Origin of the sequence: Salinicoccus siamensis (genome assembly GCF_042429615.1) — a bacterium.
Classification (GTDB): Bacteria; Bacillota; Bacilli; order Staphylococcales; family Salinicoccaceae; genus Salinicoccus; species Salinicoccus siamensis.
The window spans coordinates 17720-74800 of the sequence record NZ_JBHMAH010000007.1; the positions used below are offsets into that span (position 1 = coordinate 17720).

At 47.8% G+C, this 57081-nt stretch carries 57 protein-coding genes and 2 pseudogenes (1 of these 59 running past the window's edge); 40 read left to right on the forward strand and 19 right to left on the reverse strand.

Annotated features, from left to right (window positions below; all coding sequences use genetic code 11):
• Positions 1 to 19: 19 nt before the first annotated feature.
• Complete coding sequence (locus ACFFLE_RS03075; RefSeq protein WP_380569698.1) at positions 20 to 913, reverse strand: cation diffusion facilitator family transporter; 894 nt, start codon at positions 911 to 913, stop codon at positions 20 to 22.
• Positions 914 to 966: 53 nt separating this feature from the next.
• On the reverse strand, positions 967 to 1809 hold the full coding sequence (locus ACFFLE_RS03080) for a prephenate dehydratase (protein WP_380569699.1): 843 nt from the start codon (positions 1807 to 1809) through the stop codon (positions 967 to 969).
• Positions 1810 to 2239: 430 nt separating this feature from the next.
• Between ACFFLE_RS03080 and ACFFLE_RS03085 the strand changes: the two genes are divergently transcribed.
• The 3 genes from ACFFLE_RS03085 (at position 2240) to ACFFLE_RS03095 (ending at position 6069) form a co-directional block, all read left to right on the forward strand.
• Entirely contained in the window at positions 2240 to 3301 is a 1062-nt protein-coding gene (locus ACFFLE_RS03085) for a D-alanine--D-alanine ligase family protein (protein ID WP_380569700.1), read from the forward strand.
• Positions 3302 to 3360: 59 nt separating this feature from the next.
• Positions 3361 to 4587 (forward strand): peptidase T, encoded by a 1227-nt coding sequence (gene pepT / locus ACFFLE_RS03090; protein WP_380569701.1) that lies wholly within the window; start codon positions 3361 to 3363, stop codon positions 4585 to 4587.
• Positions 4588 to 4680: 93 nt separating this feature from the next.
• Positions 4681 to 6069 carry an MDR family MFS transporter gene (locus tag ACFFLE_RS03095; RefSeq protein WP_380569702.1) on the forward strand — a complete coding sequence of 463 codons (1389 nt, stop codon included), beginning with the start codon at positions 4681 to 4683 and terminating at the stop codon, positions 6067 to 6069.
• A gap of 38 nt (positions 6070 to 6107) precedes the next feature.
• On the opposite strand, the gene ACFFLE_RS03100 is transcribed toward ACFFLE_RS03095, so the two are convergent.
• Together ACFFLE_RS03100 and ACFFLE_RS03105 are read right to left on the reverse strand one after the other, a co-directional pair.
• Entirely contained in the window at positions 6108 to 7568 is a 1461-nt protein-coding gene (locus ACFFLE_RS03100) for an MDR family MFS transporter (RefSeq protein ID WP_380569703.1), read from the reverse strand.
• A 75-nt stretch (positions 7569 to 7643) separates the two neighbouring features.
• Positions 7644 to 7814, reverse strand: coding sequence for a hypothetical protein (locus tag ACFFLE_RS03105; protein ID WP_380569704.1), 171 nt, complete (start codon positions 7812 to 7814; stop codon positions 7644 to 7646).
• Between the two features lie 261 nt (positions 7815 to 8075).
• Between ACFFLE_RS03105 and ACFFLE_RS03110 the strand changes: the two genes are divergently transcribed.
• Positions 8076 to 10118: a heavy metal translocating P-type ATPase gene (locus ACFFLE_RS03110; protein ID WP_380569705.1), complete on the forward strand. Its 2043-nt coding sequence runs from the start codon at positions 8076 to 8078 to the stop codon at positions 10116 to 10118.
• A gap of 68 nt (positions 10119 to 10186) precedes the next feature.
• Here ACFFLE_RS03110 and ACFFLE_RS03115 read toward each other — a convergent pair whose 3' ends face one another.
• Entirely contained in the window at positions 10187 to 10780 is a 594-nt protein-coding gene (locus ACFFLE_RS03115; protein WP_380569706.1) for a YdhK family protein, read from the reverse strand.
• A 158-nt stretch (positions 10781 to 10938) separates the two neighbouring features.
• Between ACFFLE_RS03115 and ACFFLE_RS03120 the strand changes: the two genes are divergently transcribed.
• Positions 10939 to 11163 carry an SHOCT domain-containing protein gene (locus tag ACFFLE_RS03120; RefSeq protein WP_380569707.1) on the forward strand — a complete coding sequence of 75 codons (225 nt, stop codon included), beginning with the start codon at positions 10939 to 10941 and terminating at the stop codon, positions 11161 to 11163.
• 104 nt (positions 11164 to 11267) lie between these two features.
• Here the strand turns inward: ACFFLE_RS03120 and ACFFLE_RS03125 are convergent, their stop codons facing one another.
• The gene (locus tag ACFFLE_RS03125) at positions 11268 to 11753 is read right to left on the reverse strand and encodes a GNAT family N-acetyltransferase (protein WP_380569708.1); all 486 of its coding nucleotides are present in this window, start codon (positions 11751 to 11753) and stop codon (positions 11268 to 11270) included.
• 65 nt (positions 11754 to 11818) lie between these two features.
• Positions 11819 to 13003 (reverse strand): NAD(P)/FAD-dependent oxidoreductase, encoded by a 1185-nt coding sequence (locus ACFFLE_RS03130; protein WP_380569709.1) that lies wholly within the window; start codon positions 13001 to 13003, stop codon positions 11819 to 11821.
• Between the two features lie 198 nt (positions 13004 to 13201).
• Between ACFFLE_RS03130 and ACFFLE_RS03135 the strand changes: the two genes are divergently transcribed.
• Positions 13202 to 13672 carry a DinB family protein gene (locus tag ACFFLE_RS03135; protein WP_380569710.1) on the forward strand — a complete coding sequence of 157 codons (471 nt, stop codon included), beginning with the start codon at positions 13202 to 13204 and terminating at the stop codon, positions 13670 to 13672.
• 119 nt (positions 13673 to 13791) lie between these two features.
• Here ACFFLE_RS03135 and ACFFLE_RS03140 read toward each other — a convergent pair whose 3' ends face one another.
• A complete protein-coding gene (locus ACFFLE_RS03140) occupies positions 13792 to 14460 on the reverse strand; it encodes a type 1 glutamine amidotransferase domain-containing protein (RefSeq protein WP_380569711.1) in 669 nt (222 codons plus the stop codon).
• 119 nt (positions 14461 to 14579) lie between these two features.
• Here ACFFLE_RS03140 and ACFFLE_RS03145 point away from each other — a divergent pair, with 119 nt between their 5' ends.
• The 3 genes from ACFFLE_RS03145 (at position 14580) to ACFFLE_RS03155 (ending at position 16432) form a co-directional block, all read left to right on the forward strand.
• The gene (locus ACFFLE_RS03145) at positions 14580 to 15380 is read left to right on the forward strand and encodes a class I SAM-dependent methyltransferase (protein WP_380569712.1); all 801 of its coding nucleotides are present in this window, start codon (positions 14580 to 14582) and stop codon (positions 15378 to 15380) included.
• Between the two features lie 47 nt (positions 15381 to 15427).
• Positions 15428 to 15865 (forward strand): GNAT family N-acetyltransferase, encoded by a 438-nt coding sequence (locus ACFFLE_RS03150; RefSeq protein WP_380569713.1) that lies wholly within the window; start codon positions 15428 to 15430, stop codon positions 15863 to 15865.
• A gap of 411 nt (positions 15866 to 16276) precedes the next feature.
• Positions 16277 to 16432, forward strand: a complete 156-nt coding sequence (locus tag ACFFLE_RS03155; RefSeq protein WP_380569714.1) for a hypothetical protein — start codon at positions 16277 to 16279, stop codon at positions 16430 to 16432.
• 54 nt (positions 16433 to 16486) lie between these two features.
• Here the strand turns inward: ACFFLE_RS03155 and ACFFLE_RS03160 are convergent, their stop codons facing one another.
• Entirely contained in the window at positions 16487 to 16879 is a 393-nt protein-coding gene (locus ACFFLE_RS03160; RefSeq protein WP_380569715.1) for a VOC family protein, read from the reverse strand.
• Positions 16880 to 17133: 254 nt separating this feature from the next.
• Between ACFFLE_RS03160 and ACFFLE_RS03165 the strand changes: the two genes are divergently transcribed.
• Positions 17134 to 18156, forward strand: coding sequence for a M42 family metallopeptidase (locus ACFFLE_RS03165; protein WP_380569743.1), 1023 nt, complete (start codon positions 17134 to 17136; stop codon positions 18154 to 18156).
• 138 nt (positions 18157 to 18294) lie between these two features.
• On the opposite strand, the gene ACFFLE_RS03170 is transcribed toward ACFFLE_RS03165, so the two are convergent.
• Both ACFFLE_RS03170 and ACFFLE_RS03175 read right to left on the reverse strand, forming a co-directional pair.
• Positions 18295 to 19686, reverse strand: a complete 1392-nt coding sequence (locus tag ACFFLE_RS03170) for an L-cystine transporter (protein ID WP_380569716.1) — start codon at positions 19684 to 19686, stop codon at positions 18295 to 18297.
• Between the two features lie 87 nt (positions 19687 to 19773).
• Positions 19774 to 21843, reverse strand: coding sequence for a HelD family protein (locus ACFFLE_RS03175; RefSeq protein WP_380569717.1), 2070 nt, complete (start codon positions 21841 to 21843; stop codon positions 19774 to 19776).
• 133 nt (positions 21844 to 21976) lie between these two features.
• Here ACFFLE_RS03175 and ACFFLE_RS03180 point away from each other — a divergent pair, with 133 nt between their 5' ends.
• The 7 genes from ACFFLE_RS03180 to ACFFLE_RS03210 all read left to right on the forward strand — a co-directional run bounded on the left by ACFFLE_RS03180 (position 21977) and on the right by ACFFLE_RS03210 (position 29395).
• The gene (locus ACFFLE_RS03180; protein ID WP_380569718.1) at positions 21977 to 22387 is read left to right on the forward strand and encodes a hypothetical protein; all 411 of its coding nucleotides are present in this window, start codon (positions 21977 to 21979) and stop codon (positions 22385 to 22387) included.
• Positions 22388 to 22476: 89 nt separating this feature from the next.
• On the forward strand, positions 22477 to 23970 hold the full coding sequence (locus ACFFLE_RS03185) for a pyruvate kinase (protein ID WP_380569719.1): 1494 nt from the start codon (positions 22477 to 22479) through the stop codon (positions 23968 to 23970).
• 143 nt (positions 23971 to 24113) lie between these two features.
• Complete coding sequence (locus ACFFLE_RS03190) at positions 24114 to 25265, forward strand: hypothetical protein (RefSeq protein ID WP_380569720.1); 1152 nt, start codon at positions 24114 to 24116, stop codon at positions 25263 to 25265.
• A 24-nt stretch (positions 25266 to 25289) separates the two neighbouring features.
• A complete protein-coding gene (locus ACFFLE_RS03195; protein ID WP_380569721.1) occupies positions 25290 to 26519 on the forward strand; it encodes a metal-dependent hydrolase family protein in 1230 nt (409 codons plus the stop codon).
• Between the two features lie 101 nt (positions 26520 to 26620).
• Entirely contained in the window at positions 26621 to 27265 is a 645-nt protein-coding gene (locus ACFFLE_RS03200) for a CadD family cadmium resistance transporter (protein ID WP_380569722.1), read from the forward strand.
• A 261-nt stretch (positions 27266 to 27526) separates the two neighbouring features.
• Positions 27527 to 28417, forward strand: coding sequence for a diacylglycerol/lipid kinase family protein (locus ACFFLE_RS03205; RefSeq protein WP_380569723.1), 891 nt, complete (start codon positions 27527 to 27529; stop codon positions 28415 to 28417).
• 84 nt (positions 28418 to 28501) lie between these two features.
• Positions 28502 to 29395 (forward strand): YitT family protein, encoded by an 894-nt coding sequence (locus ACFFLE_RS03210; protein ID WP_380569724.1) that lies wholly within the window; start codon positions 28502 to 28504, stop codon positions 29393 to 29395.
• 34 nt (positions 29396 to 29429) lie between these two features.
• Here ACFFLE_RS03210 and ACFFLE_RS03215 read toward each other — a convergent pair whose 3' ends face one another.
• A complete protein-coding gene (locus ACFFLE_RS03215; RefSeq protein WP_380569725.1) occupies positions 29430 to 29852 on the reverse strand; it encodes a GNAT family N-acetyltransferase in 423 nt (140 codons plus the stop codon).
• A 172-nt stretch (positions 29853 to 30024) separates the two neighbouring features.
• Here ACFFLE_RS03215 and ACFFLE_RS03220 point away from each other — a divergent pair, with 172 nt between their 5' ends.
• The 13 genes from ACFFLE_RS03220 (at position 30025) to phoU (ending at position 42367) form a co-directional block, all read left to right on the forward strand.
• Complete coding sequence (locus tag ACFFLE_RS03220) at positions 30025 to 30831, forward strand: carbon-nitrogen family hydrolase (protein ID WP_380569726.1); 807 nt, start codon at positions 30025 to 30027, stop codon at positions 30829 to 30831.
• A 26-nt stretch (positions 30832 to 30857) separates the two neighbouring features.
• The gene (locus tag ACFFLE_RS03225) at positions 30858 to 31337 is read left to right on the forward strand and encodes a nucleoside deaminase (RefSeq protein WP_380569727.1); all 480 of its coding nucleotides are present in this window, start codon (positions 30858 to 30860) and stop codon (positions 31335 to 31337) included.
• Positions 31338 to 31531: 194 nt separating this feature from the next.
• On the forward strand, positions 31532 to 32011 hold the full coding sequence (locus tag ACFFLE_RS03230; RefSeq protein ID WP_380569728.1) for a PH domain-containing protein: 480 nt from the start codon (positions 31532 to 31534) through the stop codon (positions 32009 to 32011).
• Positions 32012 to 32092: 81 nt separating this feature from the next.
• Entirely contained in the window at positions 32093 to 32830 is a 738-nt protein-coding gene (locus tag ACFFLE_RS03235) for a TspO-related membrane protein (RefSeq protein ID WP_380569729.1), read from the forward strand.
• A 147-nt stretch (positions 32831 to 32977) separates the two neighbouring features.
• Positions 32978 to 34438, forward strand: coding sequence for a PTS transporter subunit EIIC (locus tag ACFFLE_RS03240; RefSeq protein ID WP_380569730.1), 1461 nt, complete (start codon positions 32978 to 32980; stop codon positions 34436 to 34438).
• Between the two features lie 26 nt (positions 34439 to 34464).
• Complete coding sequence (locus ACFFLE_RS03245) at positions 34465 to 34962, forward strand: dihydrofolate reductase (RefSeq protein WP_380569731.1); 498 nt, start codon at positions 34465 to 34467, stop codon at positions 34960 to 34962.
• Between the two features lie 241 nt (positions 34963 to 35203).
• Positions 35204 to 35902: a response regulator transcription factor gene (locus ACFFLE_RS03250; RefSeq protein ID WP_380569732.1), complete on the forward strand. Its 699-nt coding sequence runs from the start codon at positions 35204 to 35206 to the stop codon at positions 35900 to 35902.
• The gene (gene pnpS / locus ACFFLE_RS03255) at positions 35899 to 37680 is read left to right on the forward strand and encodes a two-component system histidine kinase PnpS (protein ID WP_380569733.1); all 1782 of its coding nucleotides are present in this window, start codon (positions 35899 to 35901) and stop codon (positions 37678 to 37680) included. Before ACFFLE_RS03250 ends, pnpS begins: the two co-directional genes overlap by 4 nt.
• 306 nt (positions 37681 to 37986) lie before the next feature.
• On the forward strand, positions 37987 to 38970 hold the full coding sequence (locus ACFFLE_RS03260; protein ID WP_380569734.1) for a phosphate ABC transporter substrate-binding protein PstS family protein: 984 nt from the start codon (positions 37987 to 37989) through the stop codon (positions 38968 to 38970).
• Positions 38971 to 39040: 70 nt separating this feature from the next.
• Positions 39041 to 39970 carry a phosphate ABC transporter permease subunit PstC gene (gene pstC / locus ACFFLE_RS03265; RefSeq protein WP_344701843.1) on the forward strand — a complete coding sequence of 310 codons (930 nt, stop codon included), beginning with the start codon at positions 39041 to 39043 and terminating at the stop codon, positions 39968 to 39970.
• Position 39971: 1 nt separating this feature from the next.
• On the forward strand, positions 39972 to 40850 hold the full coding sequence (pstA, locus tag ACFFLE_RS03270; protein ID WP_344701800.1) for a phosphate ABC transporter permease PstA: 879 nt from the start codon (positions 39972 to 39974) through the stop codon (positions 40848 to 40850).
• 15 nt (positions 40851 to 40865) lie between these two features.
• Positions 40866 to 41714, forward strand: coding sequence for a phosphate ABC transporter ATP-binding protein PstB (gene pstB, locus ACFFLE_RS03275; protein WP_380569735.1), 849 nt, complete (start codon positions 40866 to 40868; stop codon positions 41712 to 41714).
• Positions 41711 to 42367, forward strand: a complete 657-nt coding sequence (phoU, locus tag ACFFLE_RS03280; RefSeq protein WP_344701796.1) for a phosphate signaling complex protein PhoU — start codon at positions 41711 to 41713, stop codon at positions 42365 to 42367. Before pstB ends, phoU begins: the two co-directional genes overlap by 4 nt.
• Before the next feature lie 172 nt (positions 42368 to 42539).
• Here the strand turns inward: phoU and ACFFLE_RS03285 are convergent, their stop codons facing one another.
• Entirely contained in the window at positions 42540 to 42827 is a 288-nt protein-coding gene (locus ACFFLE_RS03285; protein WP_380569736.1) for a 4a-hydroxytetrahydrobiopterin dehydratase, read from the reverse strand.
• 74 nt (positions 42828 to 42901) lie between these two features.
• Positions 42902 to 44032, reverse strand: a complete 1131-nt coding sequence (locus ACFFLE_RS03290; RefSeq protein WP_344701841.1) for an NADH-dependent flavin oxidoreductase — start codon at positions 44030 to 44032, stop codon at positions 42902 to 42904.
• A gap of 174 nt (positions 44033 to 44206) precedes the next feature.
• Here ACFFLE_RS03290 and ACFFLE_RS03295 point away from each other — a divergent pair, with 174 nt between their 5' ends.
• Entirely contained in the window at positions 44207 to 44980 is a 774-nt protein-coding gene (locus ACFFLE_RS03295; RefSeq protein ID WP_344701792.1) for a CHAD domain-containing protein, read from the forward strand.
• A gap of 69 nt (positions 44981 to 45049) precedes the next feature.
• Here the strand turns inward: ACFFLE_RS03295 and ACFFLE_RS03300 are convergent, their stop codons facing one another.
• Positions 45050 to 45313: a YbyB family protein gene (locus ACFFLE_RS03300; protein WP_344701790.1), complete on the reverse strand. Its 264-nt coding sequence runs from the start codon at positions 45311 to 45313 to the stop codon at positions 45050 to 45052.
• Positions 45314 to 45542: 229 nt separating this feature from the next.
• Between ACFFLE_RS03300 and ACFFLE_RS03305 the strand changes: the two are divergent.
• Positions 45543 to 45757, forward strand: a pseudogene (locus ACFFLE_RS03305) (hexameric tyrosine-coordinated heme protein).
• A 54-nt stretch (positions 45758 to 45811) separates the two neighbouring features.
• On the opposite strand, the gene ACFFLE_RS03310 reads toward ACFFLE_RS03305, so the two are convergent.
• Positions 45812 to 46702, reverse strand: coding sequence for a patatin-like phospholipase family protein (locus ACFFLE_RS03310; RefSeq protein ID WP_344701786.1), 891 nt, complete (start codon positions 46700 to 46702; stop codon positions 45812 to 45814).
• A gap of 142 nt (positions 46703 to 46844) precedes the next feature.
• On the opposite strand from ACFFLE_RS03310, the gene ACFFLE_RS03315 reads away from it, so the two are divergent.
• The 4 genes from ACFFLE_RS03315 to nhaC all read left to right on the forward strand — a co-directional run bounded on the left by ACFFLE_RS03315 (position 46845) and on the right by nhaC (position 51163).
• Positions 46845 to 47069: a hypothetical protein gene (locus ACFFLE_RS03315; RefSeq protein WP_344701784.1), complete on the forward strand. Its 225-nt coding sequence runs from the start codon at positions 46845 to 46847 to the stop codon at positions 47067 to 47069.
• Positions 47070 to 47218: 149 nt separating this feature from the next.
• The gene (locus ACFFLE_RS03320) at positions 47219 to 48190 is read left to right on the forward strand and encodes a YsnF/AvaK domain-containing protein (protein WP_380569737.1); all 972 of its coding nucleotides are present in this window, start codon (positions 47219 to 47221) and stop codon (positions 48188 to 48190) included.
• A gap of 432 nt (positions 48191 to 48622) precedes the next feature.
• The gene (locus ACFFLE_RS03325; protein WP_380569738.1) at positions 48623 to 49708 is read left to right on the forward strand and encodes an NAD/NADP octopine/nopaline dehydrogenase family protein; all 1086 of its coding nucleotides are present in this window, start codon (positions 48623 to 48625) and stop codon (positions 49706 to 49708) included.
• A 30-nt stretch (positions 49709 to 49738) separates the two neighbouring features.
• The gene (gene nhaC, locus ACFFLE_RS03330; protein ID WP_344701779.1) at positions 49739 to 51163 is read left to right on the forward strand and encodes a Na+/H+ antiporter NhaC; all 1425 of its coding nucleotides are present in this window, start codon (positions 49739 to 49741) and stop codon (positions 51161 to 51163) included.
• A 59-nt stretch (positions 51164 to 51222) separates the two neighbouring features.
• On the opposite strand, the gene ACFFLE_RS03335 is transcribed toward nhaC, so the two are convergent.
• Positions 51223 to 51798: a DUF554 domain-containing protein gene (locus ACFFLE_RS03335; RefSeq protein ID WP_380569744.1), complete on the reverse strand. Its 576-nt coding sequence runs from the start codon at positions 51796 to 51798 to the stop codon at positions 51223 to 51225.
• Between the two features lie 271 nt (positions 51799 to 52069).
• On the opposite strand from ACFFLE_RS03335, the gene ACFFLE_RS03340 reads away from it, so the two are divergent.
• From ACFFLE_RS03340 to ACFFLE_RS03350, 3 genes are all read left to right on the forward strand, one after another.
• On the forward strand, positions 52070 to 52369 hold the full coding sequence (locus tag ACFFLE_RS03340; RefSeq protein ID WP_380569739.1) for a TIGR04104 family putative zinc finger protein: 300 nt from the start codon (positions 52070 to 52072) through the stop codon (positions 52367 to 52369).
• 1245 nt (positions 52370 to 53614) lie between these two features.
• Positions 53615 to 53839, forward strand: coding sequence for a hypothetical protein (locus ACFFLE_RS03345; protein ID WP_380569740.1), 225 nt, complete (start codon positions 53615 to 53617; stop codon positions 53837 to 53839).
• A gap of 305 nt (positions 53840 to 54144) precedes the next feature.
• Positions 54145 to 54804 carry an MFS transporter gene (locus ACFFLE_RS03350; protein ID WP_380569745.1) on the forward strand — a complete coding sequence of 220 codons (660 nt, stop codon included), beginning with the start codon at positions 54145 to 54147 and terminating at the stop codon, positions 54802 to 54804.
• On the opposite strand, the pseudogene ACFFLE_RS03355 reads toward ACFFLE_RS03350, so the two are convergent.
• Positions 54745 to 54939: pseudogene (locus ACFFLE_RS03355) on the reverse strand (FAD-dependent oxidoreductase); the annotation flags it as partial. The gene ACFFLE_RS03350 and the pseudogene ACFFLE_RS03355 sit on opposite strands and share 60 nt — an antisense overlap.
• A 107-nt stretch (positions 54940 to 55046) precedes the next feature.
• Positions 55047 to 55898 carry a YitT family protein gene (locus ACFFLE_RS03360; RefSeq protein ID WP_380569746.1) on the reverse strand — a complete coding sequence of 284 codons (852 nt, stop codon included), beginning with the start codon at positions 55896 to 55898 and terminating at the stop codon, positions 55047 to 55049.
• 437 nt (positions 55899 to 56335) lie between these two features.
• Between ACFFLE_RS03360 and ACFFLE_RS03365 the strand changes: the two genes are divergently transcribed.
• Positions 56336 to 57081 carry the 5' portion of a hypothetical protein gene (locus ACFFLE_RS03365; protein ID WP_380569741.1) on the forward strand. 235 nt of this gene lie beyond the right edge of the window, so 746 of the gene's 981 nt are visible here — the first part of the coding sequence; it begins with the start codon at positions 56336 to 56338; its stop codon lies off the right edge, out of view.

The following is a 57081-nucleotide window of genomic DNA, read 5'->3' on the forward strand; positions in this document are numbered from 1 at the left end:
CATCCGGCGTTTTGGCTTTTCATCCGCGTTTCTCGTGCGTGAAAACGATTGTAGTCCAAAGGTTCAAAGGCAACTCTTGAAGTCGTTCCTTGAGCTGATGGCGTATATCATCCATAGTTCTGATGTCGATTGGGCTGCCCCGGGGGACGACATAATCGACTTCTATATATAGCTTACTCCCCATTTTCTGGAGCCGCATATCATAGGAATCAAAAGAATAGGTGTTGCCGAGTTCAGAAACATGGCCGGCCACTTCTTGTGAAATGACATGTTCAGGCGCCATCTCAAGCAATTCCCTCAGTGCACCATACATTTCCGCCAGCGGTACCTTTATGAAATAGCCGGCCACCAACAGCACCATCAGTGGGTCCACAAACGGTACGATGAAATCAAGTGGTGTAAATGCAAGCCCCCATCCTACGATGAAACCGGCAAAGACACCGAGGCTGAGCAGTGCATCCATATGCCATTGGTTCATTTCCGCCGCAATCAATTCATTATTTTTGCCATGTTTCCTGAAATAGAAATAGGCAATGAAACACCCGACCGTAGAAATGAATGCATAGATAACCCCCGAGGACATGGCGACTTCATTTCCACCTGTAAACAAAGTGGCGAGTGCCTGGACAAGCGAAATGACGATCAGTACAAGGAGGCCGAAATATTTGATGACGATCGTCAATGGGATGAAGCTTTCCTTGCCGAAGGGAAACCGCTCTGGGTCTTCTTTTTTGATGAACCGCAGTGCGACCATGGAAATGAATGAAAGAATGACACTGATGAACGAGTAGTACCCGTCAAACTGTATCATCTGGCTCTTTGCGATGATACCCCACACGATACCGAGTACGGCAAAAGCGATGGCGCCAACAATCGATATGATGATGAGGCGTTCTGCATAATTTTGTTTCATATGTAGTCCTCCTTTCTTATATTCCTTCCCATTATACTACAAATACGGCTCGATTAGCACTGAACGTCTCTATAACAGGGCACCGCGCCTTTACGGTAGGCCCCAAGGATGTTGATGTATCTGCCGGCTTTCCCTACATCATTGAGGGCACGATTTAGTACATCACCCGTACCGGTCTCGACATCGATGAAGAAGCCGTAGGAGAACGGTTTATGCTGGATGGGCCTGGAAGTGAGGTTCAACAGGTTGATGCTGTGCGTGCTGAATATGTTCAGAATCTCATTTAGAGAGCCGGCACTATGATCCGTTTCGATATAGAGGGAAGTCTTGTCTCCACCGGCGTCCGTAATCCGTCCTTTCCTGAAAATCAGGAAGCGGGTTGTGTTTAGCGGATTGTCGCTGATGTTTTCGCTGATGATATGCATATTATAGAGTGCAGCGGCATGGGCTCCAGCTATGGCAGCCATAGTGTCGGCCCCGTCGTTCTTCACCATCTGTACCGCTTCTGCCGTATCAGAGTATTGATGGGGCTTCATTTTCGGATGGTCATTTAAGTAGCCATGGCACTGTTCCAGCGCCTCCGGATGCGAGTAGACATGCTGGACTTGTCCTACGTCCATCGGCACCTTGGAGATGAGGGCATGATCGATCTTAATGTATATTTCATCCACAGCACTAACCTCGAGATATTTCATAAGGTCGATCGTCCGCGTAATCGGGCCGCTGGTGGAATTTTCAACGGGTAGGGCAATGTAATCGACCACACCCCGCATCATGTCGTCGACAAGTGATTTGAAAGTTGCATACCCTTTAGTCGTGTAGGGCGCTTCGCCCATGAACGCCTTGCATGCAAGGGCACTGTAGGACCCTTCTGTACCTTGATATCCAATCAGCATAATAATCCACTCCTAATATGATAATAAAAAAACCATCCTATTCTCCTGTGCCAGGAAAATCCGGATGGTTTTGGTATGATGCACCCAGCCATACGGATCGCCCGATGGCCGAAAATGGAAATGCCCACTTCAAATAGCCACCTTGGATTCAGGGCGTCCACATCCGTGATGGCACATGGACGCTATCTAAAATGGCTGAAAAAGAAAACATTCGATTGATCTGATGTGTACATTTCCATAGGACACACTCGCTTCATCAATAATGCATCCATGTTACCAACCGGCTTACAAATTGTCAATATATTCAGTAAAATATTGACATCATCAGATTTAAATCAAATATAAATTGAAGAAGTCAGACGCACTCTGTGATAATATTAAATTGTCATTCTAGAATATGATGTAGTGCAATGTAACGAGGAGTGTTCATATGGAAAAAATGAGTATAGGTATATTATATGGCGGGCAGTCGACGGAACATGAGGTTTCCATGCGTTCTGCTGCGAGCGTACTGGAAGCCTTGGATAAAACGAAGTACGATGTCAGCCTGATCCACATCACGAAAGAAGGCGAGTGGCTGCTCGCCGACCACAATAAGGGAATTGAAACACTGGTGGACGGTGAGAATGCTGTACAGTTATCCATCCTGCCGTCACAGCAGTTCACTTCACAAAATGGTCCTTGCCATTTTGATGTCATGCTGCCGATACTGCATGGTACTGCAGGGGAAGATGGCATTGTGCAGGGTGTGCTTGAAATGATGGGGATACCGTATGCAGGGTGCAACGTGAGGAGTTCCGCTGTGTGCATGGATAAGGATATGACGAAGCGCCTGCTGAAATTGGAAGGCATCCAAGTTGCAGACTGGGTGGTGTATCGATATGATGAAAAAGAAGATGTCGATTTCGATATCGCAAAAGAACAGCTGGGTCTGCCGATGTTCGTCAAACCGGTAAACCAGGGATCATCAGTCGGGGTGTCGAAAGTGACCGATAAAGCATCATTTGACGAAGCAGTCGCTCTGGCTTTCCAATTCGATACGAAAGTGATGGCTGAAAGTGCGGTCAACGGCCGGGAAATCGAAGTGTCCGTTTTGGGTAATGCGGAACTGACAGCGTCGGTACCAGGTGAAATTGTTGCAAACACCGACTTCTATTCATACGAGTCGAAGTATGAGGATGAGGACGGGGCAGCCCTTGAAATACCGGCGAAACTGCCGCTCCAGACATCTGATGCGATAAGACGGACAGCACTTGATGTATACCGGGCATTGGATTGTGAAGGGATGGCGCGTGTCGATGTCTTCCTGACCGACCAGGACGCGGTCATCGTCAACGAAGTGAACACGCTGCCCGGTTTCACAAGCATCAGCATGTATCCTAAGCTACTTGAAGCTTCAGGCATTGCCTATCCGGAATTGCTGGATCAGCTGATCAGCCTGGCCCGTGAACGGTCTTCAAGGGAAAAGGCATTGAAGACGGATTTGACGTAATCTCGGAATGGTATATGAATATCAATCACAACATTAAAACAGGATTGGGGATGGGAAAAGTGAAGAAGCAATTGGCGGAGAGATTGATGCGGTATGCGAAAATTGATACGCAGTCGGACGCTTCAAGTAAAAGTGTGCCTTCTACAGCTAAACAGTGGGAACTGATCAGGCTGTTGGAGACAGAATTGCAGGAGATGGGGATGCACGAGGTCGAGGTGGATGACAATGGCTACCTGATGGCGACTTTGCCGGCTAATGTAGAAGGTGCACCTGTAATCGGCTTTTTGGCCCATGTGGATACGGCGACAGATTTCACCGGCCAAAATGTCAATCCGCAACTTGTCGATTATCAAGGTGGGGACATCGTCCTGAATGAAGCAAAAGATATCGTCCTGTCCGTGTCCGAGTTTCCGGAGCTCGAAAATTACATAGGGCATCAACTGATGACCACTGATGGAACAACGTTGCTTGGTGCGGACAACAAGGCTGGAATTGCAGAAATCATGACTGCCATGGAGCATCTCATCAAACATCCTGAAATCGAACATGGCACCATAAGGGTCGCATTTACACCAGATGAGGAAATTGGACGGGGCCCCCGTGATTTTGATGTCGAGCGGTTCGGTGCAGACTTCGCCTATACAGTGGACGGCGGTCCATTGGGCGAGCTTCAATATGAGAGTTTCAACGCAGCATCTGCCGTCGTTACATTCACCGGCAACAGTGTACACCCTGGTACAGCGAAGGACAAGATGGTGAATGCGGGGCGCATGGCAGCAGAATTCATCACTCGCTTCGATCCAGAAGATACGCCTGAACATACGGAAGGCTACGAAGGCTTTTTCCATCTCACCAATGTCACCGGTGATGTTGAAGAAACAACAGCGTCCTATATCATCCGGGATTTCGATGCGGCGCGCTTCGAGGAACGGAAAAAGGAAATGAAATCCCATGTAGAAGCGCTCCGGGCCCAGTACGGGGAGGACCGTGTACATTTGGATATGGCGGACCAATACTATAATATGCGGGATAAGATCGAGCCGCGTATGGAAATCGTAGACTTTGCCAGAGAAGCTATGGAATCGTTGGATATCGAACCGGTCATCCAGCCAGTAAGGGGTGGGACGGACGGTTCACAACTCTCGTATAAAGGTCTGCCCACACCGAATATATTCACCGGTGGCGAGAATTTCCACGGAAAATTCGAATATATCTCCACTGACAATATGGTAAAAGCTGCGTCTGTGATCGTCGAAATCAGCAGGAATGCCGCTTTACAAAAGTAACGTTGCGCTGTAGAATATCTTGATAATGATAAGTACTTTTGCCGCCAGGCAGAAGTACTATTTTATGTTTTAGAAATGAAAGAGGGATAAATAATGGCTAATGAACAGCACCCCAGTTCAACAATCAAGCGGCTGCCATTGATGGCTGTCCTTGTCTCAGGTGCTTTTGCTGCGATATTGAACCAGACGCTTTTAGCCACTGCTATCCCACCGATTATGGAGGACCTAAACATAGAGGCCGATCTGGCCCAGTGGCTGCAGTCGATATTCATGCTGGTCAACGGTATCATGATTCCAGTCACAGCATTCCTGATCAATAAATTTACGACACGGGCACTTTTCTTTACGGCGATGGGACTGTTCGGTATCGGTACACTGGTTGCCGGCCTCTCCCCAAACTTCGGAGTGCTGCTGATGGGCCGCGTGCTGCAGGCATCTGGTGCCGGGATCATCATGCCATTGATGCAGACCATCATCTTCCTGATCTATCCGCTGGAAAAAAGAGGGCAGGCCATGGGCATATTCGGACTTGTCATCGGCTTTGCACCGGCCATCGGTCCGACGCTTTCGGGCTGGTTTGTGGAACAGTACCCTTGGCGCGGATTATTCTTCATCATCCTGCCGATCGTCATAATCGACTTGGTTGTGGCATACTTCATACTTAAAAACGTTACGGAACGGACAAATCCGAAACTGGACGTGCCGTCGATCATCCTGTCGACATTCGGATTCGGCGGCTTGCTCTACGGCTTCAGCATCGCTGGAGGTGCGGGATGGACGAGTGCGCCGGTACTTCTGTCAATCGGCTTTGGCGCCATAATCCTATATCTGTTCATCAAACGCCAGCAGAAGCTGGAGCAGCCGATCCTTGAATTCAGGGTGTTCAGGAATAAGATTTTTGCCCTGACCACAGCACTTGGCATGATCGTCTTCATGTCAATGATTGGTGGGGCGGTCATTCTGCCGATACTCATGCAGGACATGATGGGCTTCACAGCATTTGAATCCGGATTGATGCTCTTGCCGGGTGCCTTGATCATGGGAGGGATGAGTCCTGTCACCGGCAGGCTGTTCGATAAATTCGGCGCCCGCTGGCTGGCGATCATCGGCTTATCGCTCGTAACCTTGGGATCGCTCCTATTCACCTTCATCCGGCCGGAGACATCATTCTTCTACTTGACGACAGTCAACGCATTCAGGATGCTCGGTGTCTCGATGGTGATGATGCCTTCCACCACGGCAGGCTTGAATCAGCTCTCTTCGAGACTGATTCCACACGGCACCGCCATGAACAACACGATGCGCCAGATTGCGGGTGCGGTGGGGACTGCCTTGCTTGTATCCATCATGACGAATACGCAAGTGCCATCTGAAGGTATGCAGGGCATGATCCAAGGGGTGAACTACGCGTTCATGTTCGCGACGTTCCTCTCAATAGTCGGACTGATTCTGTCATTCAGGTTGAAGAGTCCAAAAGCATGACGATGAAAAAGGCTAGCCCCATTGGGGGCTGGCCTTTTTTAATCCTCTTCTATTGGACGTGCTTTTGTTATGCCGTCTTCCAGGATTTCATCCGTGGTGACCCGCTTAAGCATAAAGGATAGGCCAAGTGCCACCAGAAGCATCAATGTGGCGATCAGGAAGGCAAAATTTATGCCGTCCAGCATGGCCTGATTGATGACGGCGTCGTCAGTTGAGGAAACACCTTGCAGTTTTGCATTCATCCTGTTCTGCATGACGGTGATCAAAAGTGCTGTACCGATGGCACCAGATACCTGGTTCAACATGCTGTTGATGGAAGAGCCGTGCGGTGTCAGTTTGGGTGTCAGCTGGTTCATCCCGTTGGTCATCACCGGTGTCATGACGAGCGTCATGCCGAATGCCCGGATCGAGTAGAGCATGATCAGAAAGCCATAGCTGGTGTCGAAGGTCAGCCGGCTGAAGAAGTAGGTGGTTACGACGGTCAGGAGGAGACCGGTGATTGCGAGCCGCTTCGGCCCGAACATGTCGAAGAGCTTACCAGAGGCTGGGCTCATAAATCCCATGATCAGGGCGCCCGGCAATAACAGGAGTCCTGTATCGATCGGCGATATCCCCTGGATGTCTTGGAGGTAGATGGGCATGAGGATCATGCCTGAGAACAGTGCCATATTCATTGTGCCGATGAGGATGGAGGATAGGGTGAACATCGGAAACTTGTAGACTGAAAAATCGAGCATCGGCTGTGCCATATGGGTCTGTTTACGTACATAAAGGAAAATGCTGATGAATCCGATAACGAGCGTGATGATGACGTCGGGACGCGTCCACCCACCATTTCCCGCTGAACTGAAGCAATATAGTATGCCGCCAAAACCAAGCGTGGATAGGATGACTGAAGGAATATTGATCTTTATGGCATCTTTAGTTTCTGTTTTAGGGAGTTTGAACCATCCGATTGTAAGGACGATCAGCAATACTGGAACCATCATGAAGAACAGCATATGCCAGGAATAGCTTTGGACGATAAATCCCGATAGTGTGGGCCCGATGGCCGGCGCAAAAAACATGACCAGGCTGAACAAGCCCATGGCCGTTCCGCGGCGGGCAGGCGGAAAGCTCGTGATCATGACGGTCATCAGCAGCGGCATCAATATTGCTGAGCCTGAAGCCTGGATCATCCGGCCAATTAACAGGACATAGAATTCGGGCGATAGTCCGGCCACGAGTGTACCTGTCAGGAAAAGCAGCATGGCAGCCAGGAAAAGTGTTTTGGAACTGAAGCGCTGCATCAGGAAAGCGGTGGTCGGAATGACAATGCCACTGACAAGCATATAGGCCGTGGACACCCACTGCACAGTGGAGGTCGTGATATCAAAGTCATTTTTAATGGACGGCAAGGCGACATTCAGAAAAGTGTTGGAAAGCAGTGCGACGAAAGCACCGGACAATAGTATGAAAATCAAACGGTAATCCGGTTTCTGTTGTATGTTTTGTTTCATGGAATCCCTCTATTTCTCTAAAATCAATAGTCCTATTATATTCCGATTTACGAAATAAGCAAGGGATTCCACTCGCTATAATCTGTTGTCGATGGTGATGTAGATATAGAAGCCGATCGTAATGCCGAGCAGCAGTGAAACGGGTATGGCAAAACTTCCGAATGACGGTGCCAGTGAGGTGATCAGCCAGTAGATTGCCAATGTAATGATGCCCATCAGAATGAGGTTGAGCAGAAAACGTGTCACTATATAAATCTCCTTCAAGTTTATTTGGATTAGATCCCCATCATGGAGTTCTGGAGGTGAGGAGAGGATATGGAAATTCATCCACACTATCGATTATATAGGAAAAAACGATGAATTCAATCAGCTTGCAGCACCAGCTTCTGGATGAAGGAAATTCGCATCATTGATTTGAATCCCGCCTTTCATTTGATAAGAAACCACTTGGAATAAATACCCCTAAAGGGTATAATAAAAGTGAAATGAATACAAGGAGTGATTAGAATGACGGATCATAAGGATAACAGCGCATCACACGATCATCATGACGCCCATCATTCACATGATCATGGAGGACATGACCACGGAGGACACGACCACGGAGATATGGTGGGCGAATTCCGCAGGAAATTTTTCATAATACTTGTCGTGACGATTCCTATCGTACTGCTGTCACCGATGATACAGGGGTTCATGGGGGTCGACTGGCGCTTTCCGGGAGACATGTATATCGTAGCCGCGCTTTCGACATTCGTCTATTTCTATGGAGGTTGGCCTTTCATCAAAGGCGCCGTGGACGAACTTAAAGGAAAAGAACCAGGCATGATGACGCTGATCGGAATGGCGATTTCCATTGCATTCTTCTACAGCATGGCAGTTGTCTTCGGGTTCAACGGGGAACAGATATTCTGGGAGCTGGCGACGCTGGTTCTGATCATGCTGCTTGGCCATTGGATAGAAATGCGCTCCATCAGCAACGCATCACAGGCGTTGGAATCGCTGGCCTCACTGATGCCGAACACCGCAAACCGCATTTCTGCTGACGATGAGGTGGAAGAAGTCGCGGTGGATGATCTGCAGACTGGCGATCTGCTGCTTGTCAGACCTGGCGAGAAGATACCCCTGGACGGTAAAATCGTTAAAGGGACTTCCCAAGTGGACGAATCAATGCTTACAGGAGAGTCCGTACCGACTGAAAAGACAACTGATGATGAAGTGATTGGCGGATCCATCAATAAAGAAGGCTCCCTTACGATCGAAGTGGAAAAGCTGATGGATGACTCCTACCTGAATCAAGTGATTGAAATGGTGAAGGCGTCGCAGGCCTCGAAGTCGAGGACGCAGGATATTACGAACCGGGCCGCCAAGTGGCTGTTCTATATCGCATTGGCAGCTGGCATCATTACATTCTTCGTATGGATCAGTATCGGAGCAAGCATTGATACTTCAATCCAAAGGATGGTTACCGTGATGGTCATCACATGTCCGCACGCCCTAGGGCTCGCGGCACCGTTGGTCATCTCAGTATCCACCGCCCTGTCGGCTAAACATGGGCTGCTTATACGCAACAGGCCACAGTTTGAACAGTCACGGAACATCGATGCTGTAATATTCGATAAGACGGGTACACTGACCGAAGGTGAATTCGGGGTCACCGATGTTCAGACATTCGGCGACATGGATGAAGATGCGATGCTGAGCTTCGCGGCAACTGTGGAAAATGATTCGGAGCATCCCATTGCCCGAGGCATAATCGACGAAGCAGACAGACGCTCACTGGAACTGTATAAAATGAAGGATTTCAATTCCATAACGGGTGTAGGAATTGAAGGGACGATCGACGACAAAAATGTGAAGGTCGTGAGCCCCGGATATGTCAAGGAACAGAAGATGGAATTTGATGATGATAATTTCAATACTTGGTCAAGCCAAGGGAAGACTGTGGTGTTCCTGGTCATCGACGAATCGTTGGCAGGTGCCATCGCTCTAGCCGACAAGATAAAGGAAAGTGCAAAAGAGACGATCGACCAATTGCACAAGCGTAATATAAAAGCCATGATGCTCACCGGAGATAACCAAAAAGTGGCGGATTATGTAGCCCAGCAGATTGGCATAGATGAAGTCTATGCGGAAGTGCTGCCGGATGAAAAAGCCAAGAAGGTGGCGGAAATAAAAGAACGTGGATTGGTCGTCGCAATGACGGGGGACGGCATCAATGATGCACCGGCGTTAACTGAAGCTGACGTCGGCATTGCGGTAGGCGCAGGTACCGATATCGCAATGGATAGTGCAGACATTATACTGGTTGAGAGTAATCCAAAAGATATTCTGGGTATATTCAGCCTATCTAAGAAAACCTTCAACAAAATGGTCCAGAACTTGGTATGGGCGACAGGCTACAACGTATTTGCGATTCCGTTGGCAGCTGGGGTGCTCGCGCCATGGGGCATTGTGCTGAGTCCTGCTGTTGGTGCGATATTGATGAGTTTGAGTACAATCATCGTCGCCATCAACGCCCAGCTCCTGCATCGCTTTGAAATGGAATGATGCACCGTGTTGGATATAAAGAAAGCGTCCATCCTGAAAGGATGGACGCTTTATCAATCAGTGGCACTTTACTTGGACTCAGGTGAAGCCAGTTCGCTTTCGACAACCCATTTATGGTTCTCGACTTCCTCATCGGTATCGGTGGTTGTAAAGTCGACCATGTATACGGTCGTCTGCTTAGCCGAATCGATTGTGGCTTCAGCACCTTTCATACCGACCATATGCTGTGCATTCATGACGACCTCATCACCTGGTTCAAGCGGTGCATCACCCGGGTCTTCCAGTTCTTCATGGATCACCCATTTATGGTCTTCAACCTTATCCCCACCATTTGTAGGGATGTATGAAACTGTGTAGACCGTCGTATCGAAGGCACCCGAGATGGTTGCTTCAGCACCATCCATGCCTGACATATGATCAGCCTGGATGATGGCAGTGCTGCCCACTTCAAATTTTGGATCATCTGCTTCCTCTAAATCATCAGGTACTTCTCCTGTGCTGGACATCTCATCTGCAGAATGCTCCATGCCGCTACTTTCTTCAGACTGTGGTTCAGTTGTCTGTACTTCGTCGCTGCTTGTATCAGCCGCTTCACCGCAGGCAGTCAACGTAAGGGCGGTGAAGATGGATAGGAAGCCCAATGAAATTTTGTGCTTTAACATGCAATCCCTCCGAATATATTGATCTAATATACCTTACCCGCGTATTTCGCATTTTATGTGCTTTTTTCAAAAAAAGAAAATGGAACCCCGGGCGGCACAAATTACCTTAGCTTTTGATATATTATGGCTAAGGGCATAAATCGAATGGAGGGTATGAAATGATGCATGGTTATGGCATGGGCGGATTTTTCGGTTTGGGTCTTTTCGATCTGATTGTCATCATTGCGCTCTTCCTCATATTGATCTGGGTCATTAAGGGGAACAATAGAAACAATGATCGGCAGCCAGAAGATCGCGCGTTAGGCATACTGAACGAACGTCTTGCCAAAGGTGAAATTTCAGAAGAAGAGTATGAGCGTTTAAGAGAGAAAATTGGAAATTAACGGCAAAAAACATCCGGGTGCCCTCTGTATGAAGCATCCGGATGTTTTTGTATGAGCCCGCAGTCTGAGTGTAATGTACGTTGCATCAAGACGTCCGGCCCCAGCTAAATGTCACGGCTCATCAATACGGTCTTCAGTATATGGCCATCGAAATCATCGTCATATTCCTTGACCATCCTGAATCCTTTGGTGTCGTAGAATCGTCTGCCGATCATATTTTCTTTTTCCACTTCGACATAGATGGTGGTCATATCTTCAATCTGTTCCACCCCGTGTTCCAGCAATAGAGTGCCGATTCCTTTATTCTGGGCGTCCGGATGCAGATAGATGGCGTTGAGCATGGTCTTTCCGTCTGCGTCAGGTGGAGTGAATTCGGCAAAGCCGATCACACGCCCGTCCTCTTCAGCTGCGAACATATGGGATTGGGTGAGTTTATGGTGCATCATGTCTGTGCTGTAGGCCAGGTCTAGAAAACGGTTCTGGATATCGAGCGGGATGATTCCTTCATATACAGCATGCCAGCTGGCGGTGGCCGTCTCCTGTACAGCTTCAATATCTGAACTCGTCATTTCACGAATCTTTGGGTTCATGGTGTCCCCTCCATATCTGATGTTTTATTCCGCTCAGGTAAAGTCAGTGCAGCGGAAGGCGCTGCTTACATGCGTCCTTTCATCATACCATGCCAGTACATGGCCGGCAGGCCGTATTTCTTCATGATATACATGCTCCTTCTTTCTTTAGCCTGGTTGAAGGGAAAGGTTTCGGAAGGGACATTATCATATTTGAATTCCGCCATGACAAGTGAGCCATAACCTGTGACCAGGGGACATGAAGTGTAGCCATCATACCGCCTCCATGGCGCATTGCCCTTGATCAGGGCATGCAGGTTGGAGACGACTACAGGAGCCTGCTTTCTGATGGCCGCTCCTGTCTTTGAAGTCGGCAGGTTGGAGGCGTCTCCCAGGCTGAATATATTTTTGAACTTCTTATGCTGGAGCGTAGAGGCGTCTACATCGACCCAACCCGCTCCATCGGCAATCGCGCTGCCTTTGATGAAGTCGGGTGCACTCATGTAGGGCACGACATGAATCATATCATAGTCCAGTGTCTCGGTTTCTCCGGTCTCCACGTGTTTGAATGTGGCTTTTTTGTTGGGGCCATCAATTTTGACAAGATCTTTTTTAAAACCAGTCCGGATGTCCCGTCGCTCTATTACCGCATCCAAGGTCCTGCTGTACTTTTCAACGGGGAAGATGGAGGGGTTGGCTGACCTGAACATCACTTCAGAGTCATCGCGTATACCTGTCCTCCGGAAGGCATCTTCCGCAAGATACATGATTTTTTGGGGTGCCCCTCCACATTTGATGGGGGAGGCCGGGTGGGTAAAGAGGGCGCGCCCTCCTTTGAAGTTGCTGATCATTTCCCATGTGTATTGGACATGCTCATAGGAATAGTTGCTGCATATTCCGTATTTTCCAAGCCCATCTGCCAATCCTTCAATTTTATCCCAGTCAAGCTGAAGCCCCGGACAGACTACAAGATAGTTATAGTGCACTTCAGTGCCCGATTCCGTTTTAACGGTTTGTCCATAGGGATCGATTTCACTGGCAGGTGTCTTGTACCATCTGACGCCTTTAGGAATCAGGGTGGCTTCCTTGCGTCCAGTCTCTTCCTTCGTCACTTCACCCCCACCGACCAGTGTCCATAGAGGCTGATAATAGTGATCTTCTGCAGGGTCCATGATTGCGATATCCAGAGTATGCGACAGCCGTTTTAAGCGGGCAGCCATTGTAATGCCGGCCGTGCCCCCACCGATGATTAGAATTTGATGATGTTCCATAACAAGTCCCTCCAAAATATAATGAGTATCTGAAGACTGTAATTGAGAACGTTTACTTAGAAACATTATCTCCTGTGCGGAGTAAAAATGCAATCCAACTGAAAAATGGAAAATTCGAGATGTTTATATGAATAAAACAGCAGTGAACGGGTATGTAATGTATAGATGACAAAAACACAAAATGGAGGTTCAACATCAATGGCTAAAGAACTACTACTTTTTGAATTGAACACTGTACGTGACTGGACTATGAGCGTATTTGATAAAATTAACGAAGAAGATATGCACCATATCCCTGAAGGCTTCAACAACAGCCTGCATTGGCAGTTCGGACATGTCGCAACGATGATGGAAATGGTTACGGCTGCTGTCACGGATAAAAATACAGATACGCATAAAAAGTATGCAAAGTATTTCGGAACAGGGACAAGTCCTGATGACTTCGACGATGATACACCAGATACCAAAGAGATCGAAGCATTACTGCGCGGTCACATGGCACGTCTTGAAGATGTAGAAGAAGAAGTGCTTCAGGAGGATCTTCCACGCGAGTTCATGGGCATGACCAAGCGTTATGAACAGGTTGGATTTGTTGCACTCCATGAAGCGATGCACGTAGGTAAAATGCAGGAGATGAAGCGTGTACTGGACAACAGGGGCGTATCCTAAAATAGTCCAATAAGATATTGAAGGGCCGACATCCATTTGGATGCCGGTCTTTTTTGTCTGATGGTATCAGAGGTTCAGAAGATAAAAAAAGCCGGCCTTAAAAGGCCGGTGTGCAAATATTATTTTCCGAGTTTATCTATAACTGCCTGGGCAGCAGCTTCAGCTGAAGCTGGATTTTGTCCTGTGATGAATTGGCCATCTTTTACGACATGTTCCTCCATTGCTTCCCCAACTACGAATCCTGCGCCGTTTTCCTCCAACTTGGATTGGAGTGCAAAGGGCATATCGTCGTAGAGTTTCATGGCTTTCTCTTCTTCATTTGTGAAACCTGTGAGTTTGACGCCATCGACCACATATTTGCCATCTTTAGTCTTGGCATCTGCAAATGCTGCAGGGCCGTGGCAGACTGCTGCAATCGTGCGGCCGTCATCTTTGAAGAACGCAAGGATATTCTGAATATCCGCCTGCCCAGGGAAGTCGTACATTGTGCCGTGCCCTCCGGCGAAGAAGATTGCATCGTAGCCTTCATAGACCATGTCCTTGACACGTTTAGTGTCCTGAAGCAGTTTGATGATGTCTTTCTCGTTCTCGTCCTGTCCATCTTCCAGGGAATTTGGATCGAGCGGTACTGCGCCACCTTTTGGAGATGCGAAATCCACTCTATAGCCTGCTCCCTGGAAGACATGATACGGTTCAGCCGCTTCGCTCAGCCATAGTCCTGTCGGTCTGCTGTCGTCGTTGTTTATCGTCCCATGGTTGGTCACGATGATCAATACTGATTTACTCATAATGATATCCTCTCCTTTCTATTTGATTTACCCTTATCATGTTATACTTAATCTTAAATGGAAACTAGAGTTTGAAATGGGTCCATTTATCAATCATATCTTCGTATGGGGGTAAAGAAATGAAAGTCGATTTTGGCAATGTAGCGGACAATTACCTTAAGTATAGAAATGATATCCCAGAACGTCTGATACCTGAATTGGAAATGCGTGAAGTCGCCATTTCAGGCAGCAAAGTGGCAGAGCTTGGAGCGGGTCCCGGTCTACTCAGCAAAATGCTCAGCGCACGAGGCGCCGTGATCGATGCTGTGGAGCCTTCCCCTGAACTGATTGAAGCTGGACGGAAACATATTGGAGATGAGCTGGAAGTCGTCTTCAGGGAAGGGTATGCTGAAGATACGGGATTGATCGAAGAAAACTACGATATCGTTACAGTCATGCGCGCCTGGCATTGGTTCGACCGGGAAGCGACGATTAAGGAAGTGCAACGAATCCTGAAGCCCGGTGGGTATCTGATCATCATGGATTCAGGGTTCACCTCCGCATCCAAAATCGTCAAAGAATCGATGAAGACGATACAGAACTACTCGCCAGATAGACAAATCCGGCCAGCAGGCACAAAAGACAATACGACTCAGATGATCAACAGTTTTCCGGTTGAGTGGTTTGAGGAATGGAAAACTTCACGTTTTGACCTGATGGAATTGTTCAAGATTGATTACGATGTAAAGTTCACCAATGAAGAGTGGATCGGCAGACTGTCCTCTGTATCTTGGGTGGCAGGCATGAAGGAGAAGCAGCGGAAGAACACATTGGCGCGGGTAGCCTCATACCTGGAAGAACACTTCCCTGATACGGTACACACGATTCCCCATATACTCAGTGTCGCCATACTAAAGAATAAAAATATAAAAAATGACTGATGAATGCATCGCTTTTGTTTTATGGATGATAGCAGGGAGGGAAAGGCATGTGGCAGGTTAGATCGTTTGAGGAATTGGATGTCGCGACACTGGAGGAGATATACCGCTTGAGGACTTCCGTGTTCGTCGTCGAACAGGAATGCCCCTATCAGGAAGTGGATGGCAGAGATCCGGAATGCACCCATATCTATAAGAAGGATGAATCGGGCATCGCAGCCTATTTGAGGATTGTGCCGGGGAAACCGATTGCGATCGGTCGGGTCATCGTCAGGAAAGACCATAGGAAAAAAGGGCTCGGTAAAGCGTTGATGGAACAGGCGATGCACTATGTAGGAAAGGTGCACCCAGGTGAGAAGGTCTATCTGCATGGCCAGGCCCACTTGGAAAGGTTCTATCAGCAGTTCGGCTTCAAGAAGACTTCGGAAGTGCATCTGGAAGATGGCATCCCCCATATCGATATGACGTACCAGACGGATCAGGCATAAGGCCTGATCCGTTTTTATTATGCAAGTTGTGAATTCAATGCATAATTCCAATGGAAGAGGGGGAGTGTCCGCGAGGAAAATTCTTTTTTTCACGCTGCATAAATGTCCCTAAGATAATCTATATTCAGAAAATACCAGTTCAATGCATTTATCCGCAAAGAAACCGATTGCATATGCATAATGATTCAAATTAAGGCATAAGGTATCTATTAACGTAATATTAATGAAATTATATTACATATTTTTAAAATTTTATTAGAATTGTTTAAAAATTATCAATAGATTTATTTTGGTAAAAACATCACAATATACTTGATAAAGTACTGATATAATGGTATATTATATACATAAAGAAAGATAATTAAATATTTATATATAAATTATATTACAAATTTACAGGAGGAATTTTTAATGTTCTCAACTGATCGCATTACTGCCGAACTTCGCCTTGAAGAGTACAAGAAAATAGCTGAAAGCTATTCTCACCTTGCTGAAAAGGAAGAAGAGAAGGAACCACGCACTAAAAGATCAATCTTTACTAGATTTCTGACTAGAATAACTGCATAATAATACAAAAAAGGTCGTCCCTGATAAGAAGAGGGACGGCCTTTTTTGTATTCATCATGATAGATTGAGCTGCCATGTGACGCCAAACTGATCCTGTATCCAGGCGAATTGCCTCGAAAATCCGTATTCATCCAAAGGCATGTGTATGGCGCCTTTCTTTTTGAGCTTTCTGTAGTAGAGGTTGATTTCATCAGAGGACATGCATTCGATGAAGAATGACATGCTGGGAGTGAATGTGAATTCTGCAGGTGTCTGGCTGTCCATCACCATGATCAGTTGGCCCTGTATCTGGATGGCACCCTGCATCACTTTGCCGGCCATTTCAGGGGTATCTTCCCCATAGTGGGTCAGCATGCGTATGTGTGCATCCTTGAATGTTTCTTCATAGTAGCGCATGGCCGCTTCGGCACTGCCTTGGAACGTGAGGAATGGAGCGATTGATTTCATGGAAACTCTCCTTTAGTTTACTTCATTATATCAAAGGACTTGATGGTGTACATGAAACGTTTTCCATAAAGGAGTTGAAGATATAAAGGACATGGTGCAGGTGACGGTATTAGACTAGGAATAGATTGATGGATCCATGTTTTTTATTCCCTCAACCCAGAGGTTAGGAATATGGTAAAATTCTAATTGTTGAAGTTTTATAGAATATGGAGGGGAGGATATGGACAAATTGAATTTTGTTCATACATGATCATATGTTTAAAAAAGAAGAGACAATTTCCTTTTTGACAGAACTGCTGTCGATCAACAGCCCGTCGGGGTATACGAAGCATGCGGTGGACTACGTGCGTGAGACGCTTGAAGAAGTGGGCTATGATACGGAGACAACGCCGAAAGGCAATCTGATCGTCAGTGTGGCAGGTCAGGACACAAAACGCACCCGCGGGCTCAGTGCCCATATCGATACACTCGGCCTGATGGTGCGTTCAATCAATGATGACGGTACACTGTCCCTGACCAAGATCGGCGGACCGCTCACACCGACACTTGATGGTGAATACTGCGATATCATCACACGTGATGACAAAGTGTTTACAGGGACAATCCTATCCAAGTCGCCATCGATCCATGTCTACAAAGATGCAGCGACTAAAGAGCGTGATATCGATAATCTCATTGTAAAGCTGGATGAGCGTGTGAGCAGTAAAGAAGATGTAAAGGGATTGGGTATCCAGAACGGGGACATCATTGCCTATGATCCGAAAGTCGTCGTCACCGATTCAGGGTTTGTAAAATCCAGGTTCCTAGATGATAAAGCATCTGTCGCCATCCTGGTCAGTGTACTGAAGGCCCTGAAGACAGAAGATATTCTGCCTGCCACAAATCTGAAATTCATCTTCTCCACCTATGAGGAAGTCGGTCATGGGGCGTCATGGATACCAGAAGACATCACAGAACTTCTCGCAGTCGATATGGGATGCATTGGGCTGGACCTTGAATGTACAGAGTTCGATGCGTCCATCTGCGCCAAAGACTCCTCCGGCCCCTACGATTACGGTATGACTACAGATCTGATCAATCATGCAAAACGTAAGGAGCTCAACTATGCCGTTGATATTTATCCGATGTACGGCAGTGACGCATCTGCAGCCCTACGCGCCGGCGCAAACATCAAAGGTGCACTCATCGGACCAGGCGTTGCAAGCAGTCATGGCATGGAACGTACACATACGGAGGCCATAAGGAATACATTTGAGCTGATTATGGCGTATATATAAGATCAGAACTCGAAACCGATCAGGGCTTGCACAAAAGCCTTAAGCAGTACAAATCCCCCCGACCGGCACGGTCGGGGGGATTTCTTTGGAACTACGGACTTATTTTAGATGTTGAAGCATTGTGATGACTGGTGCTTCTTAAGTCTCCGCAGTCAATTCATCGAGGTGCGGATCATCGAAGATATCTTTGTCCAATGAGCCATTCGTCTGGGCGGTGATGGTGCCGGCTGTCATGGAACCACTGACGTTGAGTGCCGTTCTGCCCATGTCGATAAGCGGCTCGATGGAAATCAGGACCGCGGCAAGGGCGATCGGCAGGTTCATCGTCGACAATACAATGATGGCGGCAAATGTCGCACCACCACCGACACCAGCGATGCCGAGTGAGGCGATTACCGTAACGGCGATCAGTGTCACGATGAACTGCGCGTTGATTTCAACCCCTGCTGCCGGTGCAATCATGATGCCGAGCATTGCCGGATATACCCCGGCACAACCGTTCTGCCCAATGGATAGGCCGAAGCTGCCGGAAAAGTTCGCAACGCTCGCCGGGACACCGAGGCGTGTCCGCTGGGTCTGTATATTAAGCGGCAAGGTGCCCGCACTTGAACGTGAAGTGAAGGCGAAAATCAGAGTCTCGAGCGTCTTCTTCAAATATTGTACAGGGTTGAGTCCCGTCAAGGCAATCAGGCCAAGGTGGACCAGGTACATTGTAATGAGTGCCGCATAGGAAGCGACGACGAACACTCCCAGATCGTATATTGCGGCGAAGTCTGAAGTGGCGACGGTGGATGTCATCAATGCCAATACACCATAAGGCGTCAATGCGATGATGATTTTTACGAGCTGCATGACCCATCCATTGACGGCGATGATGCCGCTGCGTATCTTCTCACCGTTTTCCTGATCCCGGTCCATAAGGCGGATGAGGCTGACGCCCATGAATACGGCGAAAAATACAACTGCGATAGTGGAAGTCGCGCGCTCTCCTGTGAAATCAAGGAAAGGATTGGCAGGCAGCAGGGACAACAGTTGTTCTGGCAACGTCTGCCCTTCAATTTCTGACGCAGTCGATTCGAGTGCGATGGAACGGTCATTCTCTTCTTCGCCAAGGTTGAAGTTGGATGCGTCCAAATCGAAGATGAGCGCAGCAGAGACGCCGATAGTGGCAGCTATTGCTGTTGTACCGAGCAGTATCGCAATGATTTTGATGCCTGATTTAAGGAATTTCTCCTTCATATCCATTTTGGCGAATGCACCAAGTATGGAGATGAATACAAGCGGCATGACGATCATCTGGAGCAGTCTGACGAACCCGCTGCCGACAATCGCGACCCAGTCCATCGTATGGGTGATGACTATATTTTCAGTGCCATAGATGAGCTGCAGGGCGGCGCCGAATACGAGGCCGACCAACAGGCCGAGCATCACGCGATAGGAGAATTTCACTTTTCTTTGCTTCAGTATGACCAAAGCCCCGATCAGTGATAGAAATACAACAAGATTTATGATGACCAATAATAGATTCAATTGAGGGAACCCCTTTCGATATGAATAGTATCATCATAAACGAGTAATCCCTACTTGTAAAGTAGGAATTACTAAATTCTTATTGTATTAGTCGGAATTCATCAGATATAAGTGCCGTGTCGCCCGTGACGCGAGGACATAGAGGATGTGCACTGAATCTTTATAGCTTGAAGCATCCGTCAGAATCACCGTATTATATTCGAATCCCTTCGATAGATAGTACGGCAGGATGATGAACGACTGGTTATAGAGGGTATCCGTCTCCCCGAGGTTTTTAAGGTCCGGGAAATCATCCTTCAACTGTTCGAACCATGCATCCGCCGATTCCCTGGAAGGGGTGATGATGGCGACTTGAGGATGTGATGCCGACTGCAGGATGCTGCGGACGCTCGCGAGTTCATCCGTCGTCTCGACATGGTGGACGGGCGCACCGTCGATTGAGGCCGACTGTATGGAATCTGGTATGAGAGTGTTCAAGAAGGCATTGATCTGATTGGTCGAACGATATGACCGTTCAAGTGCCTTCTTGACATGATTCTTGGCGACGAGCGCATCTTTACGTCCGGGATGGATCTGCTGGTTCGGGTCGCCGAGGCTCGTGAATGTGGCATTCCTATAGAAATGGCGGAGGACATAGTACTGGATATTCGAATAGTCCTGCACTTCGTCTACAAGAACATGCTGGATTTTTCTATCGGCGCGGCCGAGCAGGCGGATGAACATATAGAGCAGTGGTGCGATATCTTCATATTTGAAATGGTTTTCCTTGATCGATTGGATCGTCGGATTGCGGAATGCCTTTTCTCCGATGGAGTTGACGTACAACTTCTCGAAGTGGACGAAGCGGTAGAGTGAAATTTGGCGATGCACAGTTTTAAGCTGGGCTTTGGCATGCTGGTGTGCCTCGTTCTTAAGTTCGTGGCGTTCACCGATGTACTGGTTGTCAGAAAGCAATGTCTCAAACCGCTCGTTCGTCAGGCTTGCCACCCTTTCCGTGTAGAGGTTCAAAAGCCGCTCGCGGATCAGCGACAGGCGGCGGCTGATCGGATGATGCCCCAACTCGTTATAGAAAAGGTGCTGTAGCTGCTCTTTTGTGAAGAAGATGCCGTCTTCACCCTTCAGTTCACGGAATTCCATGCCTGTCTCATGAAGACGGTTCATGAAGCGGTGCAGCGATTCAAAGTAGTGGAGGGAGTTCTTATAGGCATAGATGTCATGACCCTGGTCGGTCTCCCTTAACCGTCTGATGTTTTCGTAGACCGTCTCGAACCGGCGGCCGCCAAAATACGGGAAGCGGCTGATGAGGCGATAGAACGTCATGTTCTTCACATGATTCTCGCCCAGTTCAGGCAGTACATCGGAGAGGTAATCATTGAACACTTCATTGGGTGATACGAGAAGGATGTTACCGGGGTCGAGCTTGCCCTTGTGCTGATAGAGCAAAAAGGCGATCCGCTGCATCGCAAGGGAAGTCTTGCCGCTCCCCGGGGGGCCATAGACGAGGGTGTCCTGCGATAGCGGCAGGCGGATGACATCATTTTGCTCCTGCTGGATGGTGGAGACGATATTCTTCAGTTTGGACTGCGAGGAATCGGTGATCATCTGCTGCAGTATTTCATCTCCGATATACATATCGCTGTCGAACATGTTGACCAGCGTACCATCTTCTATGATGAACTGGCGGCGTTCCGTGACAGTCGCATCGATCCGGCTTCCGTCCGGGATGATATAGTCGAGTTCCCCGGTCGTATTTTCATAGAACAGGCCTGCAACAGGCGTGCGCCAGTCGTATATCAATATGTCGTCATCGCGGTCCTTGATGGTGCCGGTGCCGATGTAGAGCGGCTCCCCATCGACGACGATTTTTCCGAAGTACGGCTTCGGCAGCATCCGTCTGGTGCGTTCAAGCATTGTATGGATATAGTTGAAGTTCATCTCGGTCCTTCTGATTTCAGGCAGCATCTGGACGAATTCCATGACGTTGCCGTCAGCGAAATCAACAACGTTGGATATATTCTCGTTGATGTCCTGGCGTGTGTCGAGTATGCCTTGTGACACCGTATCCTGTCTCCTTTTCAGGTCGGCATGGAAGACCTTCAGGAAGCTGGTGATGAAGGTGAGGTGGTGCGCTTCTTCTTCAAATGATAGATTTTTCAAGAAAACCCTCCTTTATCTCGACATTCATCATATATCGGTTCGGCTTCAATTGCCAGTCTTAAAATCGTAGGTGTGCTGTGCTACAATGGAGATGTCGAATTGATTTAATTTTATAAATTAGAGGACATTGACCATGAAGAAAATTATTGTTTCAGGTTTGGTTGCAGGCATCGCGTCAGGCGTTCTGCTTTTTCTTGTATGCGCCTATGTCGAGTACAGTGCGGAGATAGAATTGATGACACTGTTGTTGAACATTGATTTCGTATATGATGGTGAACTGCATCTGTTAGTGGAGACAGCAATTCATCTCGTTGTCTCCATCGTTCTCGCGACCGTTCTGAAAGGTTTCCATATATACCGGCCGTCCCTCTACATGCCGGCTATGGTGACAGCCTGGGCTTCTACAGTAGTGCTCTACTTCATATTGCCTCAGGCGGCAGTCCAGTCCATCAATTTGGAGGGGCATATCGGGTTTTTGTTATGGGTCATTTTTCATATCGGCTTCTTTGAACTCCTGCATCTGTTTTTTAAACGTGGTATTTAATGCTTCCTCCGGAATCTGCCGGGGAAGCATTTTTATGTCCATTGATGGGTATACAGGTAACATGGATCAATAATGGAGAGGTGATGAGGATGGACAGGAGCAAGGCACAATCATTATTGGAAGAAGTGATGGCGATCCGCACACAGGTCAAAGAAGAAGGGGAGTCCCTTTTTGATAGATGGCGTACAGCATCGATGCGTCCAGAATATGAGATGAGCGCCCGCAATCTTGCCTATTATATGGCATTCAGGAAGCATGACAGGCGCACGCTCCAACACTCGCTCATACCATGGGGCGTCTCTTCCCTAGGCAGATTGGAGGCCGATGTGATGGGCACGCTTAATGCGGTCGTACGGACGCTCGGATTCATTGCCGATCGAGATGTCGGCGATATCGACTACCGGACATCTTCCTCGCTTTTGGAGCGCAACCAGGCACTGAAGGAAAATACCGCTCAGCTGTTCGGAGAAGTCGGGGAACGGGACACCCGCATACTTGTGACGATGCCTTCCCAGGCGGGAGATGATTATGGGCTTGTGCTGAGCCTGGTTGAAGCCGGTATGGATATGGCACGCATCAACTGTGCACACGACGAAGAAGATGGGTGGCTCGGCATGATTGAACATATCCAGCGTGCCGAGGAGGAGACCGGCAGACAATGCCGCATTCTGATGGATATAAGTGGACCGAAAATACGCACCAGACATCTGCTGACTTCAAAACGGAATCCGAAACTGAAGGAGGGCGAACGTTTTCTGTTATCGGTCAAGACTGCCATGACGCTGCCTAAAGGGATTGAGATTGCGCTCAATACTTCCGTCCCTGAAGTCATCAGTAAAATCGAGCGGGGCCAGAAGATCAAGATCGATGACGGGCACATTGAGGCAGTGGCGACCGATATTCTGGATGACGGGGTCATCTGTGAGGTGGAGCGGACGGTCAAAGAAGGCGGTGTCAAAGTCAAGACGGAGAAAGGCATCAATCTGCCGGATCTTGATTTCAAGCTGCCGGTCCTGACGAAGAAGGATGAGAGGGATCTTGATTTTGCTGCGCAACATGCAGATGTCATCGCGTTTTCATTCATCAAGGACGCTGGAGACATCGAAATGATAGAAGAAGCCTTGGATTCAAGACTTGAAGGCGAGCGCCGCAAACTGCCATCAGTCGCGAAGATCGAGACCCCGGAAGGCATACGGAATCTGCCTGAAATCATACAGAAAGCGGCAGGGGCCCGGCCATTCGGTGTCATGCTCGCGCGGGGGGACCTTGCGGTTGAAATCGGCTACGAGCGGCTGAGTGAAGTGCAGGAGGAGCTCCTGTGGATCTGCGAAGCGGCCCACGTCCCCGTCATATGGGCGACTCAAGTGGTGGAGTCCCTCGTCAAGACCGGTATTCCGACCCGTTCCGAAATGTCGGATGTGGTCGCCGGTTCGCGCGCCGAGTGCATCATGCTGAATAAGGGCGACTATATCGTCGAAGGGGTCGAGGTCGTCTCTGATATTCTGGAGAAGTTCGAGGACCATCATTATAAGAAAACTGCCATGCTCCGGTCGCTTGGCATCGCCCGTGACGCGTTTGAATGAATCTTTTGGGAGGGGTAATCCCCTCTCTTTATTTATGAAAACGTATTCATTGTCAGAATTAGCTGTTTTTTCTGAAAATAGAGTTTAATTTATCCAAGTTACCCCGTATACTACTTTCAAAGAGGAGTAAGGGGTGAGAGGTTATGATGGAAGAACCGATAGTTGCGACCGTCATGTTGTTTGCTTTAATCGCTTTAGGAGAAGTGATCTCCGTCTTGACGCGGGCTCGTATACCGATGTTGATGACGGCGATGCTGGGATTTTTGATTTTGACATGGATTGGTGTATTTCCGGAAAACATACTGGAATTATCAACCTTGCCGGCTTTAGGTGCGATACTCATCGGACCACTGATTGTACATATGGGAACTTTGATGCGCTTTTCGGTTCTGAAGAAGCAATGGCGTGCTGTAATAATCGCCCTTTCCGGGTTGGTCGGAGCCTTGGTGCTTATATTGGATCTTGTTACGTTGGTGTTTGACTTTGAAACTGCAGCAAGTGGCGTCGGTCCCGTTTCGGGTGGGGTCGTGGCACTTCTGATTACAAACGAGACATTGACGAATCTCGGATTATCCAGCCTGATTGTTGTACCAGTACTCGTCCAATCCTTCCAAGGGGTCATCGGGATGCCCCTTGCCACGGCTTTCATGAAACGGTATGGCCGCACATTCATGGCTGGGGAATGGGCAATGCAGGAGAAAAGTATTGGGTTTGAAGAACCTCGCGGTATTTCGCGGTTCAGTCTGATGAAGAATAACACAATCAAGCTGTTTGTCATTTTCCTGTTGGGGATGCTTGGCGTCATCATCGGCGACCTGACAGGCATCCACTATACATTGTTCTGTCTACTGTTCGGTATCCTGGCATTGAATTTCAATCTGTTGCCGAAAAGTGCGCTTGAATCCGCGAACTCGTTCAGCTTTATGATGGTGGCGCTGATATTCGTCATCATCGGCACAATGGGGGGCATCACCCCGCAGGATGTCGTCACCAACATCCCGGCGGTCGCCATGATCTTAGGGCTTGGCATCATCGGCATCATCGGTGGGGGGTTCCTTGCTTCGAAGCTTGTCGGATGGCATCCATATAAGGGTGTGCCGGTCGCATTGACTGCCTTGATCGGTTTTCCGGGGGACTATCTGATCTGCGAAGAAGTCGCCCGCAGTGAAACGAACAACATAGAAGATCAGAATAGACTATTCCAGGAGCTGGTCACGCCGATGTTGATCGGTGGATTCATCACCGTTACGACAGCGTCCATATTCATTGCCACATTCGTCATGAGTCTAATCTAAAATATTAAAGCAGGAGTGTAGATAATGAGTAAACTATTTATAAAAAATATTAATCTGATCGATGGTACAGGTTCTGAAGTAATCGAAAATGTAAATGTTCTGGTGGAAGACGGCCGGTTCAGCGCAGTCAATGCGGATGCGGAAGTGAAGGATGCGGAAATCATAGAAGGCGGTGGGCGATACATGCTGCCGGGCATGATCGATACGCATGTCCATATGATGACAGAGTTCAAGCCGATGGAAGAACGGCTGGTCACGCCATTTTCCTATAACTTCTACCAGGCAATGGGGTACTTGAAACGTACGCTTGATGCCGGTGTCACTACAGTGAGAGATGCACTCGGCAGTGACCTCGGTCTAAAGCGCGCCATAGATGATGGATTGGTGGCTGGGCCGCGCATGCAGATCAGCGTGAACGCCCTGACCATCACAGGAGGACATGGGGACGGCTACAACTATTCAGGCATCAATACAGACCTGTTCCAACCACACCCCGGCATGCCGGCAGGTATCTGTGACGGGGTGGAGGAAGTCAGGAAGAAGACGCGTGAAATGTTGAGGGCTGGGGCGGATATCATTAAAGTCCATGCCACGGGTGGTGTATCGAGCCCGACGGACCACCCGAAATTCACCCAGTTTTCACTTGAGGAGTTGAAGGTCATCGTCGAAGAGGCGAAGTTCAGGAATGGTGTGAAGGTCATGGCCCATGCCCAGGGCTTAGAAGGTGTCAGGCAATGTGTGGAAGCGGGCATCCACTCCATTGAGCACGGCATCTTCCTGGATGACGAGGTGTGTGGATTGATGAAGGACCAGGGCACCTATCTTGTCCCCACGCTGTTGGCGCCGGTTTCCGTCCTCGAGTTCGCCGAAGAGCTGGGGATGCCGAAGACAGCCATTGAAAAATCGGAGGAAGTCATTGAATACCATAAGGAAAGCTTTACACGTGCCTATAAAGCAGGCGTCAAAATCGCAATGGGCACTGATGCTGGAGTGTTCAAGCATGGCACTAACCTAAGGGAGCTCGAGCTCATGGTCGAGTGTGGCATGACACCGATGGATGCGATCGTCGCTTCGACGAAGACGGCGGCAGAGTGTATGGGATATCCGGACATCGGCCTGATCAAAGAAGACTTTGTAGCTGACTTCATCCTGGTGGAAGATAATCCGCTGGAAGACATCGGATTGCTGAAGGATAACAGCAAGGTGACGGTCGTAGCCAAAGAGGGCGTCGTCCATAAGAATATATTAAATTAGACGTAAGCCCCGGGCAATGCCCGGGGTTTCTTTCATGCCAGGAACAGGGTGGATGTTTCAACGGTCAACTGGGTATATGGGATTAAGGAAGGCGTGCTTCCATGCTGCAGACAGTATTGACGGCCGCGGTTTTATACGTGGCTACCGCCATCGATCTGATCGCAATACTGCTGATCTTTTTTGCCAGGGCAGAGACGGATAGGCAGATCAGACAAATCTATATCGGCCAGTATGTGGGTTCATTGATACTGATCATGGTCAGTCTCATCTTAGCCTATATGCTCGGTTTCATACCTGAAAAATGGATTTTGGGGCTGCTTGGACTCATACCGATATACTTCGGGGTAAAGGTCTTGCTGGCGGGTGATCCCGATGAGGCGGAGCCAACAGCGCATTTAGATAAGAAGGGGATGGACAGGTTAACAGGAAAAGTAGTGATGATCATAATCGGAAGCTGTGGCGCTGATAATACCGGGTTGTTCGTTCCATATTTTGTGACGATCGATGCAGGCGGTCTGGCTGTCTCTCTAATGGTGTTCCTCATTTTCATCTTTCTGCTGGCCTTCACTGCGCATGGCATAGCACATACCGACCTGGTTGGAGAAACAATAGAAAAGTACGGTACATGGATTATGGCGCTCATATATATTGGCCTTGGGGTATTCATCCTCTATGAAAATGAAACGGGCAGACGCTCTTTTTCTTTCTCTGGTGAAAAATATTTTCTAGCTGCATATCAATTTTGAGCAAATAAAAATTGGGTCGTTGGACATGTGGCTGAAGGAAGCATCTAAAAAGATTCAAACGATATAACGCAAGAAGGGACGGTGTGGAGCCGTCCTTTTTAAGATACTCTGCAATGGTCCTAACGATTGAGCAACGTGCCAGTCACTACATAAAAAATAATGCGAGCATTGGTCATTGCGCCGCTTATCTTTTTACCCTATCATATATATTGATTACCATAGGCAATCAAACGGGCTGTAATGGCCGGATTGGAGTAATATATGAAAAAAGCCGCAGTCATCATCAATAAAAACTCGGGTAAAAAAAAGAAACCGCCCATTGAATACCGGGTGCTCGATGCATTGAACAGTCAGGGCTATAAAGTCGACATCCACTACACGGATGGAGCGGACGCAAAGGAAATCGCGATGGCTGTATCAGATGTCGATCTGATTGTGTCAGCAGGCGGCGATGGTACGATTGGTGAAATCATCGATGGCATGGTGGAGAGTGGGTCAGATGCACCGCTTTCCATCCTGCCGGCAGGGACCGTCAACGATTACACCCGCGCACTAGGTCTGCCGCTTGACATGGATACCGCCATAAATAACCTGAGATCCCCCCAAAAGACTATAGAAGCGGATGTCATCAAGGGCAATGACCGCCATATCGCCTATTTGATCGCGCTCGGTGATTTTATGGAATCTTTCACCCGTGTAGGCTCGACCGCTAAGAATCGCTTCAGCATCTTCGCCTATCTCTATGCCGGATTACGTGCGCTCGTCACAATGAAGGCATATCGTGTGAAAATCGAAACGGAATCGGAAAAGGTGATGAGTGATTCCATATTGACGATTGTAGCGAACACCTCATCCGTCGGCAGCTTTGAAAAATTGCTGCCGCACGCAAGCATCGACGACCGCCATCTGCATATCCTCAACATCACGCCATCGCATCCGAAGGCAATCATTGAAATCATCATTGCAGCTTTCAGGGGGACGATTGCCGAGCACAAAAATGTGCATTACATGAAGGCGGAAACACTCCATCTGGATACAGACCGTCTTGAAACGATGGATATTGACGGGGACCCGCATGAATTTGAAGCGATGGATATCAGATTGCTTCAAGGATGCCTCAGAGTCAACGTGCCAGAGGCCTATGCAGAGTAGAGGCCACATACGATAGTTTGAATAAATGCTTTCCAAAGCGCAATGCACCCAAGAGGAATATGGGCTAGGAGGAGGATTATTATTGTGAAAATCAGAGAGAAACTTAAGAACATGAATTTTGAAAAGCGGAGATTACCGGTCAGTTCAAGGATCACCCAACAGACATTGATCAATATCGTGACAATCATCGTCGGATCATTCCTTTTCGCCATCGGCGTCAATACCTTCATGATCGCCGGGAATCTCGGCGAAGGGGGCGTCACTGGGCTTGCAGTCATCCTATATTATGCATTTGATATTTCACCGGCAATCTCGAACTTCCTTATGAATGCAGTCTTACTTGTAGTGGGTTTCAAATTCTTAAGCAGGCGTTCCATGTACTATACAATCGTCGTGGTCATATTGACGTCCTTATTTTTATGGCTGACCGAAGACTGGCAGATCCAGACTGACCAGATATTGATCAACACCGTTTTTGGCGGACTGTTCGTCGGTCTCGGCATCGGTCTGGTCATCCGCATCGGTGCAACCACTGCCGGTACGACGATATTGGCGCGTCTCGTCAATAAATACATGGATATCAACGTCTCCTATGCCCTGCTGTTCTTTGACCTGGTCGTCATTACAATCGGTCTGACCGTCATGACGCTCGAGCAGGTCCTCTTGACTGTCATTGCACTCTACATTGGTATGAAGGTGATGGACTTCATCATCGAGGGTATGAACCCCAAAAAAGCGATCACCATCATTTCCGACCACCCGGATCGCCTCGGAAAGATGATCAACAGTGAAATCAGGCGGGGCGTAACCATCATGGAGGGACGTGGCTTCTATACCCAAGCAGATAAGGATATATTGTATGTCATCATCAACAAGAACCAGCTGCCCCGCGTCAAGCGCCTCATCAAGCACTATGATGAGAATGCATTTGTGGTGGTGCACGACGTCAACAGCGTCCTCGGCAACTATTTCATATAAAACCAAAATCCCGCTTAAAGATAAGCGGGATTTTTTATGCTTTCTTGCGAAGGTAGATGAAGGGGACGGATCCCCCTTTTATTTCGGAAAACCCTCTGTAGGCAAGCCACGTTCCAGTAAAGGTTTTGGGCCCGCTATTTTGAAAGAACAGATAGATTTCATCAACATGTGCGACAGCTTCAAGGTAAGTATCCATCAGGGATGAAGCGATGCCCTGTGAACGGAAATCCGGGTGGACGATGAAGTCGGATATGTATTGCGTAAAAGCCCCATCTCCGGAAGAACGTAGAATACCAACCAACTGTTCATCCGCCCATGCAGTGATGAGATAATCAGATGCAGTGACTGCTTTATGGAGTTCACCGAATCGCGATTCATATCTGGATTGCCCCTTCGCCATATAGAGCTGCTCAAGGTCGTGTTGCCGTAAATTTTTATCCTGCCTTACCTCAATCATGTGCCCACCTCTTTTTAATTATAAGGATAACGTGAAAGCGCTGGACTTGCCATCGTTAATTGCAAGTGCCCGGCATGTCCCATATACTTTAGGGAGAAGTAGAATGATTCTGACAAGTTGATTTTGACGATCATCGGCATCTCACAGACATTACACCATACGGAGTGGAGGAGTGAGGAATATTAAAATAAAAGCTTTGCAGTATCAAGTGAAATTTGGCGATTTCCAAGGTAATCTCAACAAGGTGCGCGCACAGTTCGAACATGCAAAACTTGAAGAGACGGATGTCGTCGTCTTGCCTGAAATGTGGACATCGGGGTATGACCTGGAAAATATAGCGGAGCATGCCTGTCATGACCTTGAACCGGCACTATCGTTCATAGCGGAATTGGCACAGCAATATGATGTCAATATAGTAGCAGGATCCGTCGCCAACATAAAGGAAGATCCGGATAAGGTCTACAACACCGCCTTCGTCGTCGACCGTGAAGGGACGCTTGTGTATGAATACTCAAAGGTGCATCTTGTGCCGATGCTTGATGAACCCAGATACCTTGCGGCAGGAGACAGTAAAGTGGAGACGTTCATGCTCGATGGGAGCAGATGCGGTATGGTGATCTGCTATGACCTCAGATTCCCGGAGCTTTTCAGGGATCTGGCATTGAAAGGGGCTTCCATCATCTTTGTTCCAGCCGAATGGCCGATGGCACGAAGAAAGCATTGGGAAACCCTCCTGTCGGCACGGGCGATCGAAAACCAGTGCTACATCATCGGGGTGAATACGTATGGTGATATAGGAGGCCAGATTTTCGCAGGGCGATCGCTGATGGCAGATCCTTGGGGTGAAGTCATCAGCGAAGCAAAAGGGCAGGCTGAAGCTGTGGTCAGTGGACGCATCGATTCACAGGAAGTGGCACGCATCAGGCAGGCAGTCCCCATTTTTGAAAGCAGGCGGCGGGATATGTATCATTGCCTGTAGAGTACATTCTGAGAAAGGGTGGTCATGTGATTACTGAGACAGATAGAAATCATTTGAAACGGTGCGTAGAACTCGCGCGGACTGCACTGGATAAAGGGGATGCACCATTCGGTTCGCTCCTCGTATCAAAAGACGGAGAAGTGCTGTTTGAAGATCATAATAGGGTTGCCGGCGGCGATGCCACACGCCATCCGGAATTTGAAATCGCAAGATGGGCGGCTTCACATCTGAATGAGGAAGACCGCAGCAACGCGACCGTCTATACTTCAGGTGAACACTGCTCCATGTGTGCCTCGGCACACGGACTTGTCGGCCTTGGCCGCATCGTATATGCAAGCTCCACAAAGCAGCTGAAGACATGGCAACAGGAAATGGATTTGGAACCTGGACCTCTGAAACAACTGTCCATCACTGAGGTACTGCCTGACGCTGAAGTGGATGGGCCCGATGAAGCATTGTCGGAAGAAGTGCGCGAACTCCAGTTCGCTTATCATCAAAAAGCATAGCCCATGAAAAAGGTCTTCTGTGGATAACCGCAGAGGATCTTTTTGCTGACTGGCTTTTAGAAACGATGGTATTAAAATTGGCCATCAGACTTGCTGATAGACCTACAAAAACAGTATGATGGGGCAGCGGGAGGCTACGCCTGGAACTTAGTCGGGAGTGCCTTCTATAAGTGAAAAAAGCGGGGCGCAATCATATGAGCATCTGGTTTCTATTTAACTTTATATTATTGGTCTGGGCGGTCTGGAATGTTGCAGCCGGGTTCTCGTCCAATACACCATATCTACATATATTGCTTGGTTTTACAGGTTTTTTGTTGTTCCTATTCAATTGGACACGCAATGCCGTGTTCTCGACGATACGCAACATCGGCGACCGGCAGAAGAAAATCCGCCTGGCTCAATTTTCCAAGCGCATCAGGCCCTATCACCGCTACGTGGGGACGGGCGCTTTGATCATCATCCTGCTGCATGGTTTTCTGGTCATCGATCACTATACATTCGACTTGTCCAATATGAAGATATTGACTGGTTCAATCGCAGCATTCAATCTGCTGTGTCTGGTTCTCTCAGGATGGTATCGGCTGTTGATTGATCCAAGACTTAAAATCAGGAAACTTCATATCGGGCTTGGCATCTCCATGTTCGTTCTGATCATCATCCATTTCATCTTTTAGATGGCATATCCCCATCGAGGAGCATAATAGAGCAGGCTTTAGGGTATGTAAAGAATATTATGATGAAAGAGAGTGGATCAAATGTCAGAGCATAGAAAATGGACCATAGGGTATATAGCAGCCTTTGCGCTTATGCTGTTTTTTAATTACTTAAGTGCGACTAACGTAAGCGCTGTGGCAAATGACAATCAGACAATCATCCAGCCGGCCGGCTACGCCTTTTCAATATGGGGCGTCATCTACATTTTGATGCTGATATGGCTCATCCGCCTGTTTTTCGAGAAATCGTGGGAAGATTCAGTAGTTCGGAAACTTAAATTCTGGCCGATCGCCAACTTCCTGCTGAATGGCCTATGGATTGTCGTCTTCACCCAGCAATTGCTGATTGCATCAGTACTCGTCATTGGTGCAGTGTTGTTCACATTGGCCAGGATGCATGTGCTGTTGACTGAAAAAGGATACCATTGGTTTGATCGCCTACCCATTTCAGTCTATTACAGCTGGGTAACGATTGCGACGGTGGTCAACATCTTCACACTTATCGTCAGCAGCGATATTGGAACACTGTTCGGCATGGGCGAACTGCCATGGACGATTATCATCCTCGTGGCAGCCACATTGATCATTACGGCAATCGCACTCCGTTTCAAAGATTGGCTGTATCCGCTTATAGCGCTATGGCCATTCTTTGCCATATACACTAAAAATGATGGAATGTATAGAAACCTTGATGTCACCCTGCTCATTACGGGTCTGATGCTGAGTGCAGTGGCTATATTTGTGGCGGTATCGAAGTTGCTTAGGCAGAAGGCGCACTAAAAGGACCTCCCGACGTTGACCGCTCGAGAGGCGCTTTAATTTCAAGACGCAGATATATCCCACCATGTACATACCTTAATTGCATGGTGGAATCAGCAAGGCTGCAAAAATATTAGATAATCTGCTACCAGATGGAGAGGGGTATCCATGAAGAAAAAGAAGAAAGACCATCAATTTCTGGCTGAAAGGATTGTTCAGCTGGTCGGTGGGACGGGTAATATCGAAAATGTCATTCATTGCGTCACACGGCTGCGTTTCTACTTGAAAGACGAGTCGCTTGCCGACACGGAAGCAATAGAAGAATTGGAAGGCGTCATGGGTGTGGCGCAGGCAGGCGGGCAGTATCAGATCATCGTCGGGCCCGCAGTGGATGACATCTATAAGACCCTCAGCCCGTTCCTTTCGACTGCAGATGATGGATTGCCGGAAGAGTCGCCTGAAGACCATTCAGACGATAAAGGGCTGGATAAAATCGGGCGTGCAGTCAATAATTTCATCGGCATCATCACCGGTTCCGTCATGCCGATCATCAACATATTGGCCGCAGCAGGCATCATAAAGGGGCTGCTTGCGGTATTGACGAGCACCAACCTCATCACTGATTCAGGAACGGCTTACCTCATCATCAATGCCATGGCGGATGCCGTATTCTATTTCCTTCCTGTACTGGTCGGCTTCAATGCTGCAAAACGACTCGATGGCAACCCGCTGCTGACTGCCGTCATCGGCGGTCTCATCATCCATCCGACGATACTTGAAGCAGCTAATGATGGCATGAATATCTTTACGATGGGCGGATTCGACTTCCCGTTCGTCACTTATACTTACTCGATTTTTCCAATGATACTGGCGGCCTGGTTCGTCAAGAAGATGGAGGACTGGCTGAAGGGTTGGGTGTCTGCCTATATCCAGGCCATCTTCATCCCGATTGTCATCATTGGAACAGTCGGGGCATTGACACTGGTCATTACAGGGCCGATCCTGGTCGGATTTTCAACATTATTGGCGGATGGCCTGCAAGCTCTGCTCAGCCTCAATGCACCACTCTTCGGCGGAGTGATCAATGCTTTCTACCAATTACTTGTCGTCTTCGGCCTGCATTGGGGAATCATCCCCGTCTACGTCAATGATTTTGCGACACTCGGCTACAGCTACTTTTCCGCGATCATCAGCATGACGATAGTGGGGCAGGGAGGCGCCGCATTGGCAGTAGCCGTCAAATCGAAGAAGAAGAATATAAAGGAACTCGGTTATGCCGGTGCTTTCTCAGCCTTCTGCGGCATTACCGAACCAGCAATATACGGCATCAATCTGCGCTTCCGCAGACCTTTCATCTGCGCCAGCATAGGAAGTGCCGTCGGAGGTGTCCTGACCGGTATATTCAGCATCAATATGTGGAGCATCATCGGTTCCCTGATTGGCCTGCCTTCTTTCATCGACCCAGAGAACGGCATCACCGCCAATTTCTGGTATGCGATCCTGGTCACTGCGATTACACTCTTCGTCTCCTTTGGTCTGACCTATGTATGGGGCTACAGCGATAAGATGGAGATGCGTCAGAAGAAGAATAAGCCTAAAAATCCTGCGAAGGCCAATATAACCGGGTGAATATGAAGAAGAAAGGATGGGAAGACATGATTGCATATGTATGGGCGGAGGATGAAGATAAAGTCATCGGCAGAGACGGCAAATTGCCGTGGCACCTGCCGGCGGATATGGCCTTTTTCAAGAAAGTCACACTGCAAGGCGATATCGTAATGGGGCGCAGAACTTATGAGACCATACCAAAAAGGCCGCTCCCAGGGCGGCGCAACATCGTATTGACAAGCAACCAGGATTACGAGGCGCCTGGAGCGCTGGTGGTCCATTCAAAGGAAGACGCTTTAGCTCTCGGGAAAGAATATGGTGACGATCTATACATCATCGGCGGTGCCTCGCTGTTTAAGATGTTTGAAGAGGATGTGGACATCCTGTACCGCACCCGTATCCATGCACATTTTAAAGGGGATACGCATTTCCCGCAGGACTTCGGTTATGGGAAATTTGAGTGTATCCGAAGTGAAGCGGGGCCAGTGGACGATAAAAATAAGTATGCCCACACTTATGAAGTGTGGCGTCGGAAAAACAGATAGATCAAGGCTTTTCAAAAAAGAAAGCATCATATCGTAAAAAGCGAAAAAACACCATCAGATTCCAGTATGAGAAAATTTCGAACATATCAATTGTCTTTTAGATTTTGAGCGGCAGTAAACACTTGGTCGGTTGTAAAGTTAAGCTGTACAGATAAAAAGGTTCCACATGATATACTCAAAATGGTTTTCCAACAAATGAAAACATTAAAAAAACCTGATATATACGGAAGGGGCAATTACTGTGCATAAGATCCTTGTAGTGGATGATGAGCCATCCATTGTTACATTGATAAAATTCAATTTGGAAAAGGCTGGATACATAGTGATTACAGCGGAAGATGGTCGACAGGGGTTGGATCTTTCTTTAACTGAAAAGCCCGACCTGATTGTACTGGATCTGATGCTACCGGGAATGGATGGAATGGATGTCTGCAAAACACTCAGGCAAGAAAAGGTCGAGACACCCATCCTGATGCTCACAGCAAAGGATGAAGAGTTCGATAAAATTCTAGGTCTGGAGCTCGGCGCCGATGACTATATGACGAAGCCTTTCAGTCCAAGGGAGGTGGTGGCGCGCGTCAAGGCGATTCTCCGCAGGACCCAGATACAGGAGCCCCCTGCCGATGCAGCTACAGTGATCAAGCTCGGTACACTAGAAATACATACCGACACCTACGATGTCTATGTCCGCGGCGAACAGCTCGTACTGACCCCAAAGGAGTACGAACTGCTCCTCTACCTTTCAAACAATAAGAACAAGGTCCTGAGCCGCGACCAGCTGCTGAATGGAGTTTGGGACTTCCACTATGATGGGGATACGCGGATCGTTGATGTCCATATAAGTCATCTGCGCGAGAAGATCGAGGCTGATCCGAAACGTCCTGTCTACATCCGGACCATCAGAGGGTTCGGCTACAAGCTCGAGGCTCCTTCAGAATGAAGCGTCTATGGTTCAGGATTGCATCCGCCTTCTTCATCCTGATTCTCCTCCTGACCGTCATCCTGTGGTTCATCCTTGCAGCACTGCTGAAGAATGCCTATACAGATGTGACCCGCGATCATCTCATCGAAAATGCACAGATGGTCACACAGCTCATCAGCGCCTCGGAAAGCTATGATGAACGTGAACAGCTGCAAGAACTCATCAAGAACTTTGAGCAGCCGATTCAGATGCGCTTTACAGTTGTGGATACCGAAGGTGTCGTACTTGCCGACTCCGAAAATGACCCTGAAAAAATGAACAATCATTTCGACCGTCCTGAAATACAGGATGTGCTTCAGCAGAATGAGACATTCGGAGAATCGATACGCCACAGTACAACGCAGGACTTCAATATGATGTATGTCGCCCTGCCACTCGTTTCTGAAGGGGAGACTGTAGGAGCAGTCAGGAGCTCCCTGTCCCTAGGCATCATTGATGATGCCATGGACCAGCTAAGGTTCAGCCTGTCTATTGCCCTTGGTCTGATGTTCCTGATGGCCGCCATTGCGACCACCATGCTTGCAAGGAGCATCACACGACCGATCGACACCATCATGAATGTCACTTCCCGCCTGAGAAGGAAGGACTACAGCAGCCGGGTGAGCACGGAGGCAAAAGGTGAAATCGGCGACCTCTCCCAGTCCATCAATGCGCTTGCTGCAAGTCTGCAGAGCCAGATGAAGGAGATAGAGGAGAATGAACAGCAGCTTACGAGCATCATCTCTAATATGGTGAGTGGTGTCATGCTCGTCAACCAGGACGGGAAGGTCACATTGATGAATGCATCGATGGAAAAGTTCCTTTCCCAGCATAAGGATAACCTGATCGGCCAGCCCTATGAGAAAGTCGGTGAACGATTCGCCCTCAGTCCGCATATACATGCCGTCTTTGAAACCAATGAGAAGGTCCACGAAGAAGTCCACTCTTATTATCCGCATGAACGCATCATGGATGCCCACCTTGCCCCCTACTATGGCCAAGGATGGCAGCAGTGTGGCGTCATCATCGTCCTCCATGACATTACGGAGATAAGGAGACTTGAAAAGATGCGCAGTGACTTTGTGGCCAATGTCTCGCATGAATTGAAGACACCAGTCACTTCGGTCAGGGGGTTCTCCGAGACGCTGATGAGCGGGGAAGTGACCGATGAAGAAACCACTCAGCAGTTCCTCAAGATCATACACGATGAAAGCCAGCGGCTCGATCGCCTGATCAGGGACCTTCTGAACCTCTCCAAAATAGAGAAGCAGGAGATGCCTCTGAACCTCGAGCCTCTAAACCTGACGGCACTCGCCCATGAGGTTTCCGTTACACTGCAGGGGGCCATCGAAGAGAAGAAGACACGGCTGGCCCTTCCAGATCCATCAAGGGATGTATATCTGGAGGGGGATGAAGACCGTCTCAGACAAATCATACTCAATCTGGTGGGAAATGGCATTAACTACACTGCCGAAGGTGGGGCTGTCAAGTTATCACTGAAGGAGGATACGAATAACGTCCGCCTGATTATAGAGGATGATGGCATCGGCATCCCTGAAGAGAGCCTCCCACGCATATTCGAGCGCTTCTATCGTGTTGACCGGGCACGTTCCCGCCACTCCGGCGGCACAGGCCTCGGCCTTGCCATAGTCAAACACCTGATAGAATCTCACCACGGTGAAATAGAGGTCGAAAGCCGTGAAGGCGAAGGCACGACCTTCATCGTGACGCTGCCGAAAAAGCAGGAAGACAGCTAACAGCCTGTGTGCGGATTCCGGCCAAAGCACGTAAAAATAAAAAGCCTCTGCTTTCTTCTGAGATGCACCCCTAAAGTTGAATTCCAAAGTTCAACGTTAGGGGTGTTTTTATATGCATAGAAAATACTTAATAGGTTCTAAGCTGAATGTGATTCAAAATACTTAAATGGTGACCTGGGGTTCGGCTTTGGTGTTTTTTTCATATTTACACAATCTTTACAAACTATTCATTTCAAATTTACATTCATCCGATAGAGTAGGGCTTGTAGGAAATACAACACTTAATTTATTGGAGGAGTTCGGGTAATGAAAAAGAGTATCTTTATGGCTGCATTGCTGATGAGCCTAGTATTCATTCTGGCAGCGTGCGGAGGGGGCAATGCAAGTGATCCATCTGAAGGAAGCACAGGGGACGGAAGCGGAGATGGTTCCGAAGCCAGTACAGATGCAGAAGCTTCTGCATCAGGCAGCATCTCCGGCGACGGATCTTCAACAGTAGCCCCGATTCTTGAACTGATAAACGAAGATTTCAACGCTGAGTACCCAGAAGTCCAGGTTTCCATCGGTGTCTCCGGTACAGGTGGCGGTTTTGAGAAGTTTGTAGCCGGTGAGACGGACTTTCAGAACGCATCCCGTGAAATCAAGGAAGAGGAAGTTTCTGAGCTGGAAAAGGCAGGCATCGACTTTACAGAATTTAAAGTTGCGAATGACGGCCTGACGGTTGCAGTCAATACGGAGAATGATTTCGTCGACTACCTGACTTTCGAAGAGCTGCAGACGATCTACAATGGCGAAGCTGAAACTTGGAGCGATGTCCGTGATGAATTCCCTGATGAAGAAATAACAGCTTATGCACCGGACCAGTCACACGGCACACACGACTTCTTCAAGGAAGCGGTCATGGAAGATGGCGATATCACAGCTGAATTGAACCAGGACACGAACGTCATCTCCCAATCCGTGGCAAGCAGCGAAGGTGCGATTGGATTCTTCGGATATAACTACTACATGGTGAACCAGGAAAATCTGAAAGGTGTTCCGATTCAAGGTACGGAAAGTGAAGAGCCTGTTGAAGTCAAAGAAGAGACTGTCATGAGCTATGAATATCCGTTGTCACGTCCACTGTTTGTATACGCCAAGGATGAATCCTTTGAAAATAACGAATCGTTCATGCAGTTCATGGAATACACTCTGAACAATGCTTCATCTGCAGCGGAAGAGGCAGGATATGTTGCACTGACTGAAGATGAAATGAAGGAACAGAAGGACAAGCTCGAAGCATTCAAGTAGGTATTTGGCACAATAAAAGCAACTGGACGGGAAGTCCCCGTCCAGTTTAAAGCATTTTGAAACGAGGTTCATTATGAGTGATTATAATATTCGTGAAATGATAGACAATAAAAAGGGCAGACGGAGTACAGTCTTTATGGAGAAGGCAGTGCCGATCATCTTACTTCTCATCACGTCGGTATCCGTATTGACGACCATAGGTATCCTTATAACATTACTGTCAGAGACGGTAATGTTCTTCACCCGGGTCTCCCCGGTGGAATTCCTGACTTCGACCGAATGGTCTGCGTTCAGCTCTGACCCTGAGTGGGGTATTTTTGCCCTGATCATGGGAACTATGAAAATCACTGTGATTGCAGTCGCTTTTGCAGTACCGATTGGCCTTGGGGCTGCCATATATTTAAGTGAATATGCAAGCGATCGGGTGCGCCGGGTAATCAAGCCGATACTCGAAATCCTTGCCGGCATACCGACTGTCGTTTATGGGTTTTTCGCCTTGACTTTCGTCACTCCTCTGATCAGGGGCGTATGGCCTGAAGTCAACCTTTTCAACGCAATCAGTCCAGGTCTCGTCGTCGGAGTGATGATCATACCGATGATTGCAAGCCTGAGTGAGGATGCGATGAGCTCCGTTCCGAATACCATTCGGGAAGGGGCACTCGGTCTCGGCTCTACAAGACTCGAGACGGTGTTCAAGGTTGTCCTGCCTGCTGCCGTTTCGGGCATCATGGCCTCGATTGTCCTTGCGGTTTCCCGGGCAATCGGCGAGACGATGATCGTTTCGATTGCAGCAGGGAGTACTCCCAATGCAAGCCTGAACATCATGGAGTCCCTACAGACGATGACGGGCTTCATCGTTCAAGTAGCCTCGGGCGACGCCACTTACGGCAGTGACGTCTACTTCAGCCTCTACGCCGTCGGCATGACGCTTTTTGTCTTCACACTGCTGATGAATGTGATGGCACAATGGTTCTCACGGAAATTCAGGGAGGAATATTAAGATGGAATTGATCGATAAAAAGTCTATAGGAAAGAGATTGAATGGAAGGCTGATGCTCAACAAGGTGCTGAAGTACATCTTCCTCCTGTGCACCCTGGTGGGACTGGTCGTTTTGGCAACCTTGTTGATCGATACTATCATCGACGGGTGGAGCTACTTGACGGCTGACTTTTTCACGAACTTCAGCTCGAGCCGTCCTGAGAATGCAGGCATCAGAGGCGCACTTATCGGTACATTATGGCTGATGGGCACTACAGCGCCCATCGCAATCATCCTTTCTGTAGGTACAGCCCTTTATCTGGAAGAATATGCACCCAAAAATAAGCTTACCGGCTTCATAAAGATAAACATCTCGAATCTCGCTGGGGTACCATCGGTTGTGTTCGGTCTACTCGGCCTTACGCTGTTCGTCAGAATGGCCGGACTCGGGAATTCCGTCCTTGCGGCCGCACTGACGATGTCGCTTATGATCCTGCCCGTCATCGTTGTGGCTTCCCAAGAGGCCATCCGGTCGGTTCCATCTTCCATACGTGAAGCATCCATTGGCATGGGGGCGACAAAATGGCAGACGATTACCCGAATCATACTTCCCGCCTCATTACCGGGGATCATCACAGGAATAATTTTGTCACTTTCCCGCGCAATCGGGGAAACGGCTCCCCTCGTCGTCATCGGCATACCGACGATTCTGCTGTTTACACCGACAAGTGTATTCGATACATTCTCAGCGCTGCCGATGCAGATATTCTCGTGGGTCAAAATGCCCAATCCAGAATTCCAGTCCATTACAGCGGCAGCGATACTCGTGCTTCTGTTCATCCTGTTCCTGATGAACTCCGTAGCAGTTTATATAAGGAATAAATACTCTAAGCGTTTTTAATCTGGAGGCTTTAATATGACTTTGACAAAAGTAAAAGAGGAAAAAGATATGATAATAAATGACCCAATAACCCAGAGCAGGCCTGCAGGTATCAAACCAGTTGAGCAGTCCCAACCGGTATTCCAGACAAAGGACTTCAACCTGTGGTATGGGGACAATCATGCCCTGCAGAATATCAACCTTGACTTCAACAGGAATGAAATCTCCGCAATCATCGGTCCTTCAGGGTGCGGTAAATCGACTTTCATTAAAGCTCTGAACCGCATGGTGGAACTCGTGCCCATCGTCCGGACCGAAGGGGATATACTCTACAGGGATCAGAGCATCTTCGATAAATCGCTGACTGTGGAGGAACTGCGCACAAAAGTGGGGATGGTATTCCAGAAGCCGAATCCATTCCCGAAATCCATCTACGACAATGTCGCATACGGCGCACGTGTTCATGGGATCCGCAACAAAAAGGTACTGGATCAGGTGGTGGAGAAAAGTCTTAAGGGTGCTGCCATATGGGATGAAGTGAAGGACAGACTGAGCGATAACGCCTATGGGCTTTCCGGCGGCCAACAGCAGAGAATCTGCATCGCCCGCGCGTTGGCGATTGAGCCGGATGTCATTCTGATGGATGAACCGACAAGTGCACTCGACCCGATTTCCACAACCAAAATCGAAGATTTGATGCAGGAGCTGAAGAAGGACTACAGCATCATCATCGTGACACACAATATGCAGCAGGCAGCTAGAATATCAGATCGCACGGCGTTCTTCTACCAGGGTCATGTCATTGAATATAACCGGACGAACGTCATCTTCGAGAAGCCGAAGGATCAGCGTACCGAAGACTATGTTTCCGGAAGGTTTGGATGATGGTCTACCGTGGAAAGTTTTCCGATGAGATGGAAAGGCTCTATGGCAATGTAAACACACTCGGCCACGAGTGCTACAATCGGCTGAGGGGGAGCACGGACATCCTTTCAAGTCAAAATACGGAGTATGCCAGAAAACTCGTGGCAGATGATTTCAGGATCAACAGGTTGGAAGAGGAGATCAACACACAGGCCATAAATCTGATAACTACCCAACAGCCTGTAGCCACCGACCTCAGGCTCATCATCTCTAGCATCAAAGTGGCGGATGATCTCGAACGGATCAGCGACAACATCAGCAACCTTGGAGAGGTGAGGAAGCGGGTACGCATTACGAATGAAAGATTGCTGTTGCGCCTGTCCACGATGGAAAACCTCGCACTGTTGATGCTGGCAGATGTAAAAACCGCCTATGACACAGAAAATATTGAACTCTGTACTGAAATCATCATGCGGGATGAAGACATCGATGCACTCTTCGTCCAGATCACCACATCAGACATCTTTGAGGAGACCGATGCCTTCCTGACAGGCCAAAGCCAATTGTGTGCAAAATACCTGGAACGCATCGGAGATCATATAAAAAATATGGCGGAACATGTCTTCTATGTACTGACAGGTGACAAACATGAAAGCGGAAAGCAGATGAAATAGGCCCTGGAATCCTCCAGGGTCTATTTCTATGCGATAATTTCAGGTTATGGTTTTTCTTTGGTACACCGAATATCTGCCTATCACAAAAGAACCCCCTCCAGGTCTACAGATGTGTTATTTCATCTGTAGACCTGGAGGGGGTTAGTTCAATTCTATGCAATTGCTTTTTGGCTTATTTCATCTCATTTTCATACAGCCGGTAGATGTTTTCACACGCTTTACCGCCTTGGATGTCTTTTTCAGTAAGCTGCTTTTTGGAGAAAGTGGTCCATGATACAGTAACTGCGGTATGGTTGATTACAATCTTAGGGTGGTGTTGGACACTTTCTGCATAGATGCCGATTTTTTCGACGAAGGAGATGGCATCCAGATAGCGGTCGAATTTGAAGGTTCGTTTGATTTTTTCATCTTCCAGCGTCCAGTCATGCAGTTTCTCGACTTCGGCTTTAACATCACTCATCATGACGCCTCCTTATAGATAGTACTACAATGTATCTACCCTGGAAGGGGCGGTGACAACCATCGTTATACTGCCTACTGGTCTTTACGTGGCACCGGATAGAACCCTTTTTTTAGCTGCTGCCACAGGGGTTCCGGCAAGTCATGCATGTCTGCTCTGTCCGGATCGAACACATTTGTAATCTGATCTTCTTTGCCATGTGCAATCTTATGGACGAATTCATGGTCAAGCAGAAGCACACGGCCCAGGCCAAGCAGATCGACACGCCCGGTCTTGATTGCGTCCGCTGCCTGATCCGCTTCGAATATGGAACCGATGCCGATCAATGGCATGCGCCCATCGATCCATTCATGGAGTAGGTCAATACGCCTCATGCCTTCATATTTACCCGTACGCACTGTGGAATGGACATCGAATAATGAGGCGTGGAGATAATCCAGAGGTTTGGTGATGAGTTTCTGGATCAGCGTTTTGGTGATTTCCATGTCGATCCCCGGATCAGCCGGTTCTTCTGGTGAAAATCTGTAGCCGACGATGAAATCTTCACTGCCATGTTCTTTGGCTGCCTGGATGACTTCATCAACCACTGCCAGCGGGAAGCGGTAGCGGTCCTCACCCCATTGATCTGTACGCCTATTGAAGTGGGGGGAGACGAACTGGTGGATGATGTAGTGGTTCGCGCCGTGGATTTCAACGCCGTCGAAGCCTGCCTCTACCGCACGACGCGTCGCTTCTCCGAATGCTTTTATCGTCGATTCGATTTCATCGGGTGTAATTTCCCGCGCGTCGTGGGGTTCCTTTTCGTTGAAGCTTTGCATGGTGATTGCGCTTGGTGCAGCTGCGTCACCTTCAGGCGTCAACTCGGGTAGAGCTTGGGCGCCGCCATGGTGGATCTGCAGAATTGCTTTCGCGCCGCCAGCCTTCATTGCTTCTGCAAGACGTGACATGCCTGCGATATCAGAATCGCGGGCGATTGACGGCTGGCCTGGGAACGCTTTGCCGAGTCCCGTGACGTTCGATGCAGCTGTTAGGGCCAGACCGACATCTTTGGAGCGTTTACGGAGATATTCGATTTCAGCCTCTGATACCGTACCATCCGCATTTGAAGAAATATGCGTGAGGGGGGCGAGGACGAATCTATTCCTCAGTGCGGTGCCGTTCGGCAACTGCACCGTTTCGAACAATGGTTCATATGTTTTGGTCATCATATAAGTTTCCTCCAGATTCTACTCTTTGTTGCAACAAAACATACTATACAAGTCGAATTTATATTTATCAATTCATCTGTTCAGTTGTCAGGTGGACTTCTCGATATGCAGTAATTATGTGGATAAAGGGTATAGTATGGTGACAAGCATGAGAGGAAGGGGAGGAACAGGATGGAAGCACTTCAGGAGATATTGTATAAACGGCTCAAAAAGATCAAACAAGCATATAGAGACTACGAGAATAATCCGTATAATCCGGCATTGGTGCATGAATTGCGTGTAGATACCAGAAAATTGAGGAGCGTCATCCATTTCCTTAAACATGCATTCGGCGAAAAGGAATACAATCGTATCAATCGGGAATTGAAATCATTCGCAAAGACTTACGGCCGGCTTAGGGAACTGGATGTACTTACGGAAGTGTGCAGTACAATCGCATTGAGGCAGCCGGATTTAAGTGAGCATTATTACGATATGTTCAAATATCTGCGGGAAGAACGCAATAGGGAAATGAAGCGGACATTCAATAAAACGAATATTGAAGCATTCAATGGAATGCTCGAATCCGTCGAGCAGGCAATCGATATGTTGTCCATCGAAATGGATACAAGTATTGAGGATTACATCACTGACAGGCTCAAAACGAAAAAAACTGTCCTCATCAAAGAATATGAAGAATTGGATATGACCGATTACAATGCAGTGCATGACGTCAGGAAGCGAGCGAAGAAGTTGAGATACTCTGCCCGTTATTTAAGGCCATTGACAGGAAAGAAGCATAAGAAGACCATTAAAAGGATGAAGAAGATCCAGAATGCGTTGGGCAATTACACGGATGCCCATGTCAACGCCGAACTGCTCGATGAATTGGGTGCCAAAATGAAAAATGAGGAATTGAAGAAGCTGTTTGCTTATATGGGCAGGATAGAGAATCAGTCTAAATGACTTTAGAGAGAGCGAATTGTGCAGTCAAAATAAAGGGGGGAATCCGATGTTCGGATTCCCCCCTTTATTTTATTGCTGCTTCTTAGACGCTTCTTCACGCAGTTCATTATAGTACAGCACGCTTGTCATCGCGCCTTCGTCGACCATGTTGGCATCATGCTCTTCGTCTGGCTTGCCCAACTGGATGGTATAAGGGTCATCCGTCCAGGTGCTGGCTTTCCTGATGACCTTGTCTACACCTCGTTTGACCGTTTTCTGGTTTTCTTCCTTCGATAGATAGGCAGCTCCTGCCAGAATCCCCGCTGCACCAATCAACTTTGTAACTTTCCCCATGAAATATCCTTCCTTTCCATTTGAGAAAATGACTGTACTTCTCATCCAATATTTGTTAATTCTATTATCTCATAATTGTCTGTAAAATGGAAATATAGCGAATCTTTTCTGATGTGTCGACAACTACAACAGCGGTTATGCATGAAATGGGATAGTGAAAAGTTACAATCAGGTCTCGGTTTCGATATAATGTAGGTGAGGCATAAAATATATCGGGGGGGATTCGTTTATGGAAGAATGGCTGACAAGTTTAAAGACAGAGACACCGCAGCAGGGATTCGATCCGGCAGTGAGGTTGGCACGTAAGGGCGTAGGGCTGACGCGGAAGTACGCAAGAAACTGCGCCCGGTCTACGCAGAAGATGCAGACAGTCTCACAATGGCATCCCAGGTGATTGCGATCCATTACCAGACGATTGCTGCTGCCAATGATTATTGGAAATGAGCATAAAAGAGTCTAAAAGGCGCATACATCGTATGCGCCTTTTAAGAGGTCGTACTATGTCGTTTTACCTTGAGCACTCTGAGTCTGGGTGGAAGAAGTGGGCCTGAGAAAAGAGCGGAGTGCATCGTAATGGGTTTTGGCATCTTCCCAGCCGAGTTGATAAAGAGCTTCAAGCCGCTCTTTCTTCCGTTCGGCCCGGCCCACCTTCAAATCCACGGAAGGGCTGAGGACGAAGGCTGCACCATGCTTCTCCTGTCTATATACATAATGGAGCGATTCGTTATAGAAACGGTAGCGGGTAGCAAGCCTGTCGCTGATTGCCGGATGATTTTTATATTTGATGAGTTTCGATATCCGGCCCGGCTTTTTATAGTATCCCCTCGGTTTGGTCAGGATGACGACATTTTTAGGGAAACCATCATTTTCCGACTTTTTGATCGGAATCGAATCGGAGATGCCGCCATCCAGCAGTTCGCGGCCTTCAAATTCTACACGCGAGGCAACGAAGGGCAGAGAACTGGAAGCCCTCAGAAGTGTGGCGATGGATGAAGTGTCGTAGTCCTCTTTTTTGAAGTAGGCAGGTTCACCGGTCTCGCAATCGGTTGCGACGATGACAAACTCTTCCGGTTCCTGCATCAATGTCTCCACATCAAAGGGAACAAGCGTATTGGGTATTTCATCGAATATGAAGTCCATGCCGAACAGTTCGCGTTTTTTAATGGAGTTCGATAATGACATATAGCGTTTGTCATCCATATAGTCCAGGTTCACTTTGCGATTGCGGTCCTCCTGGCGCGCCAGATATGAGGCGCCCATACAAGCCCCTGCAGAAACCCCGATGACATAAGGAAAGTAGAGCCCCCGGCTCATGAAATATTCCAATACCCCGGCTGTATACAATCCACGCATACCGCCACCTTCAAGCACCAATCCTGTATCCGTCATAAAAGCGATCCCACCTATTTATTAAATGTTTCAAGCATATAATAAGCCATTCTATCAGATAGCAGCCTCTCATGTAAGAGGCCATAAGGGTAAGGAATGTAATATGATACACTTGAATGACTATAATCATGGAGGGTCTGGTATGCGTGAATGGAACATAACAGCGATAGTCCTTGGACTGACTTGGGTGATTGCCTCCTATTCAGTGATTCGAATAATACTTGCCTCCTCGCCTGGCGCTTTTTCAGTGGTTTTTGTAGTATCCATTATAATCCTACCACCGATTTTGATAAGTACACTGTTCGAAAATATTCTGAAATATGATTTTTTCAACAAGGATTATAAGTCGGATAGAAAAAATAAATAGCTGAGACGTCCACTCCGACGTCATATCTCCATCAGAAATAAAGATAGACGTTTTAAGAATGGAGTCACGGGTATACTTTGAATGAGCCGAACGGATATGAAAATATCCATATCGCGGTACTCGCAAATTGTAACGAGGAGGAATGGAAAATGCGTAAGATTGAAGCGCTCCCTACAGAACAAGATGTAAAACAGAGACTTGATGAACTTAAAGCAGAAGGCGTCGCAGAAGAGGATATTACACTCGTCTCCAACCGCGACCTGCAAGCTGGAGGTGCATTCAGTGCCTATTCCGGCGTCAATATCAAACATTCTACCGGGAGTACTTGGGACAAAGTGATGTCATTCTTCACTGGGGATGATCCTGAAGATCAGACACTCAACAGCATGAACCTGTCCTCGGCAGAAGAACGTGAATACCGGGATGCATTGGATGCAGATAAAATTCTACTCCATGTATCAGATGAAGGCAGCAGAAACGATACAGCTCGAAGTGACATGAATAGAAATGATGCAGCTTACGGTAGCGGCACTGTAGGTGCTGCGGGAGCGGGCCTTACACCTGGCGTCGATCGCGAAGATGATAACCTGGGTGACAAGCCTGGTGCCGGATTCGATGCAGACCGCAAAGACCGGAATCATGACGATGAAGCCACCATGGAACTGCGTGAAGAACGTCTCAATGTCGAAAAAGATAATGTGCAGACAGGTGAAGTCAACGTAGATAAACATGTCGAGACTGAACGTCAGGAATTCGAAGTGCCTGTCGAGCGTGAAGAAGTGACAGTTGAAAGACGCAAAGTGGATGACGGGCGTCCAGCCGACGGTGATTTCACAGACAGTGATGAATCCGTCCGCGTGCCAGTCAATGAAGAACGCGTCAATGTCGATAAAGAGAGCGTAGTATCCGAAGAAGTCGTCATCAAAAAAGATAAAGTCAAAGATACTGAACATGTTTCTGAAGATGTGCGCCATGAAGATGTCGACATCCAGGAAGACACAGAAGACCGCGGACTGGATAGGGATCGCGGCTTGGATAAAGACTTGGACAGAGATAGAGCAGATGGAAGACAGTCCGATTTTGACTACGATGACAACAAAGGAAGAAACGACAGAATATAATAAGAGAAATCACGGCCCTGGGGCATTGCTCTTGGGCCGTATTTTTTGTATAACGTAGTGACTATACTTATATTCTGGAACTTATTAGGGCATACTCGCCAATGCGGAGTCTACTCTCTAGCGACTTGAGAATCAAATTGTCATATACATGTGCCGCTTCAACATACAGATAACCGTTGATTGTTTTCGCAAGGACATTTAAGCTTAAAACATATAAGGACTGAATTTTATATTAATTACATTACAAGGGGGACTGTTTATGAAAATGCTGAAGCTCATTTTAACCTTCATTTTGGGAATGATTATTGCATTTATTTTGATTGCATTGTTCGGTAACCCTCTGATGTAGGATATAGGATGGCCTAAAATGTCTTATATTTCATCAATAGGCAATATGGTTATGGATATTTTGAAGAAAGGGATGGAGATATCATGAAGGTTTCAATCATTGGTGCCGGGAACGGCGGAATTACTGCAGCTGCAGATCTTACTGATAGGGGGTTCGAGGTTTCATTGTTCGGCGCGACGGGGTTCACAGATGATTTGTCAGCAATCGAAAAGAATGGAGGCATCACCCTGAAGGACGATAAGGGAGAGCGTCTTATGCCGTTTTCCAACGTCACTGCAGACATTGAAAGAGCAGTTGCGGGAGCGGATGTCATCATGCTGACCGTGCCTGGTTTTGCGGTTGAGAACATAGCGGAGCAGCTTGCGCCAGTGGTTACGGAAAAACAGGTGATACTGATCAATGGTGCAGGCGCGATGGGGGCTGGCAGATTTGTGAATAGGGCCCGACAGCTTGGCATCGACAAGTCATTCAACATTGCCGAGACCAATTCGCTTACATATGGCACGCAGGCGTTCCCGGAAGCGGCACGGGTCGAAGTCTCCCTGTACGTCAAAAAAGTATTCCTTGCTGCATACCCGAGCTCGAAGACAGATGAACTGCTGGATGTCTGTTCACAATTGTATGACTGCCTTGTGCCGGCTGAAAGCAGCTGGCATGCAGCATTGGAGAATGGCAATCCTGAAGTGCATCCTGGTCCTGCTCTATTGAATGCGGGCAGGATTGATTATTCGGAAGGCGAATTCTGGCTGTATAAGGAAGGGATCACCGAGCATACAGTCAAACTGCTGAAGGCGGTCGAGGATGAACGGATGGCGATCGGCAAGGCATTTGGATATCACTTGGAAGATGCGACAGAGAGTAGGGCGAACCGGGGTTACTTCGAGGATGATGGCCGGACACTCAAAGAACTGTTCAATACGAGCGAGGTGTACTCCAATATAAAAGGGCCGGTTTCCATAAACTCCAGATATTTTACCGAAGATATTTCAAGTGGCCTCGTATTATGGTCAGGGATGGCGAAAGCAGCTGGTGTTGCAACCCCGAACATTGATGCCATCATCACTTTAGGCTCGACCTTGCTTGATGAAGATTTTTACGAAAGTGGACTTACCTTGGACAGCCTTGGCTTTTCAGGACAATCAGCAGAAGAGCTGATCAGGAGTGTATAAAATAACGCAACAGATAAAGGAGCAGGATATATGAAGCGTGCACCAACATTTTTCGAATCCATATCATGTTTTATAATTTTAGGTTTGGTCGTCGGAGTCGGATTCGGCTACTTCGGCATCCCGATCCAGCCGTTGCTGCTGGTTGCAGCAGCCTATGCAGCACTCATCGCGCTGCGTGTCGGATTGTCGTGGAGGGAGATGGAAGAGGGCATCATCCTCCGGCTCAAAACGGCGATGCCGGCAATATTCATTTTGTTTTCTGTCGGCATCATCATTGGCACTTGGATCTACGCCGGCACAGTGCCGATGATGATCTACTACGGTCTGCAGATGATCAATCCGACCTATTTTCTTGTCACGGCCTTCGTCATTGTGGCGGTAGTATCCGTCGCCACCGGTACGGCCTGGGGATCCACAGCGACTGCAGGTGTCGCTCTGATGGGGATTGCGGCTGAATTGGATGTCTCCTTGGCCATGGCCGCAGGTGCGGTCATCTCCGGTGGTGTATTTGGCGATAAACTATCCCCGCTGTCGGATACGACCAATCTTGCGCCCCTTGTCGTCGAAGTTAACCTCTTTGATCACATCAAGCATATGCTCTGGACGACGGTACCGGCATCAATCGTCGGGCTCACCGTGTGGTTCTTCGTAGGGGTCAATACGGAGTATGGTTCACCGTCTGCCGACAATGTGCAAGGATTACTGGGTGAGTTGGATATGGTCTACAATTGGAACCTGTTCATGCTCATTCCGTTCATCATCATTTTATGGGGGGCTTTCACCCAAAAACCTGTTGTGCCGATGATGCTTTTGTCGTCGCTGGTAGCGGTCTTCATCGGGATGTTCTCCAACGGCTTCGCACTCGTCGATGGGTTTACTGCGATGGCGAACGGCTTCAGTACTGATATGATAAAAGCATCAGGCTTCGATGCGGCAGCTTTGTCCGAAAACGCGACGACGCTGATTGCGCGCGGCGGAATATTTTCCATGACGACGATTGTAGTGACGATCTTTTGTGGGTATGCTTTCGCCGGCATCGTTGAGGCGGCAGGCTGCCTGGATAAGATCCTCGAGAGTTTTTCACGCCTCATCCACTCCACATGGCAGCTGGTGGGTGTGACGATACTCGGCAGTGCAATCATTGTATTCACAGCCGGTGTCGCTTCGATCTCCATTATCATGGTGGGTGTGCTCCTGCAGGATGCGTATGCCAAGCAGGGGTTGCATGCCAAAAACTTGTCGCGGACACTAGAGGATTCAGGCACCATGCTGCTGCCATTCGTACCGTGGGGCGTCTCCGGCATCTACTACTGGGAGATTCTCGGCGTGAGTGTCGCAGATTATTGGATCTGGGCAATTCCCTGCTACTTATGTGTCGTATTCGCAATGATCAATGCCAAGACCGGCATCGGCATTGCGAAAGCGGACGATCAGGCCACTGCTGGATCGCGTTAGGAATGACACAATCAAAAGGCGCCATCTAATATTTTAGATGGCGCCTTTTAGTATTAACATTAGTATAGGATGAAGACGAGCAACATGATGATCGGGATGGCCGGCAGCATATTGGCCACCCGGTTGTTGACGATACCGAGCAGCCTGATGCCGATGGCGATGATCATGATGCCGCCGACCCCGGTTATCTGGGCGATGAACTGCGCCATCATTTCAGGCGGGATGAAGCGGTCGATCTGGGCTGCAAACAGGGTGATGGATCCTTGGAACAAAAACACCGGTAGGGCAGAAAATATGATGCCGATGCCGAGTGTCGAGGTGAGGAAGATGGAGAAGATTCCATCTATCAACGACTTTGTGAACAGCAGCGTATGATCGCCACGCAGGCCACTGTCCAATGCCCCGACGATGCCGACCGCACCGACGACATAGACGAGCGTCGCTGTGACGAACGCCGCCGCCACACCACCTTCTTTCGCGCCGGTCTTCGTTTCCAGCCAGACGCCGAAGTGGTTCATCTTTTCTTCAATCTGCCATTTCTCCCCAAGCATGGCGCCGAACGCTATACTGATTACGACAATGATGAGGCGTTTGCTCTCCATGGCCATATCAATGCCCAGGACGATGACTGTAATGGATAGCCCCTAGATGATGGTGGTTTTCATATTCTCGTTGATGTTGCGCCAGAACAGTCCGATGAAGCTTCCGGTGATGATGGCCAGTACGTTTACGGCGGAGCCGAGCAGAGACAGCATGTAATTTCCTCATTTCATTGATGTAAAGCGGCTTGAGCGCCATTTTGTTAATTCGTATAATTATATTATTCTAGGAATTGAATGTCAAAAGGATTTTAGCTGAAGTGAATAAAGGAAGCGGTTAGAAATGAGCGGAAGGGAGGAGACAACGATGCCGACTTGCCAAAATTGTGGTAGTAAATGGAGTTGGAAGCAGACCTTTAAGCGGTCGTTTATATTAATCGGTGGAATGATTTGTCCATATTGTGGGGAGAAACAGTACCTTACAGCACAGATGAGAAAAAGAAGCACCCTAATTATGCCTATAGTGATTTTTTTAATTTTGTTAGGTAATCTTTTCTTTGGATCTTCTTATATTGTCTTATTCGCCATTTTAGTCGTAATGCCTCTAGCAGCTATAATATATCCTTTTTTTGTTGAACTATCGAATGAAGAGGAACATCCATTTTGAGGTGTTTTATATTTTTGGGATTGGAATTGACAGCTTGATTTTAAAATAAAGGGTTCTTTTTCCATCTATTCATTTACACAAGATATTTTACGCTCTTACTAAAAGATATAAATAGAAGTAAATATAATATATACAAAGGCAGCAAGAAATAAGATGCTTATTTTCTTGTATCCTTTTATGTAGTCATCAATTGCGATTGTCAGGAATAGCATGGCCATCGCTATAAAGGCCCACGGCATCAATTGATTGTTATCGGTGATTAGTACCCACAAAGAAAATGTAGCAGTGATACCTGCAAAGATGAGTCTCAATATGAAAAGCATAGAATACTCCTTTTTTAATGTTGATGAGAAATTATTTCTCGTGGATGGTTTGAGCAAAATAGAAAAATGCCTTTGTTCCAATTTTGCGAAGGTATATATCAACAACTCTATAACATAAGAAAGCGAAAGGATATACTTTATGACGAATGAAAATAAGAAAGCTTGGTTAAATTTGGCGTTACCTATTATATATACGTGTGTATTATTCTTTGTTCCTGAAATAATGGATGATTTTGTGAAATTCATCATTACTCTATTTATTGTTGTTATCATTCAGTTTTATTTCACGAAATTTTTGAATAAGAAATTTCCATCTAGTGATGATTTAAAGGATTGAGATTTAAATATTCTACACGTTCTTATGGATTCCAAATTGTATCTTCTATTAATATTTTATACATAAAAAACACTTGCCACAAGTATTTGTTTCAAAACTCTAAAGCATGGTAAGAGATAATTAATAATAAAAGGGGGATTTTGACTATGCAAACGTTATTCTTCTTTGGTGGATTGGTATTTTTATTCCTTCTAGGTGCCGGAATCTTCAGTACAAGCATTTATACTCTCGGTAAAATTATTCTCAACAGATAATATTCAATTAAACAATTTTCGTGGGACGGAATCGAAAAAAACCTAATAATTCAAGTGTTGTCGGTAACGGAAGCCGTAAGGTCTCTGTCCACCGGCTTTTTTTATTTATTCAGGTGGTTTTACCAAACAGTTTCTTGACATAGTAAAGAATGCACACGGTATGGAACTATCGAAAAATGGTTAAAAGTAATACTAGACCATTTCCTTTCATAGTAAAATTTCCGGAGCATTCAATGAATGTGGTAATTTAAAGAATATTATGATAAGTTAATATCTGATGTGAAATTTAAGGGGAGAGGGGTATGGAAATGGATAAAAATTAAGGAGGAAGGTGCTGGTCGCGAGTCTGGTCGGGTCATCGATCGAATGGTTTGATTTCTTCCTGTATGCGGCAGTGGCCACAATCGTCTTCAACAACCAGTTCTTCGTAACCGATGATCCAGTCGTTTCGACGATGTTTGCCTACATATGGACAGATCGGCCTTATGGCACCGATTCTGCTGATGGTGCTCCGGCTCATCCAAGGCCTTGGCATACACGAGCTTTTTCATATTGACGGGACTGTTGTCGCCGGAAGCGTTTGAGACATGGGGGTGGCGTGTGCCGTTCGTGTTGAGTCTGCTGCTGGTCGGGTTCGGCCTGTGGATCCGTAAGGATCTGGACGAGACGCCTGCTTTCCAGGAAGCGAAGAAGACACAATCCGTACAGAAGCTACCTTTGATCGAAACATTCAAGCGTCATCCGAAAGAAGTACTGATCACTTCATGTGCAAAGTTCGTTGAAACGGGGCCTTTCTATATATTCACTACATTCATCGTCGGATATGGGACCAGTCAACTTGATGTATCGTTTGAATTTATGATGATATCAATCGTCATCGCGGTATTCCTGACGACGCTCATGATACCGGTGATGGGAAAGCTATCCGATAAGGTGGGGCGCCGCAAGATGTTTTTGATCGGTTCATTTACCATGTTGGTCTATGCGTTCCCGTATTTCCTGATCGTCAACACGCCCGAACCGATACTTGTCATCATCGCAACTCTGATCGGTCTCACCGTAATCTGGCCACCGATCACCGCGGTGCTTGGCACGATGTTCTCTGAAGCATTCAGCCGGGAGGTGCGCTATACCGGTGTGACAATCGGGTATCAGATCGGCGCGGCACTGGCAGGGGGCTCTGCACCATTGATTGTCCAGTTCCTGATGAACCAGTTCAACGGCTCGAGTGTGCCCGTATCACTCTACATTATATTTACGGCAGTCGTATCGATGACGGCAGTATGGGCGATAAAAGGCGTCCAGGCGCAGGATCTCGAATACGCACAGGGCCAGGCTCAACAGATAGGGGTAGGGCGTAATGCCCCGACCCATGTTTCCAAGCGGGATTTGCCCCACTTCCTTTTTATCTTTATGGATATGGATGGCATCTTCCACAATGCCCGCTTCTGTCAATCGTTCAGCCAGACCGAACTGCCGGTAGAATTCGAGCGTCCGTGCATGGACGGCGATCGCTCTTGAAGTCGAGCCCGGGGCTTTATCTTGTTCGATGATGCGGAAAGGGACGTTATGCTTCTCGAGACCGACGGCGAGCGCAAGCCCCGTCGGCCCCGCACCGACGATCAATACTGGTGTTGTCATATATCTCACCTCCATTGGATGAGGGGTGTTAAACCACTATACCCATTCTGTCTTGCAATCGACCTAAAAAGTTATATAAAAACAGCACCCCGGGGCTAACCCCCAGAGGTGCTGCGTCTATTTTATACGAACGAACTGCCAAGGACACTGTTGACATCATTCACCACGACAAACGCATTTTCATCATATTTCTTGATGAGCCGTTTGAGGCGGGTCAGTTTGTTTTTGTTGATGACGACGTAGAGGATGTCGTTCTCCTCGCGGGCATAGAATCCTTTGCCGCTCATCATCGTCACGCCGCGGCCGATTTCACTGTTGATCAGCCTGCCGAGCATTTCGGGATGCTTGGAGATGATGGTGATGGCCTTTTTAGGATTCATCCCTTCTATGATGAAGTCCATCACCTTCACCGCGATATACATGGCCACGATGGTCAACAGTACTTTTTCGACCGACAGGACCGTCAAGCTGAGCAGGATGACCACGAGGTCAAATGCGAGGACGGCATTTGCGATCTTTACATCCAGATATTTGTGGGCGATCCGGCCCAGTATCGCAGACCCCGCCGTCGTCGCGCCGATCCGTATGACGAGGCCGTTCCCCATCCCGATGAACAGGCCGCCGAAGATGACGTTCAGCATCACTTCATCCGTCTGAAGTGTGATCGGCTCAGTCAGCCCGAGGAAGAACGACATCAGGATGACGGCGAATATCGTGTAGTACATCGCCCGTCTTGAAAGGTATCTGAAGCCCACCAGAAGCAGGATGCCATTCAGTACCAAAGTCGAAATGGCCGGCGAAATGTCAAATGCATACAGGAGTATGATGGCCAGGCCCGTGACGCCACCTTCCCCAAGGTTGCCCGAAATCATGAAGGCATTGACGCCTACAGAAAAAAGGAACGAACCGATGATCACAGCAGCGATGTTCAACAACGTCTGCACCGTGAAGACCGGTGACATGAATAACCGCATCTTCTCGAAATTCATTTTCCCCAATTTTTTAAGACCTATCATATTAACCCTCCTTTTGTATGCCACTTGAATAGCACCGATTCATAATACTAGATAATGATGGCATATTACAACTCTTTTGCTATTAGTCCTAATAAACAGAAATCTATCTACTTGAACCCACGGCTGGCAAGGGGTTTGGGGGATTATTAAGGTAAGCGTTTTCCCGAAAAAACGGGGATTTTTAATGCTGTGCAAGGAGAATGGAAGTGCGATGAAATTATATGCAGAGGTGAGGTGGAACGATAAAAATGTTGCATAATGGAGAAGGGATATAAGAGAAAATTAAAGGATATAATGTGATAGTGTATAAGTAAAAGACTGATTTCTATAAAAATTTCATGAATGGTAAAATAAAGATGAGAAGGTAATACTTATTTGTACATGAGGTGATCGATATGAACAGTAGAATTATTCAACTGGCCATCCCTACGGATGATGATGCCTTGGAATACCTAAAGACGACACGCGATGATGGTGATGTTAAAGTAACCGCAATCACGGCAAAAACCCTTTACCCCGATAAGATAAAAAGCAATAAAAATTTCGTATGTCCAACCGCTGGATGCACCGCCCCGCTCACTTGCCGTTCAATCAAAGAGATACATGTCAATCAGCCAACGTTTGTGGATCAATCAAGGGTGATCAATCTACATACAATAGACTGTAAGCACCATCCCGACAATAGGGGCAAAGAAGAAGCAAAATCCAGGGAAAGCGAAAGCTATGCCAGCCATTTTTCAAGTGGGCGGACGATTTCCAGTCTGTCACGGTTAAATGGATTCGCACCACCGACCACTTACAGCACCAAAAACAATGTCAGTGGCACGAGTCGGGTAAAGAGTGGGAATAGTTTGCAGGCAGATGGGGAGGGAGAAAAATCTAAAAAGAAGAAAGGGGTCATGCACCGACTAAGTACATTACAGCAACATGCAGAACTTTATGTTGATGACCCGGACTTTCGCATCATCAACCAAAGTGTTGGTGATGCCATCCCAATCCGTGAAATGTTTACAGGCATCGAGGACAATGTCCTCCACGCCGACCAGCATCTCAAGGAGACACTGACGATTTATACTGGTAGAGCCTATTTGGCGGAGACACGCAATGAGTTGGTGATCGCTGTAAGATTTAAAAATAAAGT

What these genes read in the sequence shown, in the direction of transcription:
- ACFFLE_RS03310 (WP_344701786.1), bottom strand. Translation starts at nt 46,702, where the DNA reads ATGACGGATACAGGATTGGTGCTTGAAGGTGGCGGTATGCGTGGATTG.
- ACFFLE_RS03120 (WP_380569707.1), top strand. Translation starts at nt 10,939, where the DNA reads ATGATGCATGGTTATGGCATGGGCGGATTTTTCGGTTTGGGTCTTTTC.
- ACFFLE_RS03125 (WP_380569708.1), bottom strand. Translation starts at nt 11,753, where the DNA reads ATGAACCCAAAGATTCGTGAAATGACGAGTTCAGATATTGAAGCTGTA.
- ACFFLE_RS03300 (WP_344701790.1), bottom strand. Translation starts at nt 45,313, where the DNA reads ATGGGGAAAGTTACAAAGTTGATTGGTGCAGCGGGGATTCTGGCAGGA.
- ACFFLE_RS03110 (WP_380569705.1), top strand. Translation starts at nt 8,076, where the DNA reads ATGACGGATCATAAGGATAACAGCGCATCACACGATCATCATGACGCC.
- ACFFLE_RS03320 (WP_380569737.1), top strand. Translation starts at nt 47,219, where the DNA reads ATGCGTAAGATTGAAGCGCTCCCTACAGAACAAGATGTAAAACAGAGA.
- ACFFLE_RS03235 (WP_380569729.1), top strand. Translation starts at nt 32,093, where the DNA reads ATGTCAGAGCATAGAAAATGGACCATAGGGTATATAGCAGCCTTTGCG.
- ACFFLE_RS03190 (WP_380569720.1), top strand. Translation starts at nt 24,114, where the DNA reads ATGATGGAAGAACCGATAGTTGCGACCGTCATGTTGTTTGCTTTAATC.
- ACFFLE_RS03260 (WP_380569734.1), top strand. Translation starts at nt 37,987, where the DNA reads ATGAAAAAGAGTATCTTTATGGCTGCATTGCTGATGAGCCTAGTATTC.
- ACFFLE_RS03100 (WP_380569703.1), bottom strand. Translation starts at nt 7,568, where the DNA reads ATGAAACAAAACATACAACAGAAACCGGATTACCGTTTGATTTTCATA.
- ACFFLE_RS03350 (WP_380569745.1), top strand. Translation starts at nt 54,145, where the DNA reads ATGATATCAATCGTCATCGCGGTATTCCTGACGACGCTCATGATACCG.
- ACFFLE_RS03295 (WP_344701792.1), top strand. Translation starts at nt 44,207, where the DNA reads ATGGAAGCACTTCAGGAGATATTGTATAAACGGCTCAAAAAGATCAAA.
- ACFFLE_RS03290 (WP_344701841.1), bottom strand. Translation starts at nt 44,032, where the DNA reads ATGACCAAAACATATGAACCATTGTTCGAAACGGTGCAGTTGCCGAAC.
- ACFFLE_RS03315 (WP_344701784.1), top strand. Translation starts at nt 46,845, where the DNA reads ATGCGTGAATGGAACATAACAGCGATAGTCCTTGGACTGACTTGGGTG.
- ACFFLE_RS03160 (WP_380569715.1), bottom strand. Translation starts at nt 16,879, where the DNA reads ATGAAATCAATCGCTCCATTCCTCACGTTCCAAGGCAGTGCCGAAGCG.
- phoU (WP_344701796.1), top strand. Translation starts at nt 41,711, where the DNA reads ATGATGGTCTACCGTGGAAAGTTTTCCGATGAGATGGAAAGGCTCTAT.
- ACFFLE_RS03135 (WP_380569710.1), top strand. Translation starts at nt 13,202, where the DNA reads ATGGCTAAAGAACTACTACTTTTTGAATTGAACACTGTACGTGACTGG.
- ACFFLE_RS03200 (WP_380569722.1), top strand. Translation starts at nt 26,621, where the DNA reads ATGCTGCAGACAGTATTGACGGCCGCGGTTTTATACGTGGCTACCGCC.
- ACFFLE_RS03205 (WP_380569723.1), top strand. Translation starts at nt 27,527, where the DNA reads ATGAAAAAAGCCGCAGTCATCATCAATAAAAACTCGGGTAAAAAAAAG.
- pstB (WP_380569735.1), top strand. Translation starts at nt 40,866, where the DNA reads ATGACTTTGACAAAAGTAAAAGAGGAAAAAGATATGATAATAAATGAC.
- ACFFLE_RS03240 (WP_380569730.1), top strand. Translation starts at nt 32,978, where the DNA reads ATGAAGAAAAAGAAGAAAGACCATCAATTTCTGGCTGAAAGGATTGTT.
- ACFFLE_RS03245 (WP_380569731.1), top strand. Translation starts at nt 34,465, where the DNA reads ATGATTGCATATGTATGGGCGGAGGATGAAGATAAAGTCATCGGCAGA.
- ACFFLE_RS03140 (WP_380569711.1), bottom strand. Translation starts at nt 14,460, where the DNA reads ATGAGTAAATCAGTATTGATCATCGTGACCAACCATGGGACGATAAAC.
- ACFFLE_RS03285 (WP_380569736.1), bottom strand. Translation starts at nt 42,827, where the DNA reads ATGAGTGATGTTAAAGCCGAAGTCGAGAAACTGCATGACTGGACGCTG.
- ACFFLE_RS03145 (WP_380569712.1), top strand. Translation starts at nt 14,580, where the DNA reads ATGAAAGTCGATTTTGGCAATGTAGCGGACAATTACCTTAAGTATAGA.
- ACFFLE_RS03085 (WP_380569700.1), top strand. Translation starts at nt 2,240, where the DNA reads ATGGAAAAAATGAGTATAGGTATATTATATGGCGGGCAGTCGACGGAA.
- ACFFLE_RS03185 (WP_380569719.1), top strand. Translation starts at nt 22,477, where the DNA reads ATGGACAGGAGCAAGGCACAATCATTATTGGAAGAAGTGATGGCGATC.
- ACFFLE_RS03130 (WP_380569709.1), bottom strand. Translation starts at nt 13,003, where the DNA reads ATGGAACATCATCAAATTCTAATCATCGGTGGGGGCACGGCCGGCATT.
- ACFFLE_RS03075 (WP_380569698.1), bottom strand. Translation starts at nt 913, where the DNA reads ATGAAACAAAATTATGCAGAACGCCTCATCATCATATCGATTGTTGGC.
- ACFFLE_RS03340 (WP_380569739.1), top strand. Translation starts at nt 52,070, where the DNA reads ATGCCGACTTGCCAAAATTGTGGTAGTAAATGGAGTTGGAAGCAGACC.
- ACFFLE_RS03155 (WP_380569714.1), top strand. Translation starts at nt 16,277, where the DNA reads ATGTTCTCAACTGATCGCATTACTGCCGAACTTCGCCTTGAAGAGTAC.
- ACFFLE_RS03215 (WP_380569725.1), bottom strand. Translation starts at nt 29,852, where the DNA reads ATGATTGAGGTAAGGCAGGATAAAAATTTACGGCAACACGACCTTGAG.
- ACFFLE_RS03180 (WP_380569718.1), top strand. Translation starts at nt 21,977, where the DNA reads ATGAAGAAAATTATTGTTTCAGGTTTGGTTGCAGGCATCGCGTCAGGC.
- ACFFLE_RS03150 (WP_380569713.1), top strand. Translation starts at nt 15,428, where the DNA reads ATGTGGCAGGTTAGATCGTTTGAGGAATTGGATGTCGCGACACTGGAG.
- ACFFLE_RS03230 (WP_380569728.1), top strand. Translation starts at nt 31,532, where the DNA reads ATGAGCATCTGGTTTCTATTTAACTTTATATTATTGGTCTGGGCGGTC.
- ACFFLE_RS03195 (WP_380569721.1), top strand. Translation starts at nt 25,290, where the DNA reads ATGAGTAAACTATTTATAAAAAATATTAATCTGATCGATGGTACAGGT.
- ACFFLE_RS03115 (WP_380569706.1), bottom strand. Translation starts at nt 10,780, where the DNA reads ATGTTAAAGCACAAAATTTCATTGGGCTTCCTATCCATCTTCACCGCC.
- ACFFLE_RS03360 (WP_380569746.1), bottom strand. Translation starts at nt 55,898, where the DNA reads ATGCGGTTATTCATGTCACCGGTCTTCACGGTGCAGACGTTGTTGAAC.
- nhaC (WP_344701779.1), top strand. Translation starts at nt 49,739, where the DNA reads ATGAAGCGTGCACCAACATTTTTCGAATCCATATCATGTTTTATAATT.
- pstA (WP_344701800.1), top strand. Translation starts at nt 39,972, where the DNA reads ATGGAATTGATCGATAAAAAGTCTATAGGAAAGAGATTGAATGGAAGG.
- ACFFLE_RS03165 (WP_380569743.1), top strand. Translation starts at nt 17,134, where the DNA reads ATGTTTAAAAAAGAAGAGACAATTTCCTTTTTGACAGAACTGCTGTCG.
- ACFFLE_RS03095 (WP_380569702.1), top strand. Translation starts at nt 4,681, where the DNA reads ATGGCTAATGAACAGCACCCCAGTTCAACAATCAAGCGGCTGCCATTG.
- ACFFLE_RS03325 (WP_380569738.1), top strand. Translation starts at nt 48,623, where the DNA reads ATGAAGGTTTCAATCATTGGTGCCGGGAACGGCGGAATTACTGCAGCT.
- ACFFLE_RS03080 (WP_380569699.1), bottom strand. Translation starts at nt 1,809, where the DNA reads ATGCTGATTGGATATCAAGGTACAGAAGGGTCCTACAGTGCCCTTGCA.
- pnpS (WP_380569733.1), top strand. Translation starts at nt 35,899, where the DNA reads ATGAAGCGTCTATGGTTCAGGATTGCATCCGCCTTCTTCATCCTGATT.